This is a genomic window from Thermoactinomyces sp. CICC 10522 (genome assembly GCF_016055075.1).
Classification (GTDB): Bacteria; Bacillota; Bacilli; order Thermoactinomycetales; family Thermoactinomycetaceae; genus Thermoactinomyces_A; species Thermoactinomyces_A daqus.
In genome coordinates, this window is record NZ_JAECVY010000015.1 from 1 (window position 1) to 41,491 (window position 41,491).

The 41,491-nt window shown below is 42.9% G+C and carries 35 protein-coding genes and 4 pseudogenes; 30 read left to right on the forward strand and 9 right to left on the reverse strand.

Annotation, left to right across the window (positions count from 1 at the left end; translation table 11 throughout):
* Positions 1-1,082 precede the first annotated feature (1,082 nt).
* From I8U18_RS14865 to I8U18_RS14935, 15 genes and pseudogenes are all read left to right on the forward strand, one after another.
* Complete coding sequence (locus tag I8U18_RS14865; protein ID WP_198064909.1) at positions 1,083-2,117, forward strand: LacI family DNA-binding transcriptional regulator; 1,035 nt, start codon at positions 1,083-1,085, stop codon at positions 2,115-2,117.
* Positions 2,118-2,376: 259 nt separating this feature from the next.
* Positions 2,377-3,555 carry a thiolase family protein gene (locus I8U18_RS14870; protein ID WP_198064910.1) on the forward strand — a complete coding sequence of 393 codons (1,179 nt, stop codon included), beginning with the start codon at positions 2,377-2,379 and terminating at the stop codon, positions 3,553-3,555.
* A 13-nt stretch (positions 3,556-3,568) separates the two neighbouring features.
* Positions 3,569-5,152 carry an acyl CoA:acetate/3-ketoacid CoA transferase gene (locus tag I8U18_RS14875; RefSeq protein ID WP_198064911.1) on the forward strand — a complete coding sequence of 528 codons (1,584 nt, stop codon included), beginning with the start codon at positions 3,569-3,571 and terminating at the stop codon, positions 5,150-5,152.
* A 2-nt stretch (positions 5,153-5,154) separates the two neighbouring features.
* Positions 5,155-5,892, forward strand: coding sequence for a 3-oxoacyl-ACP reductase FabG (fabG, locus tag I8U18_RS14880; protein WP_198064912.1), 738 nt, complete (start codon positions 5,155-5,157; stop codon positions 5,890-5,892).
* 21 nt (positions 5,893-5,913) lie between these two features.
* Positions 5,914-6,654 (forward strand): N-acyl homoserine lactonase family protein, encoded by a 741-nt coding sequence (locus I8U18_RS14885; protein ID WP_198064913.1) that lies wholly within the window; start codon positions 5,914-5,916, stop codon positions 6,652-6,654.
* 22 nt (positions 6,655-6,676) lie between these two features.
* Positions 6,677-7,816, forward strand: coding sequence for an ABC transporter substrate-binding protein (locus tag I8U18_RS14890; protein WP_198064914.1), 1,140 nt, complete (start codon positions 6,677-6,679; stop codon positions 7,814-7,816).
* Positions 7,817-7,876: 60 nt separating this feature from the next.
* Positions 7,877-9,361 (forward strand): sugar ABC transporter ATP-binding protein, encoded by a 1,485-nt coding sequence (locus I8U18_RS18275; protein WP_198064915.1) that lies wholly within the window; start codon positions 7,877-7,879, stop codon positions 9,359-9,361.
* 2 nt (positions 9,362-9,363) lie between these two features.
* Entirely contained in the window at positions 9,364-10,299 is a 936-nt protein-coding gene (locus I8U18_RS14900) for an ABC transporter permease (protein ID WP_198064916.1), read from the forward strand.
* An 11-nt stretch (positions 10,300-10,310) separates the two neighbouring features.
* Positions 10,311-11,312 (forward strand): ABC transporter permease, encoded by a 1,002-nt coding sequence (locus I8U18_RS14905; protein WP_198064917.1) that lies wholly within the window; start codon positions 10,311-10,313, stop codon positions 11,310-11,312.
* A gap of 11 nt (positions 11,313-11,323) precedes the next feature.
* Positions 11,324-12,871, forward strand: coding sequence for an acyl CoA:acetate/3-ketoacid CoA transferase (locus I8U18_RS14910; RefSeq protein WP_198064918.1), 1,548 nt, complete (start codon positions 11,324-11,326; stop codon positions 12,869-12,871).
* Positions 12,868-13,440: a glycerate kinase gene (locus I8U18_RS18035; RefSeq protein WP_198064919.1), complete on the forward strand. Its 573-nt coding sequence runs from the start codon at positions 12,868-12,870 to the stop codon at positions 13,438-13,440. The genes I8U18_RS14910 and I8U18_RS18035 overlap by 4 nt, the downstream gene beginning before the upstream one ends.
* Positions 13,397-14,011, forward strand: coding sequence for a glycerate kinase family protein (locus I8U18_RS18040; protein WP_255518420.1), 615 nt, complete (start codon positions 13,397-13,399; stop codon positions 14,009-14,011). The genes I8U18_RS18035 and I8U18_RS18040 overlap by 44 nt, the downstream gene beginning before the upstream one ends.
* Before the next feature lie 92 nt (positions 14,012-14,103).
* Complete coding sequence (locus I8U18_RS17835) at positions 14,104-14,172, forward strand: hypothetical protein (protein ID WP_232336410.1); 69 nt, start codon at positions 14,104-14,106, stop codon at positions 14,170-14,172.
* A 285-nt stretch (positions 14,173-14,457) separates the two neighbouring features.
* The gene (locus I8U18_RS14930) at positions 14,458-14,901 is read left to right on the forward strand and encodes a DMT family transporter (protein WP_198064921.1); all 444 of its coding nucleotides are present in this window, start codon (positions 14,458-14,460) and stop codon (positions 14,899-14,901) included.
* A 687-nt stretch (positions 14,902-15,588) separates the two neighbouring features.
* A pseudogene (locus I8U18_RS14935) lies at positions 15,589-15,678 on the forward strand (helix-turn-helix domain-containing protein); the annotation flags it as partial.
* Positions 15,679-16,299: 621 nt separating this feature from the next.
* Here the strand turns inward: I8U18_RS14935 and I8U18_RS14940 are convergent.
* Positions 16,300-17,634 carry a DUF2252 domain-containing protein gene (locus I8U18_RS14940; RefSeq protein ID WP_198064923.1) on the reverse strand — a complete coding sequence of 445 codons (1,335 nt, stop codon included), beginning with the start codon at positions 17,632-17,634 and terminating at the stop codon, positions 16,300-16,302.
* 368 nt (positions 17,635-18,002) lie between these two features.
* Between I8U18_RS14940 and I8U18_RS14945 the strand changes: the two genes are divergently transcribed.
* The 7 genes from I8U18_RS14945 (at position 18,003) to I8U18_RS14975 (ending at position 26,332) form a co-directional block, all read left to right on the forward strand.
* Positions 18,003-20,000 carry a sigma-54-dependent Fis family transcriptional regulator gene (locus tag I8U18_RS14945; RefSeq protein ID WP_198064924.1) on the forward strand — a complete coding sequence of 666 codons (1,998 nt, stop codon included), beginning with the start codon at positions 18,003-18,005 and terminating at the stop codon, positions 19,998-20,000.
* A 254-nt stretch (positions 20,001-20,254) separates the two neighbouring features.
* Positions 20,255-21,247: a thiamine pyrophosphate-dependent dehydrogenase E1 component subunit alpha gene (locus tag I8U18_RS14950; RefSeq protein ID WP_198064925.1), complete on the forward strand. Its 993-nt coding sequence runs from the start codon at positions 20,255-20,257 to the stop codon at positions 21,245-21,247.
* Between the two features lie 40 nt (positions 21,248-21,287).
* Positions 21,288-22,304, forward strand: coding sequence for an alpha-ketoacid dehydrogenase subunit beta (locus I8U18_RS14955; protein ID WP_198064942.1), 1,017 nt, complete (start codon positions 21,288-21,290; stop codon positions 22,302-22,304).
* Between the two features lie 25 nt (positions 22,305-22,329).
* Positions 22,330-23,460, forward strand: a complete 1,131-nt coding sequence (locus I8U18_RS14960) for a dihydrolipoamide acetyltransferase family protein (RefSeq protein WP_198064926.1) — start codon at positions 22,330-22,332, stop codon at positions 23,458-23,460.
* Positions 23,461-24,485: 1,025 nt separating this feature from the next.
* Entirely contained in the window at positions 24,486-24,722 is a 237-nt protein-coding gene (locus I8U18_RS18045; RefSeq protein ID WP_198064927.1) for a DinB family protein, read from the forward strand.
* A gap of 8 nt (positions 24,723-24,730) precedes the next feature.
* Positions 24,731-24,928, forward strand: coding sequence for a DinB family protein (locus tag I8U18_RS18050; protein WP_255518421.1), 198 nt, complete (start codon positions 24,731-24,733; stop codon positions 24,926-24,928).
* Positions 24,929-25,342: 414 nt separating this feature from the next.
* The gene (locus I8U18_RS14975) at positions 25,343-26,332 is read left to right on the forward strand and encodes a hypothetical protein (protein WP_198064928.1); all 990 of its coding nucleotides are present in this window, start codon (positions 25,343-25,345) and stop codon (positions 26,330-26,332) included.
* 286 nt (positions 26,333-26,618) lie between these two features.
* On the opposite strand, the gene I8U18_RS14980 is transcribed toward I8U18_RS14975, so the two are convergent.
* The 7 genes from I8U18_RS14980 to nthB form a co-directional block, all read right to left on the reverse strand.
* Positions 26,619-27,023, reverse strand: a complete 405-nt coding sequence (locus tag I8U18_RS14980) for a (2Fe-2S) ferredoxin domain-containing protein (protein ID WP_198064929.1) — start codon at positions 27,021-27,023, stop codon at positions 26,619-26,621.
* Between the two features lie 96 nt (positions 27,024-27,119).
* Positions 27,120-27,920, reverse strand: a complete 801-nt coding sequence (locus I8U18_RS14985) for a HoxN/HupN/NixA family nickel/cobalt transporter (protein ID WP_198064930.1) — start codon at positions 27,918-27,920, stop codon at positions 27,120-27,122.
* A gap of 199 nt (positions 27,921-28,119) precedes the next feature.
* Positions 28,120-29,253, reverse strand: a complete 1,134-nt coding sequence (locus I8U18_RS14990; protein ID WP_198064931.1) for an AAA family ATPase — start codon at positions 29,251-29,253, stop codon at positions 28,120-28,122.
* An 84-nt stretch (positions 29,254-29,337) separates the two neighbouring features.
* Positions 29,338-30,384 carry an aliphatic amidase gene (locus I8U18_RS14995; RefSeq protein WP_198064932.1) on the reverse strand — a complete coding sequence of 349 codons (1,047 nt, stop codon included), beginning with the start codon at positions 30,382-30,384 and terminating at the stop codon, positions 29,338-29,340.
* 389 nt (positions 30,385-30,773) lie between these two features.
* Complete coding sequence (locus I8U18_RS15000) at positions 30,774-31,145, reverse strand: nitrile hydratase accessory protein (RefSeq protein WP_198064933.1); 372 nt, start codon at positions 31,143-31,145, stop codon at positions 30,774-30,776.
* A 12-nt stretch (positions 31,146-31,157) separates the two neighbouring features.
* The gene (gene nthA, locus I8U18_RS15005; RefSeq protein ID WP_198064934.1) at positions 31,158-31,796 is read right to left on the reverse strand and encodes a nitrile hydratase subunit alpha; all 639 of its coding nucleotides are present in this window, start codon (positions 31,794-31,796) and stop codon (positions 31,158-31,160) included.
* Between the two features lie 24 nt (positions 31,797-31,820).
* Positions 31,821-32,510, reverse strand: coding sequence for a nitrile hydratase subunit beta (gene nthB / locus I8U18_RS15010; protein WP_198064935.1), 690 nt, complete (start codon positions 32,508-32,510; stop codon positions 31,821-31,823).
* A 342-nt stretch (positions 32,511-32,852) separates the two neighbouring features.
* Here nthB and I8U18_RS18280 point away from each other — a divergent pair, with 342 nt between their 5' ends.
* Positions 32,853-35,231, forward strand: a complete 2,379-nt coding sequence (locus I8U18_RS18280; protein ID WP_370589411.1) for a transporter substrate-binding protein — start codon at positions 32,853-32,855, stop codon at positions 35,229-35,231.
* Between the two features lie 525 nt (positions 35,232-35,756).
* Positions 35,757-35,846: pseudogene (locus I8U18_RS15020) on the forward strand (helix-turn-helix domain-containing protein); the annotation flags it as partial.
* 632 nt (positions 35,847-36,478) lie between these two features.
* On the opposite strand, the gene I8U18_RS15025 reads toward I8U18_RS15020, so the two are convergent.
* The gene (locus I8U18_RS15025) at positions 36,479-37,690 is read right to left on the reverse strand and encodes a helix-turn-helix domain-containing protein (protein WP_198064937.1); all 1,212 of its coding nucleotides are present in this window, start codon (positions 37,688-37,690) and stop codon (positions 36,479-36,481) included.
* 236 nt (positions 37,691-37,926) lie between these two features.
* Here I8U18_RS15025 and I8U18_RS15030 point away from each other — a divergent pair, with 236 nt between their 5' ends.
* The 6 genes and pseudogenes from I8U18_RS15030 to I8U18_RS15055 all read left to right on the forward strand — a co-directional run.
* On the forward strand, positions 37,927-38,259 hold the full coding sequence (locus tag I8U18_RS15030) for a hypothetical protein (RefSeq protein ID WP_198064938.1): 333 nt from the start codon (positions 37,927-37,929) through the stop codon (positions 38,257-38,259).
* 172 nt (positions 38,260-38,431) lie between these two features.
* Positions 38,432-38,562 (forward strand): annotated as a pseudogene (locus I8U18_RS15035) (ATP-binding cassette domain-containing protein); the annotation flags it as partial.
* A gap of 90 nt (positions 38,563-38,652) precedes the next feature.
* Positions 38,653-38,937 (forward strand): transposase, encoded by a 285-nt coding sequence (locus tag I8U18_RS15040; protein ID WP_198064939.1) that lies wholly within the window; start codon positions 38,653-38,655, stop codon positions 38,935-38,937.
* A gap of 23 nt (positions 38,938-38,960) precedes the next feature.
* Positions 38,961-39,800 carry an IS3 family transposase gene (locus I8U18_RS15045; RefSeq protein WP_198064940.1) on the forward strand — a complete coding sequence of 280 codons (840 nt, stop codon included), beginning with the start codon at positions 38,961-38,963 and terminating at the stop codon, positions 39,798-39,800.
* A gap of 550 nt (positions 39,801-40,350) precedes the next feature.
* Positions 40,351-41,370: a protein-L-isoaspartate O-methyltransferase family protein gene (locus tag I8U18_RS15050; protein WP_370589409.1), complete on the forward strand. Its 1,020-nt coding sequence runs from the start codon at positions 40,351-40,353 to the stop codon at positions 41,368-41,370.
* A gap of 19 nt (positions 41,371-41,389) precedes the next feature.
* Positions 41,390-41,491, forward strand: a pseudogene (locus I8U18_RS15055) (transposase); the annotation flags it as partial.

Genomic DNA, 41,491 nt, shown 5'->3' on the forward strand with positions numbered 1-41,491 from the left:
GTGGACAGAGTTACCGATTGCGTGAGAAGCTGACGAGTGGAGTTTACGGGGAACCTTCAAAGGCTAAATGAGGCACCGGGGTGGGTCAATTTTAAACCGGCTGAAGTGGGTCAATTTAATCCCGGCGTTGACAAAAGAAAACAACAATTGATTCAAAACCCCATTTATAACGTGGATTTTATCTTACATCAATTTATCAAAATAAAAATCGGCGGGCGTAAGAAACAAATCCGCAACCCCAGAGAGAAATGGCTGGTATTTAAAAATCATCATGTGAACGATTGTCTCTCGGGCAACCTGGGAAAAATCCAATCCGAAAGAAGGAAATAAAGAGAAAGGTAGCATAACACTCTGGAATGATTTACTAAGAATCTGTAAATGCAGTGAATGTGTTTCTAATATGGTCGTAGTACAAACGATCAAAAAGTGATCCGATGGCTCAAAGCGTACATACCGCCATATGAAATGTTCCAACTATCGTCGTTCCGGAACGGTCGGCTGCGTCAACCATTGGCGATCACCTATGAAGATGTTCGTGGTTTCGTGATTGAAGTCTGAAGGAAATAGGAAAATCAATTGTTTTTAAGTTTGGGAGTGAAGTGGGCTTAAGTCATTCAAAAACAAGTGCAACATTGGGAGGGAGAAAAAGAAAAGCTTGGTGGATCTGTATTTATATCAATTAATTTGGAAACAAGAGATTGAAGAGAAAAGAAACGAGCTGGAGGAAGAGATATTGATACATCCGGCAAGCGTTTGAAGTACTGGAAGGGGAACAGCAAGATTTATTACAGGTATTCAGGGACATTGCTGGATGAAATGGTGATTCATCCAGATGGGAAGACCGACATGGCTTATTTTTTAAAAAGCCTCAGTAAAACTAACGCCGATATTTCACCCTACAATGTAGAAACTTTCATATTCATTCTAAAAGATAAAAATATGATTAATTTATAAATAATAATTCGATATGAATGATTATTATGTAAAATACAAAAAATATAAATTGACAGATATATAGTAATAATTTATATTTGAAGTGTAGCTGGTGGGAGCGATCCCAAAATTTAAGAGGCGAGGTTAACATGGCAGAAAATCGTGAAGGTCTTACTATTAATGAAATTGCTCGCTTAGCCGGAGTATCTCGGTCCACGGTATCGAGAGTTATATCAGGGCATACGAATGTTAAACCTGAGACACGTAAGTTGGTAGAGGAAGTCATTCGGAAATCAAATTATCGGCCCAATCCAATTGCTCAAGGATTAGTGAAAGGCAGTCTAAAAATGATTGGTCTTCTCATTGGTGATATCCGCAACCCTTTTTATGCGGAAATTGCGAGAGGAGTTGAGGATGTCGCTCACAAATCCGGGTACATGGTTGTATTTTTCAACTCAGACTATGACATCGATCGTGAACTTTTTTATCTCCAAGCAGCTCAACAATTCAGTTTCAGCGGATTGGTTTTGATGTCAGTTTTAGACACGCAAGAGTTGGTACCGGTTCTGAAGAACATCAAATGTCCGATTGTGATGCTCAACCGTTATATACGTTCATTAGAAACAGATGTCGTCCTTGTTGATAATTTTCAAGGTGGCTATCTTGCGGCAAAGCATTTGATTGAGTTGGGGCACACCCGCATAGCTCATCTAGCAGGACCATCGCTATCCACGGCTAGTCGAGAACGGATAGCCGGTTTCAAACAGGCGTTGCGAGAATACGGTATAAAAATTAATGAACGAGATATCGTTCAAGGTGATTTAAGACTGGAAAGTGGTTGCCAGTTTGCTCGGAGATGGCTTTCTCAATCCAACCGTCCAACGGGGATATTCGTCGCAAACGATATCATGGCGTTAGGGGTGATGGATGAGTTCCAAAAGCAAGGTGTCAACATACCAAACGATGTAAGCATTGTTGGATACGATGATTTGCCTTATGCAGGGGTGAAACAGATTGGTCTTACGACAATTCGGCAACCGCATTATCAGATGGGCGCCATGGCGATGTCTTTTTTAATTGAAAGGATTCGCAATACGGAAACTTTTACACAGCGTATGACGTTTATGCCGGAATTAGTAGTTCGCTCGACGACAGCTCCAGTTTCTAAGGAAGTACCCTCATAGTGAAAAGGCTTTCAAACTGGACTTTTCTCGCTGATATTTTTGTAAGCGAAAACATTTTTCTGGTTTATAAAATCAGTGGTAGCATGATTAATATTGGGAACGCTCTCATTATTAATTAAATTTAATATAATTACAATTTCGACAGATTTACGTATACATGTTTTTCGATAAACTGAACAATCGGTATTCGGTTAGTTTTTGAACCATTTTAGCACGCGGTTTTGGGAACGTTTCCAAAAAATGAAGGGAGACGAATGGGATGCGTGAAGTTGTTGTTGTTAGTGGTGTTCGCAGTGCAGTGGGTACTATGGGTGGAAGTTTAGCGGATGTTCATCAGGCTGACCTTGGCGGCATGATATATGCTGAAGCAGTAAAAAGAGCGGGATTATCTCCGGATGATGTAGATGAAGTGATCGTCGGTAATGTTGGGCAAGTTGCGGAAAGTGGCTTTTTAGGAAGAATGGTTTCTTTAAAAGCTGGCTTTCCGTTAAAAACAACAGCATATGCGGTAAACCGGCAATGTGGTTCTGGGTTGGAGGCAATTAACTCAGCAGTACTCAAAATTCAAGCTGGTTATGCTGATGTGATTGTTGCCGGCGGAACTGAGAATATGAATCAGCTCCCATATTATGTCCGTAAGGCGCGGTTTGGATACCGTTTCGGCCATGGAGAATTTGAAGACGGTTTGCTGACTATCCTGACCTGGCCCATGGGTCCATATCCGAATGGAGTTACCGCAGAAAACCTTGCAAACCGATACGGGATTAGTCGTCAAGAGCAAGATGAATGGGCTTTGTTGTCACAACAACGCGCTGCTGCAGCGATTCAAAATGAAGTCTTTAAAAAAGAAATTCTTCCGATCGAAGTGAAAAAGGGGAAGGACACCGTTTCCTTTGCAGTGGACGAACATCCTCGAATCGGTATTACAATGGAACGTTTAGCGAAATTGAAACCTGCCTTTGTGGAAGGTGGTACAGTCACTCCGGGGAACTCTTCTGGGATCAACGATGGCGCTGGTGCTGTTGTCTTGATGGGGGCTGACACCGCAGAAAAATATGGAATAAAACCGCTGTTAAAAATGAAGAGCTTTGCCGTGGCAGGATGCGATCCGGCGACGATGGGATACGGACCCGTACCGGCAACGCAATTAGCCTTAAAACGCGCTGGATTGTCGGTACAAGACATTGACCTTATCGAACTAAATGAGGCATTCGCGGTTCAGACCATCGTTGGAATTCGTGAGCTAGGTTTAGATGTAGAAAAAGTCAATGTTAACGGAGGTGCAATTGCGCTAGGTCATCCGATCGGTGCGACAGGCGGAATATTGACGGTGAAGTTGCTGCACGAAATGAAACGCCGCAATGTGCAATTCGGATTGGTCAGTATGTGTATTGGTGGTGGCCAAGGGATTACTACAGTTTATGAAAACTGTCAGTAGGAGGGGAAACAGTATGCGTCCAGTGTTTCTAAGTGGTTCGCAAGCCGCGGAATTGATCCAAGACGGTCAAACCCTCTTGACTGTTGGAATGACCTTGGTAGGTGCTTCCGAAAGTGTTTTGAAACCGTTGGAACAGCGGTTTCTCGAAACTGGGCATCCTCGGGATCTAACGCTTTTCCACGCAGCAGGTCAATGTGATCGAGAGCGCGGCATTCAACATCTTGCGCATATTGGGATGACGAAAAGGATTATTGGATCTCATTGGGGATTAGCTCCTAAATGGATGGAGCTGATTTCCGGGAATCACGTAGAAGCTTACTGTATACCTCAAGGACAGGTGACCCATTTATTGCGAGATATGGGAGCTGGCCATAAAGGCCATCTTTCCAAAGTGGGGTTGGGAACATTTATAGACCCGCGCATTGAAGGGGGGAAAATGAATCAGCGGACTCGTGAACTTCCCGATCTAATTGATTTCATCGAATTCCAAGGTGAGGAGTACCTTTTCTATCACCAAATCCCTATCGATGTATGTTTGATTCGGGGGACTACAGCTGATGAAAACGGAAACATTACATTTGAAGATGAAGCGATGAAACTCGAGGTGTTGCCGGCAGTTCTTGCGACTAAGCGATTCGGCGGAAAAGTTATTGTTCAAGTTAAACGTGTTGCAGCAAAAGGGACCTTACATCCAAAACAAGTCGTTATCCCGGGTGTTATCGTTGATGTGGTCGTCGTCTCAGATAATCCGGAAGTTGATCACCGGCAAACCTCCAGTTTCTACTTTGATCCAGCATATAGCGGGGATATTCGAGTTCCGCTGGATAGTGTTGAACCTACCCCACTCACAGTAAGAAAAATTATTGGTCGCCGCGCTGCGATGGAATTAAAACCAAATTCAATAATTAACTTAGGTACTGGTATTCCTAATGATGAGATTGGCGGTGTGATTGTTGAAGAAGGAGTGTCCGATGATATTCTTATAACCGTCGAATCCGGAGTATATGGCGGTGTCCCTTTAGGGGGGATTGATTTCGGTATCGCTAAAAACATGGAAGCTTTGATAGAGCATACATCCCAATTCGATTTTTACAACGGAACGGGTGTTGATTTCACATTTATGGGAGTGGGGCAGATTGACCGCCATGGAAATGTAAATTCGACTAAATTTGCAGGCCGTTCAACCGGTGCTGGTGGATTTATTGATATTACTCAATTCGCAAAAAATGTGGTTTTCTGTACTACATTTACTGTTCGCGGACTCAGCGTCGAATTTTCGGATGGCCGTTTGAACATCTGTAGAGAAGGGTCTGAAAAAAAATTTGTCAATGAAGTTGAACAGATTTCGTTTAATGGGAAGTTAGCGATGGAAAGAGGGCAGAACGTAGTTGTCGTTACAGAGCGTGCTGTTTTCAAGTTGACGAAAGACGGCTGGGAACTCACCGAAATCGCTCCTGGAGTCGACTTGGAAAGAGACATTCTTAAGCAAATGGAATTTGTACCGGCAATTTCACGCGACTTGAATGTAACGAATCCTTCCATTTATCAAAACCATGCATTTGGATTGAAGAATCTATTAAAAGGAAAGGGAGAGTAAATATGCGCTTAAAAGAAAAGATTGCAATCGTTACAGGTGCCGGTCGCGGAATCGGTCAAGGAATTGCGGTGAAGCTGGCAAAAGAGGGTGCAAAAGTTGCTGTAGTGGATATAAGTGCGGAAAATGGAGAAAATACTGTATTCTTGATTAAAGAAAACGGTGGAGAAGCAATTTTTGTGCCGTGTAACATTGCGAAACAAGAAGATGTCGAAGCGTTATTTAACAAAGTGGTCACCGAGTATGGCACGGTTGATATTTTGGTCAATAATGCGGGAATCAACCGGGACGGTATGCTTCATAAATTGACGCGCGAACAATGGGATGAAGTGATTGCGGTAAACCTTACGGGTACATTCCATTGCGTACAAGCAGCAGCACAACTGATGCGAGAAAAACAATACGGTCGGATTATTAATATTGCCTCCGCAAGTTGGCTAGGCAATATTGGACAAGCCAACTACGCCGCTTCCAAGGCTGGAGTTGTCGGACTTTCTAAAACAGCCGCACGCGAACTCGCCAAATACAACGTTACCGTGAATGCGATTTGCCCTGGGTTTATCGACACGGACATGACGCGGGGTGTTCCGAAAAAAGTTTGGGACATAATGATCAGCAAAATTCCAATGGGACGAGCAGGCAAGCCGGAAGATGTTGCAAACCTGATTGCGTTTCTAGCTTCTGACGAGGCTGGATATATCACAGCCGAAGTTCTCAATGTAGGCGGCGGTATGATTCTTTAATCGAAAAAGGAGAGTTCACACGTGACGCAAACTTGGAAGGTAATAGCCTTAAAAATGGGCGAATTGACCGTAGAGAAGTCTACCCTCACCTATTTCCAAGATTTTGGTCAGTCGATGGTTATTCCTATATGGGCAACAGCCGTTTACGGCGGGGGCTACAACATCCTCGTTGATACAGGGATTCATGACGTACAGTGGGTAAGGGATAATTGCGGACCTTGCGCGCAGGCGGATGATGAACATATTGTCGAGGCGTTAAAGCAAGGCCTTGGCTGGAGTCCAGATGATGTAGACATTATCATCAACACGCACCTTCATTACGACCATTGCGGGAATAACAAATTATTTAAAAAGGCTCGCTTTATCCTCCAGGAAACAGAATGGAAAGCTGCCCACAACCCTATCCCGAGCCAAAAAGGTATTTACTTATCTGAACTTTTTGATTCTGTCGATTATTTTGCTTGGAAATTTGTTCACAATGAAGTGGAAGTGGTCCCTGGTGTTAAGGTATTCCCAACACCTGGACACTCGGACGGGCATCAATCGGTTCTCGTAAAAACTGAAGAGGGTAACCTTTGCATTTCCGGAGATGTCTCAAATCTGCTCGTGAATATTCGAGAGAATATTCCGGCTGGCATTTTGACGAGCACCAAAGACATATTTGACAGCATGGAGCGAGTCCGAAGCGTTGCCGATCGTATATTGCCGGGGCATGAACCCATTATCAAAAAGTATCAGACCTGTGATTTTCCAACTCTTTAAAGAAGATCAGGGGGTAAAATTTGTGAAAAAGAAAGCACTATTTTCTTCTGTCATTGCAGGTTTACTGGCATTATCTTTAACGGCTTGTGGAAACGATTCTTCCGCAACATCGAACCAAACGTGGGGCCACGGCAAAAAGAGTGGTTTTGTTATCGGATTTGCTAACGGCTATTTCGGGAATACTTGGCGGACGCAATTTGTCCAAGATTTGCAGAATGCAGCCAAACAATATGAGGCAGATGGCACGCTGAAAGATCTGCAAGTCGCCAATTCCAATGCAGACGTTACTCAGCAGATTAACCAACTTAATACAATGATCAACTCCGGAGTCGATGCGTTGATGATCGACCCCGTGTCTGCAACCTCTCTTGGTCCAATTGTCGCGAAAGCGAAGGCGAAAGGAATTCTTGTTGTCATAACCAATGACCCTGCCGCTTATCCAGGAACCTACGCTGTAGTCGGAAACAACGATGCTTTCTGGCGAATCCAAGCAGAGTGGATTGCCGCTAAGCTTCACAACAAAGGAAATATTGTCGAAATCACAGGTCTTCCAGGCAATACGGCAGACACGATTCGCCAAAACGCTGCAAAAAAAGTGTTAAGCCAGTATCCTAACATTAAAGTTCTGGCTTCCGTGCCTGGAAAATGGGATGAAGCAGCTGCTCAATCCGCAATGTCTACGCTTTTGTCGACGTACAAGAATATCGACGGCATCTTGGAACAAGACGTCATGGCGGAAGGTGTTCTGCGTGCCTATCAAGTCGCGAATCAGAATCCGCCGATAATGACGGGGGATTATACTTTCGGTTTCTTGCGGAAATGGCAGTCGATGCCGAATCTTGATTCGATCGCTGTGCCGTATGCACCTGGGATCGGAGTTGATGCACTCAAATTCACGATTAATCTCTTAAAAGGGAAGCAGTTGAAACCTGATGCATTACAACCCAATCCGTTAGATTCGAGTTTGAAAAACGCAATATTGGTTGATCCGCCATATGTTGTCACGAAAAATGCAGAACCAGATGCAACATGGATGAAAAACCTGAAATTCACAAAGGCGATTAGTTTAGATGACGCTGTTAAGCTTGGAGAAGGTAAACCTGACGGAGCTTCTTTGGATGCTTCTTTATCGCAGCAACAAGTCGATTCCTATTTCCAATGATATTGGATTGCGCAGGCTGCCTGGGCAGCCTGCAAACCTGATTCAAAGGAGGGTTTAAATGTGAACGCTCTCGAGTGTATCGGCATTCAAAAGTCTTACGGCTCTGTTAGGGCACTCTCAAATGCCAGTCTCTCTGTACAATCTGGGGAGATTCGGGCAATTTTGGGTGGCAACGGATCCGGAAAAAGTACCTTGGCAAAAATTCTGGGTGGTGCGGTTCGACCAGATCAAGGAGAAATCAGATTATTTGAGAAACCGTGTGTTATTCATACACCGCGACATTCCAAACGCCAGGGTATTATTATCACGTCGCAGGAACTTAGTTTATTCACAAATCACACAGTGGAGACGAATTTATTGATATGCGATCTCCCCCGGAGTTTTAGAGTTTTCACCAATAAGAAAAGTGTCAAAAATAGAGCTGAACAAATTTTAAACGACTTGAAACTTTCTCATCTCATAGGCAAAAAGGTCTCTGAACTCGCTCCGAACGAACAATATATGATTGAATTTGCGAAAGCATTGATTCAAAAACCAAAAGTTCTCATTGTAGATGAGATAACTTCAGCTCTTTACCGTGAAGAAGTTGAATTAGTGAAGCAGACGCTTTTCCGTTTAAAAGAGGAGGGCACTGCAGTTTTGTTCATCTCTCATAGAATGTCTGAAATTTATTCCATTTGTGATTCTGTTACAGTCATGCGAAATGGAGAAACGATCGCGACAGTCGGCATCCAAGAGAAGAATCAGAACGAATTACTGTCGATGATGAGCGGGCGAGAAGTAACGGATATTATTCATTCACATACCGAAACTGTTTCTCAAATGGATGGCTCTACGCTGTTAATGGCTTCGAACATAGAACTGTCTCGTTTTGGAACCAAAGTTGATTTACAGATTCAAGTTGGAGAATTTGTTGGAATAGCTGGTTTACAAGGACACGGTCAATCTGATTTGGTTCGAACTTTATTCGGTATGAAAGGTTCAATTCGTTTGAAACTCGGGGAGAATGATATGTACCTTTCCAATCCGCGGCAGGCGGTCGCTGCTGGAATGGCGTTCATCTCAGGAGACCGAGAAAAAGAGGGGGTATTCGGCGTACGTTCCCTTACCGAGAATCTCGCTGCAGTTACAGAACTTGTCATGGGGCAAAAAGGTCTTGATACGGATGCGATATTGCGCGAACAAGGGGTCAAATTTGCGAACGTAAAACAACCCATTCGAACACTAAGCGGAGGAAACCAACAAAAAGTTGTGATAGGCCGTTGGATAGTTACCAATCCCAAAATTTTGCTAGCTGACGACCCTACCAAGGGTATTGACGTTCAAGCACGGTTGGATGTGCACAATATGTTGTGTAATCTAATTCAACAAGGTTCCAGCGTTGTTTTGGTGTCAAGTGATGATGAAGAACTCGTTCAGCTCGCTCGTATGGCACCTTCTGCGCGAATTTTTATCATGTATGAAGGAAAAATTGTTCGAATCTTAACGGGTTCAGATATTACTACAGAAAACATCATTTCAGCTTCGATGCCGAGAGGAGCGTAATTATGAAAATCTTGAAATGGTCGTCGTTTCCCGTTTTGGTTCTATTGATTGTGATGGCGGTAATCAATTCGATCATCACACCGGGATTTTTATCCTTGTCATCATTGTCCGGTTTTTTCGGATCTTATGCTCCTTTGGTTTGTGTTGCAATTGGTTCGGCAGTCGTCTTGTTTGGCGGGGGAATAGATATCTCTTTAGGGGCAATTGTCTCATTGGTAAATGTTGTGCTTATCACGTTGGTAGGCAAGGGGTTTGATATGTTCTCCGCCTCGGTGATTGCTTTGTTAGTCGCTGTTGCCATGGGTGCTTTAAATGGATTTGTCATTGGATTCTTGAGAGTTAATCCCTTATTGATAACTTTTTCAACATCTTCCGTTGCAGCAGGTCTGGCTCTTTGGGTAATGCCAACCCCAGGAGGGCAAGCCTCTATGAATTTTATCACTTGGTACAACGGGAATTGGTTTGGGATTCCGACTCCAATTTATTTTATCGTTTTTGTCTGGCTTTTGTGGTACCTCTTGTCTCAAACACCTATCGGCATATGGTTATATGCAATGGGGCGGGATGAGCGAAAAGCATTTGTTTCTGCGATTTCCGTTTCATGGCTTCAGTTCTTCACCTATGTGTTTGCGGCATTCGTGACTGGAATTGGCGCGATAGCGCTGACAGGAAGTATAGGAAGTGGAGATCCATTAGTGGGACTCCCTATATCCTTAAATGCCATTGCTGCTTGTGTCATTGGCGGAATTTCTCTTATGGGTGGAAGCGGCGATTCTCTAGGTGCGATTTTTGGAGCATTGTTCTTAGGTTTGGTTTCAACAACTGTTTTGGCAGTGCATATCCCTCCTTTCTATCAGGATTTGGTATCAGGTGTTATCGTTCTATTCGGTATTATCGGATCTATTTCGCTTTTACGTAAATTTAAATTTGATGCTTAGGAGTGTAAGACATGGAGATGGAACGGAAAATGGAAAAGACCATTCTCTTCTCAAAACAGAAAGCGAATTGGTTTATTTTACGAAAAAATATATATATTCCCTCTATTATTGCCTGCATTGTTCTGCTTATGTTAGGGCAGATTATCAGCCCTGGTTTTGCAGCTTTGAATAATATCGGTAATATCCTTGCTGTGGCAAGTATTCTAGCCATTGCGGCAGTAGGACAGACATTGGTTATTGTTTCCGGTGGTGAAGGAATTGATCTCTCAGTTGGCGCCGTGATGTCAATGGGAGCTCTACTTGGAGCTAGTTTTATTCATGGAAAAGCAAGTAATTTGCCAATTGCCATTGTTCTTCTAGTTTTGATAGGTGCCCTTGTTGGTTTTATTAACGGATTTGGTATTCAGCGATTTGGAATTCCTCCTCTGGTCATGACACTGATTATGACGTCTGTAGTCAATGGGTTTACGGTGGCGTATACGAAAGGGCAACCGTCAGGCGCAATTCCTAAAGTTCTTCTTGCTGTAGGGCAGCCAATTGTTGGCCCAATTAGATGGTTATTAGTTTTAACAATTGTTGTACTGGTGATTTTCGGATTGATAATGAATATGACCTTGTTTGGAAAAAGGTTGTTTTTGGTAGGTAGTAACCGGAATGCAGCGATATTATCGGGAATTCAGGTCAATCGTACCGTAATTCTTACGTATATGATTTCTGGCATTATCAGTGCGTTAGCTGGGTTAATTCTCGTTGGATATACCGGAAATGCACAATTGCAGATGGCAAGTGACTATACGTTGTTGTCAATTGCGGCGGTAGTGATTGGCGGAACGAAGCTGGTCGGTGGTGAAGGAACCCTCATAGGCTCAGCATTTGGTGCGATTGTTTTAACGATGTTGACAAGTGTTTTAGTAGCAATTGGTTTTCCGCCTGGCGTTCGCCAATTGGTACAAGGGTTGACTTTGCTGGTGATTTTAATTGCATATTCCCGTGAACCTAAGCTGCGACAGTAGGGGTGGTTGAAATGGAATTTGTTCTACCTAAAGATTTAGTGAAAAAGATCCCGGATGGGTCAACAATTGCTCTTACGGGTTTCGGTGGCATGGGACAATGCGACGCAGTCATTAAGGCAATCCGTGATTCATTTTTGGAGTCTGGACATCCGCGAAATTTGACCATTTTTCACGCTGCTGGCCAATCTGATCGAACAAATGGGCTTGAATATATTGCTTTGGAAGGATTAGTTTCCCGGATTTTTGGCGGACATTGGGGGTTGTTGCCCAAAACTCGCTCTTTAATTGAGGAAAACCTTGTAGAGGCTTATTGTTTGCCGCAAGGTCAATTAACTCATTTATTTCGAACGATGGCAAATGGACTACCTGGCCACTTCTCGCCGATTGGCATCGGAACTTTCGTTGATCCAAGAATCGAAGGCGGTAAATTTAACGAAAAGGCAAAACAAAGTGGATATAGCCCGGTTGAAGTTTTATCAATTTTGGGTGAAGAATACCTCTTTTATAAAGGAATTTCTTTTGATTACGTGCTGATTCGAGGGACAAAAATTGATGAGAAAGGAAATTTGAGCGCTGAAGAAGAACCGTTGAAGCTCGAGATCCTATCCGCTGCTCAAGCAGCGAAGGCACGAGGCGGAAAAGTGATTGTCCAGGCGAAGTATTTGGTGCAGTACGGGACCATTCATCCAAAGGATGTAGTCATACCTGGATATCTAATTGACTATGCTGTCATCGTTGAGAATCCGGAGATAGACCACCGGCAGGTTCCGAGCTCAGTCTATCATCCGAAGTATTCGGGAGATATCCGAGTCCCGGTTGATGAATTGCGCAAATTACCGCTCGATATACGTAAAATCATTGGCCGACGCGCGGTGATGGAATTGTCGAAAGGTTCCATTGTCAATTTGGGCATTGGCATTCCAGGGGATGTTATTGGCTCGGTGAGTGCCGAAGAAGGCTTACTGGATGACATGATTTTAACTATTGAATCCGGTGTTGTTGGTGGTGTTCCCGTAGGCAAAAACGAATTCGGGATTACCGTGAATGCAGATGCCATCTTAGACCATGCCAGCCAATTTGATCATTATCATGGTTGCGGTATAGATATTACATTTATGGGTGCAGCGGAGATTGATCAAGACGGTAATGTGAATGTGAGCAAATTTGGAGGTCGCATGGTTGGATGCGGAGGATTCATTGATGTGACACAACCTGCAAAAAAAGTCGTATTTTGTACGACATTCACGAACGGAGGTCTTGAAGTAAACGCTGTAGATGGCAAATTAAAAATTGTCCGCGAAGGAAAAAACAAAAAATTCGTAAAAAATGTTGAGCAAATTACATTTAGTGGGAGATATGCCTCGCAACACCAAAAACCTGTCTTTTATGTAACAGAGCGAGCTGTCTTCAAACTGAGTTCGGACGGCTTGACACTCATTGAGATTGCACCGGGTATTGACCTCGAGAAAAATATTCTTTCACAAATGGAATTTGAGCCAATCATATCTCCAGATCTTAAAGTGATGGATGAAAACATATTTCGGGAGGCCGTTGTATGAAGGTATTCGTGGCCTCAGATTCGTATAAAGGGAGTTTGTCTTCTAATGATGTGATAAGAGCGATTCAAGAAGCGGCAACAAGGTGTGGAAATATTGACGTTTATGGAATCCCTATTGCAGATGGCGGCGAGGGGACACTTGCTACGGTCTTAAATTCATTGAATGGTGAACGTATTTTATGTGAAGTGACAGACCCAATCGGGCGAAAAGTCCCTGCATATTTCGGATTGACCAAAAATACTGCAATTATCGAAATGGCAAATTCATCTGGACTGACATTATTAACTAAAGAAGAAAGAAATGCGTTGTACACAACTTCTTACGGATTAGGTGAGATGATTTGCCAAGCGTTAGACCGACCTGAAGTCGAAGAAATCATTGTTGGGATTGGCGGCAGTGCGACGAACGACGGCAGTATAGGCATGGCACAAGCGTTAGGACTTCGCGCGCTGAACGCGAATAATGAAGAAATCCCCTTCGGGTGGAGCATATGTTGGGGATATTGCAAAACTAGATATCCAAAACATGCATCCAAGGTTGAAAGAAGTTCCAATCCGTGTGATGTGTGATGTATCGAATCCTTTATGTGGTAAAAACGGCGCCTCAGTGGTATATGGACCTCAAAAAGGCGCATCTTCGGAAATGGTTGCATTGCTTGATCAGAATCTCCAGCGTTTAGCTGAGAGAATTCGAATAGATTTGGAAACTGACGTTCTTGATATTCCTGGTGGCGGTGCTGCAGGTGGAGTCGGTGCAGCGCTCGTCGCATTTTGCAATGCAGAACTACAGCCAGGTATTGATGTGATTTTAGATCTTTTCTGTTTCGTGGAAAAAATACAAGATGTCGATCTGATTATTACAGGTGAAGGTAAAACTGATTTTCAAACTGCGTTTGGCAAAGCAGTATCCGAGGTAGCAAAGCGGGCAAAGCCTTATCAAAAAACTATCGTATGTCTGTCCGGAGCTCTTGGTGAGCATATAGAATCCCTTTATCAAGTTGGAGTTGACTGTTTCTTTAGCATTTTTCCTGGTCCGATTACCGAAGAACAGGCAATGTCGAATGCATATTCATATCTCGTCGATGCAGCAGAGAATATTCTTCGGCTGTTTATAAAGGGAAGGGAGAGTAAAGATGGTTGAAAAAATCATGCTGGTAGGTTCCAACTGATTCTCCAGGATTTACTGTTAACTGGATTTTTGTCCCCATGTGGAATGAATCGATGTTCATGGTCATGGAGGGAGAAGATCCGAAAGATGTAGATACAGCGATTAAGCTCAATGGTTCCTTTAGAGTTGGCTGATTTCGCAGGACTTGATACGGTATTAGGAGTTATGGAAGTGTTGTATCACAATCTTGGAGATCCGAAGCCCGTTATTGCGGAAAATGGTTCATGCTGGTTTTCTGGGGCGTAAGGCTATGATTATAGTAAGTGAGATATCTGGCCTACATTGGATAATTTTCAAATCACAAATGAAACAGAGTGCAACTACGCGACAGAAATTGCACTCTGTTTTTCATCTTTTTTAGCAGTTTATTCTGTCTATAGAAAATATAATAATGACGTAATCATTAGGGAGGGAATTATGTGTATTGGTTTTATATTGTTCTAGGTTTACTTGGAGGATCAGCTTTGTCAATCCAAGTTGGTGTTAACGCGCAACTTCGAAGGTGGATTGGTAGTTCAAACCTGGCGGCATTTATATCATTCATGGTTGGCACCATTGCATTGCTGATTTATTGTTTAGCGACACATTCTCCATGGAAAGGATTTCAGCGGATGCATCACGCGCCTTGGTGGGTTTGGTTAGGAGGAATTTTAGGAGCGTTTTACATTTGTATTACAATTATTGCGGGCCCTCGTATCGGTGCAGCAGCGTTCATCGGGTTGGCGATTACGGGACAGTTTCTAACCTCGCTAATAATTGACCACTTTGGCTTGTTGGGATTTCAAGTTCATCACCTTAATCCGCTACGCATTGTTGGGGCAGTTTTGCTCATTGCGGGTGTCGTTCTCATCCAGAAATTCTAACTCAAGTTTCGATACGATCGGGAGGTTGTGTAATTTAGCAGTTGAGAACCTTGCCTGGGTAGACTAGAGAGTCACCAGTAGCGAGTCTTGGGTTCTCAGGAGTAATCCTGCGAGCTAAGCGTAGGAGGTTAAGGAGTCGGTTAAAATGTGTCTAAACAGTCGAATCTCTGGATCGTCAGATTGTAGGTGTTGTTTGGCTCCTTGTCCTTGAACAAAGTATATCTATCGGTGCAGTTGATTCCAAGGGCAGCCGTGATTTGTGGGACCGAATACCTTCGGTGTGGAGGATTCGCACAGATCCCTGTTTTTTACCTTCGACCCCAATTTGTCTTTTTTAGGAGAATCTCCAATCTGGATCTCTTTTTCTCTGATGAGAACCTTTAGCCTTTTCCAATTACTTTTCTAACTCTTGCTTCCGTTTAGAAACTCCTGTTTTTTAAGGCGTTTAGTCCGCCTTAATTGCTTCCCGCCACCGATAATATTGCGGTTGCTCTACTACTACGGGAGATAGTGTCACCTAGTAAAATCAATACCAGCACGAACTCCGTATTCTGCTCAACAGTTAACTTTTGTTTCACCATAAAACGCCCCCTTTCTTCTTACGTATGGAAGCTTAAGGGAGCATTATAGATCGTATAATGAAGTTTACTAACAAAGATCAACATGTCCCAAAGTTTGCAAAAGGTACGCATCAGTAACGTCATGCAAAAGTTGCATGTGAAAGGACGGTCCCAAGCCGTGGTGGAGTTGGTAAGATTGGGCGAATTAAAGATATAGTCTGCATGTGACCCTGCCGCATTTGCAAAGAAGGCAGGGGTTTTTATTGTATGGATCATTTGGGGAAAGGGGAATGCGAGCCCCTTTCGCTTCCAAAGTAACCGGGAAACCTGGTTATTTTGAGAGGATTTCAACAAGTACATGCGATCGTTAAAGGCGTAGCGTCTGCGTTTGAATTAAAAGAGAAGCAGACAAGCCAAAGCATTTGTCAGATGGTCATAAAATCGGGTTCGGGCAACCCCAGATACTCTCGCGCCCGGGCCAAAACAATCGACAAAATAGGGGATCACCTTCCCGGGAAAGGAACCCGGGACAAGCAGACGGCCGCTTGCAATGGGGGACTGAGAAATCTTACCGCAAAAGGATCTTCAAACAGACGCCTTTCATTCGGAAAGGAATACTCCAGCGCCCGAAAAAAGCCACAAATTGAGCCGTTTTGCTCGCGCGATCCCGTTTCTTTTGCTTACCATAATTCATCGGTTCCTTCCCACCTCCAATCAAAGAGAAGGCCGGGCAAACCATCAGATGATCATTTCATTCATATGTCATTTTTCCTGCATTATATCCGCTCCGTGCCACCAGCAAAAACCCCTGCCGCTCTTTACACGGCAGGGTTAAAGGTTATGCGGAAAACCCACATTCGTATTCTTCCGTAATCCACTCTACAAAAAGCCTATAATCCGCACAAACTTGCTTTTTATAATACAGCGCCAAGCGGGTAAGATCTTTGGCAAACCGGTCAAAGTCATCCCCGATTGCGTTTAAGATTGCTTGTTCATTTTGGTGCTCAATCTTGTCATGAACATCCTGGTCCGCACGGGCGTGCGCTTTTGCGGTTACTTGCCCCATGATTTCGACCGTCGCCAAAATAGACGCAAAGTGTTTGAGATGATCCCGGTCCAACTCATCTTGATAAGAAGAATTTTCCCTGACATAATAATGGCGGCCCTGAACCGTCATCCATCCGAGATAAGGATCTTCGAGATGGTGCATCGCTTTTTGCGTCATAACCACGCGTTTTCCGTGGTGTATGCCTTCTCCTTCCTCGGTAAACACGGGATGGGCAGGGAAAAAGTGTGCGGTCACAGGCTGACGCGCTTCCTTTGCTTCAAGTATTACATCATCCTCTTGATTGTCGTCATCATCGCCTTCGATCAATATAAAGTAACGATTAAGGCCAACCGAACCAATCCCCGCCCCAAACGACTTGACGACATCTTTAATGCGAAAATACGCGCGGCCTTGACGATTAGTTTGATCTAACGTGTCAAGATACTGATTCCACGCTTCTTCAAGTGCTTGTCTCTCTTTTAGATCAAGGGATTCAAGTCCATTTCCTCGTTTGAATCGCCGCTTTCCATTTTCAACAATCGTCATCTTTAACAAAGCTTCATTCGGTTTTTTGCCTTCAACATTCTCCAGGAGATTTTTAACAGGTCCATATGTTGCCTCTTTATTAAAAAGTGTTTTAACAGCGTGGCTACGATCAGCAAACGTTTGGAGCTGTTTGGCATAATATTGATAGAAGCGCTCCATTAATTCACTTTGATTTTCTTCCGAGTAGCCGAGCATTTCGGCGTAAAGTCCGATACTGACGCTATTGCGAATAATGTCATAAAGGTAGGATCCGAGAAAGCCTTCATCAAAATCATTGATATCAAACACAATTTGGCCGTCTTTCGCCTGGAAGGCGCCGAAATTCTCAAAATGGAGATCTCCTTGGATCCAAGTCGGATGTTCATCCGTGGTCTGATAAGGAAGAGGAAGTTTGGTCAGATCTTCATAAAAGAGAACCGCGCTTCCTCTATAAAAATGAAAAGGACTTTTTTTCATTTTGGCATATTTAATGGCTCGTTTCTCTTTGCTTAAGTTTAATTGACCGCCTTCATAGGCATCAAACAGCATTTTTATGGTGTGCTTTCGAATCGTTTTCCGTGTGTCCTCTACCAATAACATAAAAATCTCCACCTTATTTATATAAAAATCAAACTCTATTATAAATCAAAAGAATTAGTTGTTTATGGATTTTTTTCCTAAAAAATCGTTTAATCTTTCCCTAATCAGTTAGCAATCGCCATCGCATTGCGGGGGGTAGATTATGTATACCGGGGATATCAGCTCGACGTGACTTTTCTCGATGAGTGGATGAAAGTGGAGTGCGAGGAACTTTAAAGGGATACCTGTCAATCAAGTAAAATGGCATTGATCCTATTATTTCGTCACTCGACTAAAAATTGAAAATTGGATAGATGTCTTAAAACTATGTCCAAATTGGACTGAAGGGTAAAGAAAAAGCAATACGTTGATGAAGTTGATCGGTTATAATGAAAGAAATATCAGTTAAATGGGGTGAGACATTGCGGGATAAAGAACGATTGAAGACCATTTGGGAGAAATTTGTTTATTACAACCAAATCGATCCTAATCTCGATGAATTGGTCAAACAATCGTGGTTACGTTCCGTCTTTTATGGAGTAAACCCTCAACAAGAAAAGGGTAAGAAAATTCTTTCCCCTAAACAACTTGAAAGATGTCTGCGAGACAAAAGCGATTTGCTTCGCATTTCTCTTCCATTAATGCAAAGCCTGTATACCTTGGTGCAAGGTTCCGGATTCCTCGTTATTCTGTGCGATGAAAATGGATTGTTATTGAAGATGCTTGGAGATCCAGATACCTTGTTTGAAGCGAAAAATATCAATTTTGTTGAAGGTGCCAATTGGAGCGAAGAAGCGATGGGAACAAATGCTATTGGCACTTGTATTAAACTGGATCAACCAATCCAAATTTACGCCGCAGAGCACTTCTCTAAGATATGCCAATCATGGACTTGTTCCGCCTCACCGATTCATGATCCAGAAGGAAAAATTATTGGTGTACTAAACATGTCAGGCCCCTTTGAAAAAGTACATCCCCATACATTAGGGATGGTGGTGTCAGCAGTCGAAGCAATTGAAAACCAGCTTAAATTAATTGAAAAGTCTAAAAAGAATGAGATTATGCAAAGCTATTTGGAGGCAACGATCAATACATTGACGGAAGGGGTTTTAATAGTTACACAAGAAGGAAGCATCATTAAGACAAATGAAATACTACTAAAAATGATTAAAATAGATGAACAACAAATCATTGGCCACAAACTCAATCAAGTTTTTGGTAATGAGATCATGAAGAAAATAGCAGTTGCACAAACGGAAATAGTGGACAAGGAAATAAGTTTAAAAGTGAATTTCAGTGGGGAAATTGTTCATGTTCTACTGAATGTGAAACCTATAATCAGTTCTGTCGGGAAGTTGATGGGGTCTTTAATCATGTTAAAAGAGATCAAGAAAGTCCGACAGTTCATTCATAATCTGACCGGAAGTCAAGCGAAGGTTACGTTTGCGGACATTATCGGGAATAGTCTTACATTTTTAGAATGCATCAAAGAAGCAAAATTGGCTGCCTGTTCCAATTCATCCGTATTGTTAATGGGGGAAAGCGGAACAGGAAAGGATTTGTTCGCCCAAGCCATCCATAATGAAAGTGATCGAAGGAAAGGGCCGTTTATTGCCATTAATTGTGGAGCAATACCCCGAGATTTGTTAGGCAGTGAATTATTTGGCTATGTTGAAGGGGCGTTTACAGGAGCAAGAAAAGGAGGGAGTGCCGGTAAGTTTGAATTGGCTGATGGGGGAACATTATTTCTCGATGAAATTGGGGAAATGTCACTCGAAATGCAAGTACTTCTGCTGCGGGTATTGCAGGACAAAGAAGTTGTACGAATTGGCGGACATAAAGTGATTCCGGTTGATGTTCGTATTATCGCGGCTACGAATAAAAACCTCGAAAGAGAAGTAAAAAAAGGGAGTTTCCGCAAAGACTTATTTTACCGTTTGAATGTAATACCCATCAAAATCCCAAGTTTGCGAAATCGCAAAGAAGACATCCCGCTACTGGTTAGCAATTTTACAAAAAAATTAAATCACAGGCTGGGTAAACAAATTAAAAGAATTTCACCGAGATTAATGGATTTATTAACGGAATACGACTGGCCGGGAAATGTTAGAGAGTTACAAAATGTTTTGGAAAGAACCATCATTAGATCTACCGGTGATGAGTTGCTTCCCGAGTTTTTACCAATCGAACTAAAAACCGAACATATACCTATTAAAGAGGATGACGGCCTTCCGCTTAAAGAAGAAATAAAAAAACAAGCATTGATCCAGTCGATTCGGGAAAGTAACGGTAACTTCAAACAAGCTGCCCGTCTGCTTGGGATTTCTCGCAGCACCTTATATAGACAATTGGAGAAATATAATCTGGAGAAATATAATCTAAGGTAAGTATGTCACATCTAGTGTCCCGTTTTGGGACATATTTGCCAATTTAGCTTTCATACATATGTCCCGAAATGGGACATTTTTTTTGTGAAAAGCCCAATTTTTAGTCTATCAGAATATTGGCATGATTTTTGCTTTAATATTAAAGCGATGAAAAGATCAAATAGTAAGGGGAAATTTGGACATAACCTTGGTTATTGTCCAGTAATGGAATCAGCAATGTAGAGAACAAAACCAACAAACAAGGAGGAGAAAAAATGTCAGTCCCTGCGGAAAAATTGAAATGGATGTATGAAACAATGTTCAAAATTCGCTATTACGAAGAAACAATGGTGAAGGTTTACATGGAAGGGAAACATCCTGTCTTTAACATCGGAGCCGGACCAGTTCCAGGAGAAATGCATCTGGCGGCCGGACAAGAACCTGCCGCAGTTGGGATTTGTGCTCATCTGCATGAAATGGATACTGTTACAGCGCCACATCGACCCCATCACCATGCGATCGCCAAAGGTGTTGACCTTGATCGGATGACTGCTGAAATTTTCGGCAAAGAAACTGGTTTGGGAAAAGGAAAAGGCGGCCATATGCACTTGTTTGATCCCAAAGTTAAATTTTCCTGCGGTGGAATCGTAGCTGCAGGAATTCCACATGCAGTAGGTGCAGCCTTAGCTGCCAAAATGAAGAGAAAAGACTGGGTGGCAGTTGCCTTTATTGGTGAGGGGGCAGCGAATGCCGGCGCTTTTCACGAGTCTCTCAATCTGGCGGCTCTGTGGAAATTACCTGTAATTGTCGTAATTGAGGATAATTCTTATGGTATTTCTGTACCAAAAGCAGCTTCAACCGCGATTCAATCGAATGATAAACGAGGGGCGGCCTACGGAGTTCCAGGTTTTTATGTGAAAGATAATGATCCAATTGAAATGTGCCGGGTTTCTGGCGAGGCTGTAGAGCGCGCGCGCAGGGGAGAAGGACCAACTATTATTGAGATTGAGACTTATCGTTTCTTAGGCCATTTCCAAGGAGATCCGGAACTATATCGTGATCCAAATGAGGTTCCCAGCCTTCGTCAGAATGATCCGATTCAACGTTTAAAGGAGCTGTTGCTTAAGGAAAATCTCGTTTCCTCAGCAGAAATTGCACAAATGGAAAACCGTGCCCGTCAAGATGTAGATAGGGCATATGAATTTGCCAAAAAAAGTGCTTATCCAAAACCGGAAGCTGCTTTGGAAGACGTGTTCGTAGACGCTTAACGGTTAATAAAACTTATTTAAAAAGGAGAATTGAATGCCTATGGAGACGACAAAACGCCTGTTAACTGGAAATAAGGCAATGGCAGAAGCGATTGCATTGGAAATGGAACGGGATCCAAATGTATTTGTGCTTGGTGAGGATGTGGGAATTTACGGCGGTATATTCGGGTCGACTGAAGGGCTCTTCAAAAAATTTGGAGCGGAGAGAGTACTTGATACACCTATTTCAGAAACCGCTTTCATAGGGGCGGCAATTGGGGCTGCCGCTGAAGGAATGCGTCCGATTGCGGAATTGATGTTCGTTGATTTTCATGGAGTATGTATGGATCAAATCTATAATCATATGGCAAAGATTCCATACATGTCTGGCGGTAACGTTAAACTTCCGATGGTCCTGATCACCGCAGTAGGCGGGGGTTATAACGATGCAGCGCAACATTCGCAAACTTTGTATGCGTCATTTGCCCATTTGCCCGGCATGAAAGTGGTAGCGCCTTCTACTCCGTATGATTTGAAAGGTATGATGATCTCCGCGATTCGCGATGACAATCCGGTGGTCTTTATGTTTCATAAATCTTTGCAAGGTTTGGGATGGATGGATCCAATCGATGCTTCGATCGGCCATGTTCCTGAGGAAGCATACACCCTACCCCTTGGAAAAGCGAATGTGGTGCGAGAAGGAGCAGATGTCACCATTGTCGGGATTCAAATGATGACACATTATGCGCTCGAGGCAGCAGAGAGATTGGCGGAACAGGGAATTCAAGCGGAAGTCATTGATTTGCGGTCACTCGTTCCGTTAGATAAAGATACAATTATCCAATCAGTAAAAAAGACACACCGTTTAGTGGTTGTCGACGAGGACTATCGCTCATACGGAATGACAGCCGAGGTGGCGGCCGTTGTAGCAGAAGAGGCGTTATATGAATTGGAGGCTCCGATCCGCCGTTTGGCAGTTCCCGATGTGCCGATCCCCTATAGCCGACCTCTTGAAAAGTTTGTGATCCCAGGTCCACAAGCCATTTATGAAGCAGTAGTCGATCTATTGAAAGAATAAACAGAACGATTAGGAGGTAGCTCAATTGTCCGAACAGATAGAAGTGAGGTTGCCAGAAACAACTGAAGATGTAATGGAAAGCTTGGTTGTTTTTTGGCACAGGTCAGTAGGAGATCGGGTTGAGCAAGGAGAGGTACTGGTTGAAGTTCAAACTGAAAAGGCTGTGTTTGAGGTAGAGGCACCGGCAAGTGGGCGTATTACTCAAATTTTTGTGAAGCGTGGCGAAGTGGCTGCAGTTGGAGAGGTTTTGGCAGTGATTGAACAGATGGAAGAGGATAGCCGGAATGTGCAACAAGTAATGAGTGCCGCTAACGAAAAACAACAGAAAGCTATTTCAAACCAACAGGCGGAGCCACTCTCTGTGAAGGCCTCTCCACGAGTGCGGCGCCTTGCGAGGGAACTGGGTGTCGATCTCTCTGTCATTACTGGAACTGGCCCCAGCGGTCGTATAACTGAAAGTGATGTCCAAAATGCCCTGAAACAATTCAAACTAAACGAACAAACTGTGGAACTGACAGCTTTTCGGCGAACGATTGCGAAAAGAATGATGAAAAGTCTGCAACACTCTGCTCAGTTAACAGAAAACGCATGGGCTGATGTTACCGCTTTATCAAAACAGAGAAAGCAGTTAGCGCCTGAAGTAAGTTGGAACACTTGGATTCTGCGTGCGGTGGTCTTAGCTTTAATGGAACATACGTACATCAATGCTGTTTGGGAAGAGAACGGGATCCGACAATTTGATTATGTTCATTTGGGAGTAGCCGTTGACACGGAGGATGGACTGTTGGTTCCGTCGATTCAACATGCTGAGCGATTGACATTGTTCGAACTTCACGAAGCTGTGAGTCAAGTTGTGCAAAAGGCGCGTCTGGGAAAGCTGTCAAGCAGTGAATTGTCAGGAAGTACGTTTACTGTCACCAACTTAGGATCTTATGGCATTCAATTCTTTACTCCAATTATTAACCCTCCTGAGGCGGGTATATTAGGGGTCGGGCAAATTGAAAAACAAATTGTGTTTGCAGATGAAAAACTTGAACAACGGGAGAGATTACCGCTTAGTCTAACATTTGACCACCGAATTCTGGATGGAGCTCCAGCAGCAAGATTTCTTCAGACGCTCGTTCAATTGCTGGGAGATCCGAAAAAAATACTGTAAAGTTATCGTTGATTGTTCTAATTGTCTAAGATCAAGAGAGTAAAAAAAGTTGAGTGGAAAGCTTGCTCTCATGAGCCGCCATATACTCGTAATAAAGGGGGATGGTTCGAGTCCTGTTTACTGCTCCAGATCAACCCCCTGGGAATCCCGATACTTACTGTCTCTGTTTCAACAATCGTGAACGTGTGCATTTTCTATACGGATACTTAACTCCAATGAGAATCTTCAGGAGGACTCCTCACTCAAGTAGCTTGATACACGTGCATTGTGAGGATAGCATTAAGCCGTTTGTCCAAGAGAGAAATTTATCTTCTTGGAGCACGGCTTTTTTTCATCAAATGAGCATACTTGCCAAAGGGAATGATGGGACCGGAAGGATCAGGAAGAATGTACTCCTTATACTTATACGACAGGAAAGTAGCGAGATTCTGATCTTTGAGCGGATAAACTCCAGCAACGCAGCACGTAACTGCTCATCATTGCTAATCCCTATCGATTCCAGACGCTTTCTCTTTGCGTACAGTTCTTCAATCCGGATAGCCGTGTATTTTGCATTTCGGTGCTTTTTCCCGGATTACAAGTTGGTGAGACATTTAGCCTCGGTCCTGATACGCCGTTATATCAAATCGGTGAGAAGGCTTGTGATCTATATGAGAAGGATGACCTTTTTTACAATCCCCTTGGTTATTGGACATTACAAAGAAAATGAGTCGAATGGGTGGTCTTACCCTGTCAAGTAAACTACAAAGCCTAAGAACTTATGCGGCGATCATTTGCCGGATTCGACGGGGAGCGATCACCGAGTCGCTATTGGGAGCGTTCATTGCTGTAAAAGGGATAAAAGAGTGGCCACGCTCAACCTTAATGCTGGCGGTACCTCTCTTAGGCAGATAGCACCCACGAAGCAGAGCTTTGCCAGAACCAACTTTTTTTATCAACTTTTCAACTTCTATTCCCATTTATTTGTTGCATAATTTAGAGTTGTATAAGATGATAATGAGACAACTTTCATAGGTAGGATGAAAATGAGTCATTTTTTAATTGCTCAATTTGAGATATTACGAGGGCGTTTACAGCAATTTTTGGAGGCAACCTCCGAAAACGTAGCGGATCAAATGCCTCAGGGTTTCAACAATACGATTCGCTGGAATGTCGGGCATATCTTAACGGTCGCCGATACGTTTTTCGGTTTAAAGAGCTGTTCTGGGCTGGAACCAAACCGGCAGACTGGGCAGGAGAAGTCCCCTCTCTGGAAACATTAACTTCTCGGTTGCAGGAACAAACGGCACAAATCAAAGATGCATTCTCCGATCGGTTAGAAGAGATGTTGGAGAAACCAATCCAACTTCCAAATGGCTTTAAAATCGAAACGATTGGCGCAGTATTTAGTTTCAATAATACTCACGAAGGTGTGCATATGGGTTATATGAATGCGTTAAAGCGTACCATTGAAAGACAGACTAAATAAGGAAAACAGAGGAAAACTGTGGAAGGTGCAGGAAGTCACGGCTCCACGGTATGAATGCGCCTAGGAAAGATCCGATTATTCTCTAAATTATGAATAGATCGACCATGCTTTCGAATAAATGTCAATAAGATGATCTCTCTTGTCACCGTATCATTTGAGTGAATTTGTACGCTAAGAAACCAAACCTCAAGAAAAACTTGCTAAACGCTTCAAAGTGCGAAACACTTGAAACTACTATTTGAGCTGAAACTCAGAAAATAACAACATAACTAGGCATGGAACGTCCCTTCGTGGATGGATGTGGGTTACCACGCCAGATGAAGCGAAAAGCTCGCCAATTCATTGGCGATGTAGTTCACAATGGCATTTGATTAAGAGATGCCATGCCATATCATTTATCATGGAGGTTTGCTAATGAATTGTAAGAAATGGTCGATCATAGTTGCTTTTATGTGTATAGTGAGCCTCGTGGGAGCACCTTTAGCTGCGGAGGCAAGCCCAACACCAAAGCCATCACCAGGCCCAAGTCCAACGCCGTCAGAGGACATGCCAGAACAGTCAAAGCTGTTTAAAGTGGGGCCTACCATTCCTGGAGTCAAAAATCATGGATGGATCCCACAAGGACTTAGCTACCTAAAATCTAAGAATTGGCTTTTAATTTCTAATTACTGGGATGAAGGAAAAGGCTCACAGAGGCATCCTAGCACGATATCCGTCGTAGACAGAAAATCCGGGAAATTTGTGAAAAACGTTTATTTGTATGAGAAAAAAGGCAAAAAACATACAGGGCATGTGGGTGGAATTACAGTAACTCCTCATTATCTATGGGTTGCATCTACCACTAGTGGCAAGAATTATCTACTACAGTATCCCCTATATCAACTGGTCAATAAAAAAGATGATCAACCGATTTATCCCAAAAAAATATATAATCTGAAACATGGTGTTTCTTATGTTACTTATCATTTTAAGTACAAGGTAAAGCAGAAAAAAACTACGAAACAACTATGTATCGGTAAATTCGTAGAAAAGAAAGCAGGTAGCTTGTATTGCCATAACTTGGATTCCAAAGAGAATATGTCTTCAAAATATGTCTCCTATAAAACGCCATCCAATGTGCAAGGTGTAGAGTTCTACGGAAAAGATGTAAACAACCGTGGTTATATTCTCTACAGCCGGTCCTTTGGTCGAAAGAAAAACAGTACCTTGGATGTCTATAAGGGACTCGGTACAACGAACAAAGTGAAATCGTTGAAGATGTACTCGATGACCGAGGAAATTGTCCAAGTTGGAAATCAATTGTATGCCAACTATGAGTCGGGAGCGAAAAAGTACCGTCGAGGTGGCATAAAGAAAACTTACCACCTTTACTATGGGGATATCAGAAAGATTGTAAAGAAGTAAAAATTGATTGCTAAAAAAGATTCCTTCAGCTGAAGGAATCTTTGAGGCTGTTGACAAAAGAAGGTCAACAGCCTCACTCTCTGGTTACCCTTTTGGTGCCTTTTGCCCAGTTGGAAAACAGCGTTTTTTCCATAAACAAAATGAGCCCCTCTAAATTTTACAAGGGCCAAAGAGAAAGAGGATCTCTTTTTTGTTTATGGATGAAGAATGTACCCCCCAATATAACATTATCCAAAATGTCGATGTTTATGGTTTATTTGCACCAAACAAATAAGATGTCATTTACTTACTTCTTAAGATCAGGACTGAAAAACGATTCTTTTTGCTCCGTCCCCTTGGCGATCCCTCTCGGCACACCGGAAGAACGTACAAATCGTTGGTTTTGATACGTATGGCTAACGCTTTTATCCATGGGGTAAAGGCGGAGCAAATAGTCTCGAATTATTTTCCTTCCAAGCGAGGGAGTAATGTCCTTAAACCACGTCCCCTCCGGATATACAATTACAACGCAAGCATCTTGGCAGCGTCCATTGCATCGGGTCCTTGTGGTGTGAATCCTGTGATCCAAGTTACATGCCTTAATTTCGGCCCGGATCGCCTCAACGACTTCATTCCCACCCTTCTTGATACAACTTCCTCCATTGCAAATCAAAATATGATGTTGAGTCTCGGACAAATCCCATGTAGTCACTTTAATTCTCCTTCCGTATGAGTATGTTAAACTGGATCTTTAGCTTTTAAGGAAGCGGTCGCTTGTTAAAAAAGGAATAACATCGGAACAGGTTCCTTATACATCATCCATCTGTATATTGATTTTTGATTTAGATCGAAATCGCACAAAAGTGTAACACAAAATAATAAACACAAAGATGATAACGCCTACGATTTCGAAATCAAGTTCAAACGATGGGATGAAAAATGTTAATGCTTCATAAAATGCGACTCCGTAGGCCAAAGCTACAATGATCCATCCCATGATTCTTGATGCAGATCTCCCCAGTTTGCCGGATCGATCAAGCATTCGAAAGGCGACAAATGAATCGATGGTATCTGTAAGCATCATCCCGATCATAAAAGTCAGTCCCAAAATCACGGGCATTAATCTATTTGAATTACTAGCTGCAATGGCCCAAACAGAAGTTTGGCTTACTGTATCTGCTGCAAGTGCAAATATGCTCCCAATTAAAACGATATGAATAGGATTAGTAGTTTCTCGAGCGATCCGTGGAATGAATTTCCCTTTGATTCCACCAATCTTAAATTCAGTTTCTGTATTTTTTTTATTAAGAAGGTTCATGATATTCAATGTACCGATGAGGAATAGGGATATGACAGATACCCATGTTACGAGGGTATCAAAGTAATCGGGGAACTTGAAATTTCTACTAAATGTTGAGAGAATGACAGCCACACTTGCTACCACCATTCCATGTCCAAACGAAAACAGCGTACCTACCCAACGTGTAACCTTACTTTTCATACGCCAATTATAACGAACTAACCCATCAATACAGGCTAAATGGTCGGCATCCAATCCATGACGCAGTCCTAAGACAAACACGAAAAGAATGAGTGAAACAATTTCCATATTAAACTCCCTCCTCAAAATTGCTTCGTTTTTACAAAACATGATCTTTAGTAGGTTTTTGATATAACATGAGTCTTTTATTTACTAAATCCGCTACTGCTTATTCCGAGTTTTTATAATTGCTACACAGACCCTATCTATCTATTTTCATTTCTTAGTTTGATAGCGATGTGTCGGAATCCTTATTAAACATGTTGGTTCATATTGTGTGCATGATTTTTATTTCGATGCCGGCAATCGACCTCTGTGCTATGTAACTCACCCCTTCCCGCGCCGTTTGTTTTATCAATAATTCAGCCAGCGGTACCTGTACATATTTGCGCACCGCTCTCTTTAAAGTACGTGCTCCATACTTTTTGTCAAACCCTTTTTCAACCAAAAATTCTTTCGCGGAAACATCGAGTTCCAGCTGACAGCCGTATCTTAGCAGTTTCCGGTTTATCTGCTCCGTCAACAAATCAATGATTTCAAACAATGTCTGTCGTTCCAGCCAATTAAAGGTGATAATGTCGTCGATTCGATTGATAAATTCGGGTTGAAAACTGCTTTCAAGTCTTCTTTTGATTAGATGATCGAGAACCGTTTCGCGACCCCGCTTTCCCCAATTTCCCGGATTGAAGAAATAAATCGCCTGCTTGGCCAGAAAAGCAAATTTGTTATCAGCAAAACTTTGGATTTCTTTCGTTCCCAGGTTGCTGGTCATAAAGATCAGAGTGTTGCGGAAATCAATCGTCTCTTCACCCGACGCGATCGTCATGACGCCGTTGTCGAACACGTTCAATAGCGTTTGGATCACCTGGGGACTCGCCTTTTCAATTTCATCGAATAATATAATCCCCGGCCTGCTGTAAGATCCTTCGATTTTCTCCTTATCAAGGATGGTCGAACCTTCCCGACTCCCAACATATCCGGGAGGAGCACCTGTCAGCGCCGCGGCATAATGATCGAGAGACAAAGTATTCATATCTACTCGGCAAAAAGATTCCCGGTTGCCATGTATCGCTTCTGCCAGAACGCGGACAATTTCCGTTTTTCCGACGCCGGTAGGCCCCAAAAACAACCCGATATGCAGAGGTTTGTCCGAATCGGTTATGTCAGCCCACACAATTTTCAACATGTTTTCGATGTTTTTCAGTACATGTTCCTGCCCCAAAATTCTCTTCCGTAGCCTCTTCATTACCTCTTCAACATCAAACCGGTACCGGGTCTGAATTTTCCGGATTGGTTGATCTGCAGGTGAGTCTGTCACATCTGGCACTTTTTGTTTCTCCTCTATCTCTTTTCGGTTGCGTTCGTCCGCATAATATTTCAGCTTGTCATTAATAAATGGCATGATGCTTCTCCTCCCTGCTCTCTCTTGGAGAAAGAAGGAGCAAGACTCTTGCCAAGCCCTGACTCCTTCCTTAATAGACTGGTTTTATTTACCTGCCTCCCTCACTTTGCCTTCATTCGGAATTCCTTCAATCGGACACTCGGCTGTTCCGACTGTAGACCGGGTGATTTTTTCAACGTTTTCACGAGCCTTTTCCGCATCTAATACCCAGGTGCGGTAGAAATCGAACGGACATTCTGCTATACCTCTGTCTCCTTCGCCCGAATTGATCAAGCCGGTATAACCTCTGTGCAGAAGCTTGAAGAGGTGGTTTTGCGATTGCGAATTCCGGCGGAAATCGCGGATTTGCGAGACAGAAATCTCCGCATATTGAATGCCGTTTTCTTCCGTGCCGCACTCCCCGAGTGTCCGTCCATCGAATCCAATGATCGCAGAATGTCCGAAGTAGGAATACACACCGTCAAAACCGGTCGCGTTCGCAACTGCAACATACGAATTGTTCGCCCAAGCCATTGCTTTTGCCATGATAATTTGCTGTTCTTTAGCCGGATACATGTAGCCTTGGCAACGAACGATCAATTCAGCGCCTTTCATTGCGCAGTCCCGCCAAATTTCCGGATAGTTTCCGTCGTCACAAATAATTAGGCTCACTTTCAGACCTTTCGGTCCGTCACAGACAAAGGTTTTGCCGCCCGGATACCATCCCTCAACCGGCACCCAAGGTATAATCTTTCTATATTTTTGGACAATCTCGCCCTTATTGTTCATTAAAATCAGAGTGTTGTAAGGTGCTTTGTTCGGATGATCTTCATGCTGTTCTCCTGTGAGAGAAAACACTCCCCATGTATTAGCCTTCCGGCAAGCTTCAGCAAAGATTTCAGTTTCTTCACCCGGTATGGTTGAGGCGGTTTCATACATTTCTTTAGGGTCATACATGATTCCATGGGTGCTGTATTCTGGAAAAATGACCAAATCCATCCCTGGTAGCCCCTGCTTCATACCGACAACCATGTTCGCAATATTTCTGGCGTTCTCCAAAACTTCCTCTCTAGTATGCAAACGCGGCATTTTGTAGTTGACGACTGCCACTCCCACAGTATCAAAACTGCTTGAAATATCTCCATGCCTCATTTCAAACACTCCTTTTAATTTAATGGGATTGATAGTTTTTAGGCTTGTTTGGGTGCTGCGAGGGTTAAAGTAAATAGCATGGTAAACGATGGACAAGTAGGATACTGACACCTGCAGTGAATGCATCAATACGTATTCCACAGGAAATCGCTGTACGTCATTTTTTTAAGTCTAGGGAAGGGATGAAATACAAGTGCTCTCAAAACGTCTGCTTTCTAAGAGGAGGAACATATAGCACTCATGCATGATGTTTATATAGGAACAGGTGTATGTGTGCTGCTTAGAAATGGGACAACGCAATGTTGTCCCATAAATGAACGGTTGATTTATCTAATTACGATATATATAGAATTGTAATTTTAATTTTTTGAAATTTAGATATCTTTTTGTTAATAGAAAACCTCATCTCGTTCCCCAGTGAAAAATTCGTTAGCACGGGTATCGATGTCGCGCTTGTCTAAGATTCCTGTTTCTACCACGAGTCGCTCCAAGGCTTTTAGCCAATGCTCATAGTAATTCCAGGCATGTTTATCCTTTTGTTTAGTGGTCTCCCATACACCGATCTCCTGGATCAATCGGGTTCGGAAATCCTCCCATGAGGTATAACGCTTTTCCTCATACAGAGCAAGAGCCATACCAAAAGCTCGGCTTTCCCAAGGCTCTTGGAATTCTAATTCTCCGTTTTTTCTGGGTGGTGCGACTTCTTCGGGCATATACGCAAGCATAGAATCAACAGAATTGCTCTCACAATTATTTTTCATGGTTACCTCCTATCACACAGTGGCCGTAGGCGGCTGTACTTTGGCAACACCAATCATGGAATCTCGAGTAACGAGTTTTGCAAGTTCTTCCTCCGTCATTCCTTCAGTACCCTCAGGTCTTTGCGGTAATACCATAAATCGTAGTTCTGAACTACTGTCCCATACCCGGACTTCTACTGTATCAGGCAAGTCCAAACCGAATTCTCGTAGTACCTCTCTTGGCTCTTTGACAACCCGAGCCCGGTAGGCCGGTTCTTTGTACCATGAAGGCGGTAAACCAAGCAAGGGCCAAGGATAGCATGAACATAGGGTACAGACTACTACATTGTGTACAGTATCCGTATTTTCCACTACCCGGATATGTTCTCCCTGCAGACCATAATATCCGAGTTCTTTTAATACAGTCTCTGGATCCTCTAGCAATCTTTGTTTGAAAACGGGATCTGTCCAGGCCTTAGCGACGACCTTGGCTCCGTTCATGGGACCAAGCTCATGTTCATAGTGTTGTACAACCCTATCGATCGCGTCAGAGGAAAGGAGTCCTTTCTCGATAAGAAGTGATTCAATAGCTTTTGCCCGTGCTCCCCAAAACGATTGCGGATGTGGATGGTGATGTGGGAATCGGGGATCTACTTTGTGATTATCAGCCATAATAAACTCCTCCTTTATAAATGATTAGTTTGAAATAGGTTCCAAATAACTTTCCCAAAGATCGACATAAACTGCATCTTTCTGTTTTACTCCCCATAATTCTTCGGCCTCAAAACGTACGCGATAGAGATATTGCGGGTTTTCGCCTCTCCTATGAGCCGCATCATCAGGGAAAACATGGGCCCCATACACCTCATCGATGACACCATACTTGTCACGGGTGTAACGGGGGAATCTTGTATGACCAGTTGGGTGAATGTTCCTTGTCTTTATTCTGTCTCCCACCTCGAACCGGGGAGGAGACGATATTTCGCGGAGCGGAGACAATCCTTCTAGCAGGGCTTTTTCTACAAGCTTTACTAATTCTGGATCCTCCCGGCGTGGTATTTTTTTATCCGGTTCCTTCATGAAAGCTTGTGTTCGAGCTTCGAGTTCTTCGGCGCCCAATACCCCTGTTTCTACTAAGTTGTATGCGACGGTTGCAATCCAGTGGCCATAATATGATGACGTCAGATAGTCCACTGGACGCATTAGTTCAATGCCAATCCTGAATTCATCAAAGGCCTTCATTCCTAATCCTTGTGCCATGCAACTAGCCACAAGCCCGAAAGCAAGCCTTTCCCAATCATAAGTGAAGTAAGGGTCGTCTTTTTCTTTTACATACATAATTTTTCCAAATCCATCCATACCTCCAACATCGTGGATACCGTTCATTTGTATGCCCCTCCTATTGGCGTGATGGAAGAATTGTGCACACTAAAGGGTAAAATAGTGGACTCCTCTCCTCTTCGGCCGAAGGTGGTTTCATTGCTTGTCCCTCCCCTTTAGTTTTCGCAATTAATAATATGCAAGAAATGTGCCAATTTTATTATTATAATGAAAAGTCGCCTCTCCCAAAGCCCGTCGACAAAGTTGCTTACCAGATAACTATCAATAAACCAAAAATAATGTTCAAAATTCGTGTAATTATGATTTAAAATAATACATGTAGATGTCTGATAAATATAGTTTCGGGAGTGGTTTCATATTAAAAAGGAATACGAGTACCGTATCGGAATCCTTTTTTCGCTGAGTGGAACTACGGCGCTTGTCGAAAAGGGACAATATCAGACAGCATTGATGACCATCGAGTTGATCAACCAGTCAAAAGAGTACCTAGGAGTAAAGTTGATTCCGGTAGTTGAAGATATCCAATCAGACCCGTTCACTGCGGCAAAAATGGCAGAAAAGCTGGCTAAACAGGGTGTTCGAGCTTTGGTCGGTACGTATACCTCAGCCTGCCGCAAAGCGATCCTGCCCATTTTGGAAAGGTACGACCTCCCCCTTCTATATCCAACACAGGTTGAAGGACTTGAATCCCATCCAAATGTCTTTTATTGCGGACCGACGATAAACCAACAGGTTCTTTACCATGTTCCGTGGTTGTTGGAACACTTGGGAAGCCGTGTTTTCCTAATCGGTTCCGACTATATTTATCCGAGAGAGACCCATCGACAATTAAAACCGTTGATCAAGCGATATGGGGGAGAAGTTGTAGGAGAACTCTTTCTCCCTCTCGGAAGTTACGAAATGACCAAAGCGCTTAAGACTATTAAGCAGACCAAGCCGAACTTTATTTTCTCCACTATTGTTGGCTCAAGCATCGTCCCCTTTTACCGCCAATATCGGAAACTTGGCTTTGATTCGGCAGAGCTCCCCATTGTCAGCAGTGTTACGACGGAACTGGATATTCAAGCGATGGGCGGGGAGTATGGATTTGGCCATTATTCCACATTTCCCTACTTCTCATCTATTAAAAGTGAAGAAAACCAGCGTTTCGTAAGCTTATATCGTCGTAAATACGGACGAAATGAAGCAATCAGCGCAAACATGGAATTCACATACACTGCGATCTTCTTATTGGCGAAGGCGTTAAGCGAGTGTAAAGAAAAACCGGACCTAAAAAAATTTTTATTGAAGCAAAAGTTTGAAGCTCCACAAGGCACTGTTTTCTTCGATCCAACAAACCAACATCTCTGGCAGTGGCCTCGGATCGGGCGCGTTCAAGAGAACAATCTGTTTGAGATCATCTGTTCATCCGATAAACCGATTCGGCCTGATCCTTGGTACATCTCTTTTGCCGAGGTCAGAGACGACCGGGATGTATTGCAGAGGCAGGTGATTGACCTTGTCTCCAACAGATTTCCCGATGGTGTTGTCGTTTTATCAGCACAAGGAGATGTTCTGTACATGAATGCGGCCGCTCAGGAGTTGGTCGGTCATAAGGGTTACCCTTGGTATCGTCTTATTGAAACCATTTTCTCCTTTAGAGAATTGCCGAAAAAAGAACAACCTTTGCCCGGGGAGCCGGATCTTTTTTACCTGACACACAGTATTTACCGAGATTCTACTCATATTGGAAGCATTATCGTTTTAAAACAAAAGAAGCAATCGACCGAAACAAAGCCAGTTTCCTCTACGCAATTTTCAGAAAGAATCATCGGGAAGGATCCACGCTTTTTGGAACAGTTGGAAATCGCCAAAATCGCAGCAAAGACAAATGAGAATGTCCTATTGCTTGGAGAGAGCGGCACGGGAAAAGATGTTTTTGCAAAAGTGATTCACGAAAACAGTTCCCGTAAAAAACAGCCATTTATCGTCGTTAACTGTGCTACTCTCTCAAAAGAGTTAATTGCCAGCGAATTGTTCGGTTATGAGGAAGGTGCTTTTACGGGGGCGAAGAAAGGAGGAAAAATCGGTGCTTTTGAGGCTGCAAACGGTGGAACCCTCTTTTTGGATGAGATCGGAGAGATGCCGTTGGAATTACAGGCAACCTTGTTGCGCGTGTTGGAGGATAAAGCCATTACACGCGTAGGCGGCACTAAGATGATCCCCGTCGATACAAGAGTGATCGCCGCGACAAACAAGAATCTAAAACATGAAATTACATATAACGGGGCTTTTCGCTGCGATCTGTATTACCGGTTAAATGTAATAACGATTCACTTTCCCGCGTTGCGAGAAAGGCAGGGGGATATCCCGTTATTAGCGAATTATTTTTTAGAGCAACTGAATCATACCCAACCGAACCACCAGAAAAAGAGCTTTGATGCTTCCATTTTTGAGGCGTTCTACCGATACCCATGGCCCGGGAATATTAGGGAATTGCGCAATGTCGTACAAAGAGCTTTTTACCTTTCCGGATCCAATCTCTTCATTACACAGGAACATCTTCCGGAGGAGATTCGGACTGAGAGACTGTCTTTCAATCCCTCAGTCGACCACTTAACAGATAGTTCTTCTCATAAGCTCAAAAAAGCAGAAAAGGACATAATTGAAGAGACACTGCGTAAAGTGAATGGAAATGTGCGACGGGCAGCGCAGATTTTGGGTATATCTCGCAGTACTCTATACCGAAAGATCGATCGAAAAACGCTGTTAAAGTATAGGGAATAGGATTGGTAGGCCAAAAAACATGGGCCGATGTGATCTGCATTACTTTGGTCAAATTTCTCTCTGGTCAAACTGAACTAACAAAAAACTAGTAAGTTGGTATAGAAAGTATGTACCAAGAATGGGGGAATTAGATTTTTGGTGGGAATCCAATCACAATTGGATTAACCGGAAGAGCTGTCGATGATGAATTTTAGGTACAATTTAAATAATATGCAAAAGGGCTCAGATTTAGGGGGGACCAACTTGTAACAACATAATAAAGATCCTCTGTTAGATATGTGTAAATGTTACGATAAAGATCAGAGGAGGAAAGAGAAAAGGCAATAAAAATTGTGGAAAATTTGCTCAGCTATTTGAAGGAAATAAAGTAACTAACTTACCTTGATTAATTCGACGAACAAAAAGCAATGAATGATCGGACAACCCTGTCCATGAGAGGATAAGATAATCTCGACATTCTGGATTAATGCAAGTCCATATTTTGTCCATATCCACTTTAAGCTGTCCCAAAGTTTGCAAAAGGTACGCATCAGTAACGTCATGCAAAAGTTAAATGTGAAAGGACGATCCCAAGCCGTAGTGGAGTTGGTAAGATTGGGCGAATTAAAGATATAGTCTGCATGTGACCCTGCCGCATTTGCAAGAAGGCAGGGGTTTTCGTTATGGGGAAAGGGGAGTGCGAGTCCCTTTTCCCCGTTTCCCAACTTTGCACTACAATAGGTATTTTCTTAAGAAAAGCATTGTTTAACGGTAATAGAGGGTTTGGCTGATGTTGTGCTGGCGGCATAATTCAGCGATTTAAATGTTCCTTTTTAACCTCGCTAAGACGACTGATTTCCTCTTTGATTCTATCAATTTGGAGAATTTTACACAGTAAACGATCGTTTTTTAAAATGAAGCACTATAGTTTTTGAATATGGAATATTACCTATTTAGACAAAAATAAAATAAATTATATTAGTAATAAAATGGGTATTTGCGGTAAATAAATTTAGTAGATTGGAGAGGGGTCCTAAGATTTCACGGATTTTGATTAATCTCGATGAAGCGGATACCATCCAAAATGGCAGTCCGCCGCCTCCATAAACGGGATGAGAGGTCATAAGTTTGTACTATAGGTACAAAACAGTCGTGTAATCTGAGTGTTTTACTTTCGACAATAAATAGCGTAGGAGCGACATCGTTAGCTCGAAGTGATAGAGCTTCCTCCTATTTTTTGAACAAGTTTTTCATCTTTACGATCTTACTTAGGTGGGATAGTGAGCATCTAGCTCTTTTAGCCCGTTCCTATCTTCGTCATTATCAAGCATATGGCGGAAATCTTTTACAGACTGAACATCACTATAACCCGTTGCTTCAATCGTGTTTAATAGTCGATAGGCACGGCTCTTCGCATGAGGAGATTTCAACAATTTGGCCTTCTGATAGAATTCCTCGCCTGCTTGTACACACTTGTCGACCTCACCTAACATTAGATGTGCTCTCGCCCAATCTAGCGGAATCCACGCATCCAACCAGATATTAGCTTCCAAGGCGATCTGGCTCTTGATTTCCTCTTTCATTGCTAAGGTCTCCTCTGGCTCTCCAATCTCCAGATAACCATAGCTCTTTTCTGCCAGAACACCACTTAAAGAGTGGAACACAAAATCTGTTCCATCACCATAACTATAGTTTTCGATACTTCTTGCAGTGCGTAATGCGGCTTCTATGGCTCTCTTAAACTTCACTTTCTGCCTAGCACTTGCATACACTCTTGCGAGGTAGGCGTTGGTTACTACTATGACATGTTTCGATGCCCGAAACGATTCATCTCTAGCCAACTCGAGGTACTCAATAGCTTCCTCTTTTTTTCCCATTCGCTCTAGTTCAGTGCCTATATTAAGATAACTCATAGCGAGAGTAGCCGGATGATCAATTGCTTTCGCAATCTCATGCATCTTGCGAAATTTGTTTAGAGCCTCCTCATATCGCTGATTTTCAACGTCGATTACAGCATTGAGACGCAGAACTTGGGCGTAGAGAATTTGAAAACGCTCATCCAGACGTACAGGAGGCGGTGTATTCGTTCGTAAATAATCAAAAAGCCGATTCAGATCATTGACAGCCTCTTCAACATACGGCAAAGACATAACACGACGAAGATTCCATGTCCGCTTTATCAAACTTTCGGCTGTGTTCAATGTCTCGTCATACATAAAAGTTCCACAAAAAGTACTTGGATTAAATGGGTCGTAATCAGAAAGTCCTACTTTCCAGAGTGGAATCTGTAAAATATTACATAAACGTCGAAGCGTTTGTGGATCAGTGATATGCTTTTTGCCACGTTCCACATCAGAGACGTAATTCACACTAACGCCGGTTCCCCCACCTGCTTGGGGCCACTTCTCAGCTAACTGCGCCTGCGTCATATTTAACTTTTCCCTAGCTTCACGAATAGTTATCCCATAATGGTATTTCATATCTTTACAACCTCACAATCACGAATAGTTACCCCATAATTGTATTTTCTACCTTTACAACCTCACAATCAACCTATTGGTATGAATATTCTATATCCAATTATACAAATATTTAAACTCTTTTGGTTGTTCTAATTTGTTATGATCTCGGTCACAATATTACTAGGCTTATCATGTATATCCTTCTTGTTCAAACAGTCAAGTGATCACATTTTTAATAAGAGGGGGTTAAAAGATTGATAAAACTTCAAGTACTGGGACAACCCGACCAGGTCAAATCATTTCTGCAGGACATCAGGCAACGTCCACAGATTGAACTTCACCAAGAAGGCATGCAGGAAATGGCTGATGAAAATGGGATTTGTGTCACATGTGAAGTGGATTTGCAACCGTCAAGTCGGATAAAGATTGTCCATCTTAGCACACAAGATGGTGGGGAAATTCGGATGCCTTTGCAGGATCTTATTTATGCAGAAATCGAGGAAGGAAGAAAAATCTTGGAGGGTAAATCGTTTGATATTTTTTCAGATAGAAAAAAAGAGCCAGAAATAATGGCCCACACAAAGTAGAATTATTTACCCAATTATATCATGGATGGGAGATGGAGGGAACCGGATCGAAGAGGTTCCTAAATGAAAAATGAAGAGGGAAAAAATCATTTACTGATGGGATGAATCAGAACGAGTGCTTATTGTCGTTTGTCCTTCAAGAAATAGACGAAAAAGTATTAAAAATACTTGGAAGGTTGGGGAGAGGGGCGTCAAACTTTCTGGTGGGGAGAAACAAAGAATCGCAATCGCTAGGGCATTGGTAGAGATCCGCAAATACTTTTACTCGATGAGCCTACTTCTGCATTAGATGCAAGGACTGAATCTTTTCTATAGCGCTCCCTTTTAAAATGCGACGGTCTACTGTGTAGAGTTCTCCAATTTGATAGAATCAAACTGGAGGAGGAAATCAGTATGAAGCGTCGCAAATGGACTCCAGAGGAAAAAATGAATATCGTCTTAGCTGGGTTGAAGGGGGACGTTTCAATCGCTGAATTATGCCGTCAGCACAATATCAGCCAAACCCTCTATTACCGTTGGAAAGACACTTTTATTCAACGAGGATTGGAAGGGTTGGCAGGAAAACAGTCTCTTGACAAAGAGCGTGAGCAATTGCAAGCGAAAACAGCAGAATATGAGCTACTTATTGGTAAATTAACAGTCAAGCTGGCTCAATTAAAAAAAACGCTCGATCTTTAACACCCAAAGCGTGGTAGTTGCAATTGGTAGAAGAAGCCCAGTTTCCGGTGGAAACTGTATGCCGTCTCGCTGGAATTCATAAAAGCACTTTTTATCGCCGCCGAACCCGGCTTACTGAGTCTACTCGTACTCGACTCTGTTTCCGCCAAAGAGAAATTCGGAAACACGTTCGATCCCTATGTGAAAAGTATCCGACTTATGGCTACCGACGAATCTGGGCTTTATTGTGTCGAGAGGGTGTTCGGGTAAATCTTAAAACCGTATACCGTGTCATGAAAGCCGAAGGTTTGCTCCAATCCGTCAAACGATATGAAGCGAAACGGACTCGTCAGACGTGGGATATGACGCTGTCTTGCTCGAACCAGGTTTTGCATATTGATATGACAAAAATTTGGACGGATGAGGGTTGGGCTTACTTGTTTAGCATTATTGATGCCTATGATCGTCGAATCGTAGCCTGGGAGCTGAATCGGTTCTGCCGAGATGATGAAGGAATTCGTGTGCTTGAAAAAGCAGTAAATCATGCATTTCCTAATGGAGTACGTGGCAGTGGACTGAAGCTGGTTCAAGACAATGGTAGCCAATTTACCAGCAGAGATTTTGTTCAAACCTTAAAAACGCTTGAAATTACTCCTATTCGTACTTCTTACCGCCATCCTCAAAGCAATGGCAAAATGGAACGCTGGTACCGAACTCTCAAAGAAGAAGAGGTATGGCCTAATGAATACCGTTCGTTACAAGAAGCAAAAGCTTCTCTTGATCGATATATCTGTTTTTACAACTATGAACGAGTGCATTCTGCACTCGGATACTTGACCCCTATGGAAGCTTATTCTGGAGATCTCTCCACTCAAATTGCTTGATTTTGTCGCATTACGAGGGTAGCATTACATTTCTCCAAGATCAGCTGGAGTCGCTTTTTGAAGATAAGACACTAATTGTTATGGCACACCGACATGCTACCATTCGAAACGCAGATCGAATTATTGTTGTGAGAGATGGGAAAATTGACGAAATCGGTATGCACGATGAGTTAATGCAAAAAAAATCTTTTTATCATCAATTGTACACAGAACAGTTCGAAAACCCAACTAAGGAAAAGGCAGTTCAATAAATCGTTAATGCCAAAAATAAAAACAAGGAGGCACTTTACCTTTGAAATACACGTCTTCACTTGAGGGAATCTTATCCACCAGGCGGTAAACTTTTTTGGTATTAGTAATTTTTCTGATTTTATCGAAAAAATCAAAAAATATGGCCCGACAGTCCCCGATTGTAAACTGGTGTCCATTAAGTTGGCGGAAAAGGATAAAACCTTTCTGATTCCGCTCAAACACTTAATTAATGTCAAAGGATTAGAGGATACACAAATCGTCACTGGTTTTCCTACGATATTTTTTCGGTGTGATTCGAGTGGATCTAAAACGGAGGAGGAGCGAAATGACTACAATTGCGGAAGCGTTTCATCGCGTAAACCGGGAAGAGTTTGTTTACAAGGCGGACGGGAGTCTTATTCCTCAGATCACATCTGATGCCGGAATCCGTGCAAGCCTTGAATTGTTAGATGTGCAAGAAGGGCAACGAGTGTTGGAGATCGGCACAGGATCAGGTTATAGTACGGCTCTGTTAGCCTCTCTTGTTGGTCCTAACGGCAAGGTTGTTTCAGTTGACATTGAACCGGAACTCACCACTCGTGCACGTCAAATGTTTGAAGAGCGAAATTTGCATCATGTGCAATTCGAAACACAGGATGGGCGAAAAGGTTGGGAAGATGCTGCCCCGTATGATCGGATTGTTGCTTGGACAACCCCCGATCATATACCAAATGCCTGGAAACAACAGTTGAAAGAAGGAGGTTGGATCGTTTCCCCTTTTCGAGTACTGCCTATTGCTGACAGCAATGTCGTGGTTCGACTGATAAAAATGAATGGTGAACTCAAAGGAGGTGATGTTACCCAAGGCTCTTACATTGCGATGACGGATCAAACGCCGGAGAAGTTTTTTGGTCCATGGATTCACGCAGAATGGGTAGGAGAAGGAGAGCATCCGTGGTGGGTTAGTTCATCATGGATGAAAAAAACCTTTGATTCAAATTGGGTCAATCGCTTTCTCAATGTGAATCCAACGGCTCCCCATTTCCCGGAGGTTGGCAATGACCTTCGACCGTACTTACTCGCGGTTGCCCCTAACGGTCTGACAACAGCTGGCCATCCGGAGCACGGAAGTTTCATCGGTTATAGCAGTCAAGAAGGGTTTGCATTGATCTCCCTAAGAGATCGTCAATGGCTCGCAACAGACGAAAGGCATACAAACATCTTGATCAGCTGGTGGGAGTCGTGGAAAAAACAAAAACAGCCATCCTATAGCTACATCAAAGCCCACGTTGTTGGCAACCAGGTGCTTGTCAAGATTAAAAATGAGGAGGAATTCTAATGGATTATCAAGCTCCTAAATGGCGTTGATCCAATATTTATTTGGCATTCGATCCATGAGGCAAACCATTAAGGAGATTGAAACCAATGTGGCTTATCGTTGGTTTCTTGGTTATGGACTC

Excerpts from the sequence above, each read along its gene's own strand:
- nthB (WP_198064935.1), bottom strand. The coding sequence starts at position 32,510 with ATGAACGGTATCCACGATGTTGGAGGTATGGATGGATTTGGAAAAATT.
- I8U18_RS14900 (WP_198064916.1), top strand. The coding sequence starts at position 9,364 with ATGAAAATCTTGAAATGGTCGTCGTTTCCCGTTTTGGTTCTATTGATT.
- I8U18_RS14995 (WP_198064932.1), bottom strand. The coding sequence starts at position 30,384 with ATGAGGCATGGAGATATTTCAAGCAGTTTTGATACTGTGGGAGTGGCA.
- I8U18_RS14940 (WP_198064923.1), bottom strand. The coding sequence starts at position 17,634 with ATGTTATTGGTAGAGGACACACGGAAAACGATTCGAAAGCACACCATA.
- I8U18_RS14990 (WP_198064931.1), bottom strand. The coding sequence starts at position 29,253 with ATGCCATTTATTAATGACAAGCTGAAATATTATGCGGACGAACGCAAC.
- I8U18_RS15000 (WP_198064933.1), bottom strand. The coding sequence starts at position 31,145 with ATGAAAAATAATTGTGAGAGCAATTCTGTTGATTCTATGCTTGCGTAT.
- I8U18_RS14910 (WP_198064918.1), top strand. The coding sequence starts at position 11,324 with ATGGAATTTGTTCTACCTAAAGATTTAGTGAAAAAGATCCCGGATGGG.
- I8U18_RS18040 (WP_255518420.1), top strand. The coding sequence starts at position 13,397 with ATGCATCCAAGGTTGAAAGAAGTTCCAATCCGTGTGATGTGTGATGTA.
- nthA (WP_198064934.1), bottom strand. The coding sequence starts at position 31,796 with ATGGCTGATAATCACAAAGTAGATCCCCGATTCCCACATCACCATCCA.
- I8U18_RS18035 (WP_198064919.1), top strand. The coding sequence starts at position 12,868 with ATGAAGGTATTCGTGGCCTCAGATTCGTATAAAGGGAGTTTGTCTTCT.
- I8U18_RS14870 (WP_198064910.1), top strand. The coding sequence starts at position 2,377 with ATGCGTGAAGTTGTTGTTGTTAGTGGTGTTCGCAGTGCAGTGGGTACT.
- I8U18_RS14875 (WP_198064911.1), top strand. The coding sequence starts at position 3,569 with ATGCGTCCAGTGTTTCTAAGTGGTTCGCAAGCCGCGGAATTGATCCAA.
- I8U18_RS14905 (WP_198064917.1), top strand. The coding sequence starts at position 10,311 with ATGGAGATGGAACGGAAAATGGAAAAGACCATTCTCTTCTCAAAACAG.
- I8U18_RS14865 (WP_198064909.1), top strand. The coding sequence starts at position 1,083 with ATGGCAGAAAATCGTGAAGGTCTTACTATTAATGAAATTGCTCGCTTA.
- fabG (WP_198064912.1), top strand. The coding sequence starts at position 5,155 with ATGCGCTTAAAAGAAAAGATTGCAATCGTTACAGGTGCCGGTCGCGGA.
- I8U18_RS14955 (WP_198064942.1), top strand. The coding sequence starts at position 21,288 with ATGGAGACGACAAAACGCCTGTTAACTGGAAATAAGGCAATGGCAGAA.
- I8U18_RS14950 (WP_198064925.1), top strand. The coding sequence starts at position 20,255 with ATGTCAGTCCCTGCGGAAAAATTGAAATGGATGTATGAAACAATGTTC.
- I8U18_RS15025 (WP_198064937.1), bottom strand. The coding sequence starts at position 37,690 with ATGAAATACCATTATGGGATAACTATTCGTGAAGCTAGGGAAAAGTTA.
- I8U18_RS14975 (WP_198064928.1), top strand. The coding sequence starts at position 25,343 with ATGAATTGTAAGAAATGGTCGATCATAGTTGCTTTTATGTGTATAGTG.
- I8U18_RS18045 (WP_198064927.1), top strand. The coding sequence starts at position 24,486 with ATGAGTCATTTTTTAATTGCTCAATTTGAGATATTACGAGGGCGTTTA.
- I8U18_RS14945 (WP_198064924.1), top strand. The coding sequence starts at position 18,003 with ATGAAAGAAATATCAGTTAAATGGGGTGAGACATTGCGGGATAAAGAA.
- I8U18_RS15040 (WP_198064939.1), top strand. The coding sequence starts at position 38,653 with ATGAAGCGTCGCAAATGGACTCCAGAGGAAAAAATGAATATCGTCTTA.
- I8U18_RS14985 (WP_198064930.1), bottom strand. The coding sequence starts at position 27,920 with ATGGAAATTGTTTCACTCATTCTTTTCGTGTTTGTCTTAGGACTGCGT.